This is a genomic window from Arthrobacter sp. 05T423 (genome assembly GCF_056396245.1).
The window spans coordinates 1-56,941 of the sequence record NZ_JBFTLC010000033.1 but is presented as its reverse complement, the minus strand read 5'-3'; the positions used below and the strand labels follow the sequence as shown (position 1 = coordinate 56,941).

General features: G+C 66.4%; 53 protein-coding genes and 1 pseudogene (1 of these 54 cut by a window edge). 22 read left to right on the top strand and 32 right to left on the bottom strand.

The window, feature by feature from the left end; translation table 11 throughout:
• A protein-coding gene (locus tag AC1DFE_RS19815; protein ID WP_476907570.1) for an oxidoreductase crosses the window boundary here: on the top strand, positions 1-243 show its end. The gene continues 588 nt to the left of window position 1, outside the view; the window shows 243 of its 831 coding nt (coding positions 589-831); the start codon falls outside the window, past its left edge; its stop codon occupies positions 241-243.
• A gap of 61 nt (positions 244-304) precedes the next feature.
• Positions 305-754 (top strand): hypothetical protein, encoded by a 450-nt coding sequence (locus AC1DFE_RS19810; protein ID WP_476907569.1) that lies wholly within the window; start codon positions 305-307, stop codon positions 752-754.
• A 22-nt stretch (positions 755-776) separates the two neighbouring features.
• Here AC1DFE_RS19810 and AC1DFE_RS19805 read toward each other — a convergent pair whose 3' ends face one another.
• Together AC1DFE_RS19805 and AC1DFE_RS19800 are read right to left on the bottom strand one after the other, a co-directional pair.
• Positions 777-1,082: a hypothetical protein gene (locus AC1DFE_RS19805; RefSeq protein WP_476907568.1), complete on the bottom strand. Its 306-nt coding sequence runs from the start codon at positions 1,080-1,082 to the stop codon at positions 777-779.
• 101 nt (positions 1,083-1,183) lie between these two features.
• Positions 1,184-2,119 carry an alpha/beta fold hydrolase gene (locus tag AC1DFE_RS19800; protein WP_476907567.1) on the bottom strand — a complete coding sequence of 312 codons (936 nt, stop codon included), beginning with the start codon at positions 2,117-2,119 and terminating at the stop codon, positions 1,184-1,186.
• 326 nt (positions 2,120-2,445) lie between these two features.
• On the opposite strand from AC1DFE_RS19800, the pseudogene AC1DFE_RS19795 reads away from it, so the two are divergent.
• The 3 genes and pseudogenes from AC1DFE_RS19795 to AC1DFE_RS19785 all read left to right on the top strand — a co-directional run.
• A pseudogene (locus tag AC1DFE_RS19795) lies at positions 2,446-2,874 on the top strand (class I SAM-dependent methyltransferase); the annotation flags it as partial.
• A gap of 69 nt (positions 2,875-2,943) precedes the next feature.
• On the top strand, positions 2,944-3,534 hold the full coding sequence (locus AC1DFE_RS19790; protein ID WP_476907575.1) for an SRPBCC family protein: 591 nt from the start codon (positions 2,944-2,946) through the stop codon (positions 3,532-3,534).
• A 97-nt stretch (positions 3,535-3,631) separates the two neighbouring features.
• Positions 3,632-3,835: a hypothetical protein gene (locus AC1DFE_RS19785; protein ID WP_476907566.1), complete on the top strand. Its 204-nt coding sequence runs from the start codon at positions 3,632-3,634 to the stop codon at positions 3,833-3,835.
• A 23-nt stretch (positions 3,836-3,858) separates the two neighbouring features.
• Here the strand turns inward: AC1DFE_RS19785 and AC1DFE_RS19780 are convergent, their stop codons facing one another.
• Complete coding sequence (locus AC1DFE_RS19780; RefSeq protein WP_476907565.1) at positions 3,859-4,338, bottom strand: MarR family winged helix-turn-helix transcriptional regulator; 480 nt, start codon at positions 4,336-4,338, stop codon at positions 3,859-3,861.
• 121 nt (positions 4,339-4,459) lie between these two features.
• Between AC1DFE_RS19780 and AC1DFE_RS19775 the strand changes: the two genes are divergently transcribed.
• The 6 genes from AC1DFE_RS19775 (at position 4,460) to menE (ending at position 11,212) form a co-directional block, all read left to right on the top strand.
• Positions 4,460-5,443: an SDR family NAD(P)-dependent oxidoreductase gene (locus tag AC1DFE_RS19775; RefSeq protein WP_476907564.1), complete on the top strand. Its 984-nt coding sequence runs from the start codon at positions 4,460-4,462 to the stop codon at positions 5,441-5,443.
• A gap of 1 nt (position 5,444) precedes the next feature.
• The gene (locus AC1DFE_RS19770) at positions 5,445-6,338 is read left to right on the top strand and encodes an amidohydrolase family protein (protein ID WP_476907563.1); all 894 of its coding nucleotides are present in this window, start codon (positions 5,445-5,447) and stop codon (positions 6,336-6,338) included.
• Between the two features lies 1 nt (position 6,339).
• Positions 6,340-7,599, top strand: a complete 1,260-nt coding sequence (locus AC1DFE_RS19765; protein ID WP_476907562.1) for an acyl-CoA dehydrogenase family protein — start codon at positions 6,340-6,342, stop codon at positions 7,597-7,599.
• Positions 7,600-7,704: 105 nt separating this feature from the next.
• Positions 7,705-8,160, top strand: coding sequence for a MaoC family dehydratase (locus tag AC1DFE_RS19760; RefSeq protein WP_476907561.1), 456 nt, complete (start codon positions 7,705-7,707; stop codon positions 8,158-8,160).
• Positions 8,161-8,221: 61 nt separating this feature from the next.
• Complete coding sequence (locus AC1DFE_RS19755; protein ID WP_476907560.1) at positions 8,222-9,601, top strand: MFS transporter; 1,380 nt, start codon at positions 8,222-8,224, stop codon at positions 9,599-9,601.
• A gap of 42 nt (positions 9,602-9,643) precedes the next feature.
• Positions 9,644-11,212: an o-succinylbenzoate--CoA ligase gene (gene menE, locus AC1DFE_RS19750; RefSeq protein ID WP_476907559.1), complete on the top strand. Its 1,569-nt coding sequence runs from the start codon at positions 9,644-9,646 to the stop codon at positions 11,210-11,212.
• 25 nt (positions 11,213-11,237) lie between these two features.
• Here the strand turns inward: menE and AC1DFE_RS19745 are convergent, their stop codons facing one another.
• Both AC1DFE_RS19745 and AC1DFE_RS19740 read right to left on the bottom strand, forming a co-directional pair.
• On the bottom strand, positions 11,238-12,482 hold the full coding sequence (locus AC1DFE_RS19745) for a thiolase family protein (RefSeq protein ID WP_476907558.1): 1,245 nt from the start codon (positions 12,480-12,482) through the stop codon (positions 11,238-11,240).
• A gap of 19 nt (positions 12,483-12,501) precedes the next feature.
• Positions 12,502-13,923 (bottom strand): class I adenylate-forming enzyme family protein, encoded by a 1,422-nt coding sequence (locus AC1DFE_RS19740; protein ID WP_476907557.1) that lies wholly within the window; start codon positions 13,921-13,923, stop codon positions 12,502-12,504.
• 60 nt (positions 13,924-13,983) lie between these two features.
• Here AC1DFE_RS19740 and ypfJ point away from each other — a divergent pair, with 60 nt between their 5' ends.
• A complete protein-coding gene (ypfJ, locus tag AC1DFE_RS19735; RefSeq protein ID WP_476907556.1) occupies positions 13,984-14,880 on the top strand; it encodes a KPN_02809 family neutral zinc metallopeptidase in 897 nt (298 codons plus the stop codon).
• 122 nt (positions 14,881-15,002) lie between these two features.
• Here ypfJ and AC1DFE_RS19730 read toward each other — a convergent pair whose 3' ends face one another.
• The 6 genes from AC1DFE_RS19730 to AC1DFE_RS19705 form a co-directional block, all read right to left on the bottom strand.
• On the bottom strand, positions 15,003-15,335 hold the full coding sequence (locus AC1DFE_RS19730) for a metal-sulfur cluster assembly factor (protein WP_102973549.1): 333 nt from the start codon (positions 15,333-15,335) through the stop codon (positions 15,003-15,005).
• Positions 15,336-15,347: 12 nt separating this feature from the next.
• Positions 15,348-16,145 carry a Fe-S cluster assembly ATPase SufC gene (gene sufC, locus AC1DFE_RS19725; RefSeq protein ID WP_476907555.1) on the bottom strand — a complete coding sequence of 266 codons (798 nt, stop codon included), beginning with the start codon at positions 16,143-16,145 and terminating at the stop codon, positions 15,348-15,350.
• A gap of 98 nt (positions 16,146-16,243) precedes the next feature.
• The gene (locus AC1DFE_RS19720; protein WP_476907554.1) at positions 16,244-16,603 is read right to left on the bottom strand and encodes a non-heme iron oxygenase ferredoxin subunit; all 360 of its coding nucleotides are present in this window, start codon (positions 16,601-16,603) and stop codon (positions 16,244-16,246) included.
• 54 nt (positions 16,604-16,657) lie between these two features.
• On the bottom strand, positions 16,658-17,899 hold the full coding sequence (gene sufD / locus AC1DFE_RS19715; RefSeq protein WP_476907553.1) for a Fe-S cluster assembly protein SufD: 1,242 nt from the start codon (positions 17,897-17,899) through the stop codon (positions 16,658-16,660).
• Positions 17,899-19,362, bottom strand: coding sequence for a Fe-S cluster assembly protein SufB (gene sufB / locus AC1DFE_RS19710; protein ID WP_476907552.1), 1,464 nt, complete (start codon positions 19,360-19,362; stop codon positions 17,899-17,901). The genes sufD and sufB overlap by 1 nt, the downstream gene beginning before the upstream one ends.
• Complete coding sequence (locus AC1DFE_RS19705; protein ID WP_476907551.1) at positions 19,362-20,216, bottom strand: helix-turn-helix transcriptional regulator; 855 nt, start codon at positions 20,214-20,216, stop codon at positions 19,362-19,364. The genes sufB and AC1DFE_RS19705 overlap by 1 nt, the downstream gene beginning before the upstream one ends.
• A gap of 144 nt (positions 20,217-20,360) precedes the next feature.
• On the opposite strand from AC1DFE_RS19705, the gene AC1DFE_RS19700 reads away from it, so the two are divergent.
• Genes AC1DFE_RS19700 through AC1DFE_RS19690 form a run of 3 tightly spaced genes read left to right on the top strand, consistent with a single transcriptional unit; the run spans position 20,361 to position 23,036 of the window.
• Positions 20,361-21,329 carry an ABC transporter ATP-binding protein gene (locus AC1DFE_RS19700; RefSeq protein WP_476907550.1) on the top strand — a complete coding sequence of 323 codons (969 nt, stop codon included), beginning with the start codon at positions 20,361-20,363 and terminating at the stop codon, positions 21,327-21,329.
• Positions 21,326-22,084: an ABC transporter permease gene (locus tag AC1DFE_RS19695; protein WP_476907549.1), complete on the top strand. Its 759-nt coding sequence runs from the start codon at positions 21,326-21,328 to the stop codon at positions 22,082-22,084. The genes AC1DFE_RS19700 and AC1DFE_RS19695 overlap by 4 nt, the downstream gene beginning before the upstream one ends.
• Before the next feature lie 7 nt (positions 22,085-22,091).
• The gene (locus AC1DFE_RS19690) at positions 22,092-23,036 is read left to right on the top strand and encodes a COX15/CtaA family protein (RefSeq protein WP_476907548.1); all 945 of its coding nucleotides are present in this window, start codon (positions 22,092-22,094) and stop codon (positions 23,034-23,036) included.
• 363 nt (positions 23,037-23,399) lie between these two features.
• Here AC1DFE_RS19690 and AC1DFE_RS19685 read toward each other — a convergent pair whose 3' ends face one another.
• Entirely contained in the window at positions 23,400-24,347 is a 948-nt protein-coding gene (locus AC1DFE_RS19685; RefSeq protein WP_476907547.1) for a heme o synthase, read from the bottom strand.
• Between the two features lie 517 nt (positions 24,348-24,864).
• Between AC1DFE_RS19685 and tkt the strand changes: the two genes are divergently transcribed.
• The 6 genes from tkt to pgl are packed head-to-tail and all read left to right on the top strand — an operon-like array spanning position 24,865 to position 33,093.
• On the top strand, positions 24,865-26,982 hold the full coding sequence (tkt, locus tag AC1DFE_RS19680) for a transketolase (protein WP_476907574.1): 2,118 nt from the start codon (positions 24,865-24,867) through the stop codon (positions 26,980-26,982).
• Positions 26,983-27,012: 30 nt separating this feature from the next.
• Positions 27,013-28,131, top strand: coding sequence for a transaldolase (gene tal / locus AC1DFE_RS19675; RefSeq protein WP_476907546.1), 1,119 nt, complete (start codon positions 27,013-27,015; stop codon positions 28,129-28,131).
• Between the two features lie 6 nt (positions 28,132-28,137).
• Positions 28,138-29,772, top strand: a complete 1,635-nt coding sequence (locus tag AC1DFE_RS19670) for a glucose-6-phosphate isomerase (protein WP_476907545.1) — start codon at positions 28,138-28,140, stop codon at positions 29,770-29,772.
• 15 nt (positions 29,773-29,787) lie between these two features.
• On the top strand, positions 29,788-31,347 hold the full coding sequence (gene zwf / locus AC1DFE_RS19665; RefSeq protein WP_476907544.1) for a glucose-6-phosphate dehydrogenase: 1,560 nt from the start codon (positions 29,788-29,790) through the stop codon (positions 31,345-31,347).
• A complete protein-coding gene (locus tag AC1DFE_RS19660) occupies positions 31,344-32,285 on the top strand; it encodes a glucose-6-phosphate dehydrogenase assembly protein OpcA (RefSeq protein ID WP_476907543.1) in 942 nt (313 codons plus the stop codon). The genes zwf and AC1DFE_RS19660 overlap by 4 nt, the downstream gene beginning before the upstream one ends.
• Entirely contained in the window at positions 32,275-33,093 is an 819-nt protein-coding gene (pgl, locus tag AC1DFE_RS19655; protein ID WP_476907542.1) for a 6-phosphogluconolactonase, read from the top strand. Before AC1DFE_RS19660 ends, pgl begins: the two co-directional genes overlap by 11 nt.
• Here the strand turns inward: pgl and AC1DFE_RS19650 are convergent.
• The 17 genes from AC1DFE_RS19650 to AC1DFE_RS19570 all read right to left on the bottom strand — a co-directional run bounded on the left by AC1DFE_RS19650 (position 33,064) and on the right by AC1DFE_RS19570 (position 52,782).
• On the bottom strand, positions 33,064-33,441 hold the full coding sequence (locus AC1DFE_RS19650; RefSeq protein ID WP_476907573.1) for an RNA polymerase-binding protein RbpA: 378 nt from the start codon (positions 33,439-33,441) through the stop codon (positions 33,064-33,066). The two genes, pgl and AC1DFE_RS19650, sit on opposite strands and share 30 nt — an antisense overlap.
• Before the next feature lie 151 nt (positions 33,442-33,592).
• A complete protein-coding gene (gene secG, locus AC1DFE_RS19645; RefSeq protein ID WP_476907541.1) occupies positions 33,593-33,850 on the bottom strand; it encodes a preprotein translocase subunit SecG in 258 nt (85 codons plus the stop codon).
• A gap of 49 nt (positions 33,851-33,899) precedes the next feature.
• Positions 33,900-34,715, bottom strand: coding sequence for a triose-phosphate isomerase (gene tpiA / locus AC1DFE_RS19640; RefSeq protein ID WP_476907540.1), 816 nt, complete (start codon positions 34,713-34,715; stop codon positions 33,900-33,902).
• A gap of 95 nt (positions 34,716-34,810) precedes the next feature.
• On the bottom strand, positions 34,811-36,037 hold the full coding sequence (locus tag AC1DFE_RS19635) for a phosphoglycerate kinase (protein ID WP_476907539.1): 1,227 nt from the start codon (positions 36,035-36,037) through the stop codon (positions 34,811-34,813).
• A gap of 10 nt (positions 36,038-36,047) precedes the next feature.
• Positions 36,048-37,058: a type I glyceraldehyde-3-phosphate dehydrogenase gene (gene gap, locus AC1DFE_RS19630; protein ID WP_102974296.1), complete on the bottom strand. Its 1,011-nt coding sequence runs from the start codon at positions 37,056-37,058 to the stop codon at positions 36,048-36,050.
• Positions 37,059-37,319: 261 nt separating this feature from the next.
• Positions 37,320-37,943: a superoxide dismutase gene (locus AC1DFE_RS19625; protein WP_476907538.1), complete on the bottom strand. Its 624-nt coding sequence runs from the start codon at positions 37,941-37,943 to the stop codon at positions 37,320-37,322.
• A gap of 133 nt (positions 37,944-38,076) precedes the next feature.
• Positions 38,077-39,057: a DNA-binding protein WhiA gene (whiA, locus tag AC1DFE_RS19620; protein WP_476907537.1), complete on the bottom strand. Its 981-nt coding sequence runs from the start codon at positions 39,055-39,057 to the stop codon at positions 38,077-38,079.
• Between the two features lie 10 nt (positions 39,058-39,067).
• Positions 39,068-40,081, bottom strand: coding sequence for a gluconeogenesis factor YvcK family protein (locus AC1DFE_RS19615; RefSeq protein ID WP_476907536.1), 1,014 nt, complete (start codon positions 40,079-40,081; stop codon positions 39,068-39,070).
• A complete protein-coding gene (gene rapZ, locus AC1DFE_RS19610) occupies positions 40,081-41,004 on the bottom strand; it encodes an RNase adapter RapZ (RefSeq protein WP_476907535.1) in 924 nt (307 codons plus the stop codon). The genes AC1DFE_RS19615 and rapZ overlap by 1 nt, the downstream gene beginning before the upstream one ends.
• 113 nt (positions 41,005-41,117) lie before the next feature.
• A complete protein-coding gene (gene uvrC, locus AC1DFE_RS19605; RefSeq protein WP_476907534.1) occupies positions 41,118-43,175 on the bottom strand; it encodes an excinuclease ABC subunit UvrC in 2,058 nt (685 codons plus the stop codon).
• A 96-nt stretch (positions 43,176-43,271) separates the two neighbouring features.
• Complete coding sequence (locus AC1DFE_RS19600; RefSeq protein ID WP_476907533.1) at positions 43,272-43,940, bottom strand: lysophospholipid acyltransferase family protein; 669 nt, start codon at positions 43,938-43,940, stop codon at positions 43,272-43,274.
• The gene (locus tag AC1DFE_RS19595; protein WP_476907532.1) at positions 43,927-44,643 is read right to left on the bottom strand and encodes an HAD hydrolase-like protein; all 717 of its coding nucleotides are present in this window, start codon (positions 44,641-44,643) and stop codon (positions 43,927-43,929) included. Before AC1DFE_RS19595 ends, AC1DFE_RS19600 begins: the two co-directional genes overlap by 14 nt.
• 212 nt (positions 44,644-44,855) lie before the next feature.
• On the bottom strand, positions 44,856-47,780 hold the full coding sequence (gene uvrA, locus AC1DFE_RS19590) for an excinuclease ABC subunit UvrA (protein WP_476907531.1): 2,925 nt from the start codon (positions 47,778-47,780) through the stop codon (positions 44,856-44,858).
• A 60-nt stretch (positions 47,781-47,840) separates the two neighbouring features.
• Entirely contained in the window at positions 47,841-48,221 is a 381-nt protein-coding gene (locus tag AC1DFE_RS19585; RefSeq protein ID WP_476907530.1) for a GntR family transcriptional regulator, read from the bottom strand.
• Complete coding sequence (locus tag AC1DFE_RS19580) at positions 48,218-50,077, bottom strand: ABC transporter ATP-binding protein (RefSeq protein ID WP_476907529.1); 1,860 nt, start codon at positions 50,075-50,077, stop codon at positions 48,218-48,220. The genes AC1DFE_RS19585 and AC1DFE_RS19580 overlap by 4 nt, the downstream gene beginning before the upstream one ends.
• A 13-nt stretch (positions 50,078-50,090) precedes the next feature.
• Positions 50,091-51,845 carry an ABC transporter ATP-binding protein gene (locus tag AC1DFE_RS19575; RefSeq protein WP_476907528.1) on the bottom strand — a complete coding sequence of 585 codons (1,755 nt, stop codon included), beginning with the start codon at positions 51,843-51,845 and terminating at the stop codon, positions 50,091-50,093.
• Between the two features lie 136 nt (positions 51,846-51,981).
• The gene (locus AC1DFE_RS19570; RefSeq protein ID WP_476907527.1) at positions 51,982-52,782 is read right to left on the bottom strand and encodes a trans-aconitate 2-methyltransferase; all 801 of its coding nucleotides are present in this window, start codon (positions 52,780-52,782) and stop codon (positions 51,982-51,984) included.
• 90 nt (positions 52,783-52,872) lie between these two features.
• On the opposite strand from AC1DFE_RS19570, the gene AC1DFE_RS19565 reads away from it, so the two are divergent.
• Positions 52,873-55,419 (top strand): DEAD/DEAH box helicase, encoded by a 2,547-nt coding sequence (locus AC1DFE_RS19565; protein WP_476907526.1) that lies wholly within the window; start codon positions 52,873-52,875, stop codon positions 55,417-55,419.
• Positions 55,420-55,438: 19 nt separating this feature from the next.
• On the opposite strand, the gene AC1DFE_RS19560 is transcribed toward AC1DFE_RS19565, so the two are convergent.
• The 3 genes from AC1DFE_RS19560 to AC1DFE_RS19550 form a co-directional block, all read right to left on the bottom strand.
• Positions 55,439-55,663, bottom strand: a complete 225-nt coding sequence (locus AC1DFE_RS19560; RefSeq protein WP_476907525.1) for a hypothetical protein — start codon at positions 55,661-55,663, stop codon at positions 55,439-55,441.
• 80 nt (positions 55,664-55,743) lie between these two features.
• Positions 55,744-56,436 carry a hypothetical protein gene (locus AC1DFE_RS19555; protein WP_476907524.1) on the bottom strand — a complete coding sequence of 231 codons (693 nt, stop codon included), beginning with the start codon at positions 56,434-56,436 and terminating at the stop codon, positions 55,744-55,746.
• Positions 56,394-56,941: LuxE/PaaK family acyltransferase (locus AC1DFE_RS19550; protein ID WP_476907523.1), on the bottom strand; the 548-nt coding region annotated here is incomplete at its 5' end. The genes AC1DFE_RS19550 and AC1DFE_RS19555, both read right to left, overlap by 43 nt.

The following is a 56,941-nucleotide window of genomic DNA, read 5'->3' as shown; positions in this document are numbered from 1 at the left end:
CCGGACTACGCGGAGACGGCCGGCAAGCGCCGCAAGGAGCACGACACCGTCCACGGCACGCAGCCCGGCGACCCGGGCAAGGCAGCGAAGGCGATCATCGCCGTCGTCGAAAGCCCGAACCCGCCGGCACTGCTCGTGCTCGGCCAGGACGCCTACGGTGCGTTTGCCGCCGTCGCCGATGCCCAGCGCGCCGAACTGGACCAATGGCGCGAGCTCAGCCTCAGCACGGGCATCGAGGAATAACATCCGGCCCGGCCGCCCCGGGCGGCAAAGATTGCCGGCCCCTTTGTGGAAGAATCACGGGATGGACGAACCGGAGGCCCTCCCAGTTGACTGGCCTTCGCTGATTTTCGCACTCCTCACCGATTCGGTTCTTGTCTGGGGGCCGGCAGCGGCCACGTACTTTCTTGCCCCAGCACACCAGGTCCCCGCCGCCCTCGCGCTCCTGCTGGCGTTTTGGGCCATGAACTGGGCGCTCTACTCACGCGGCATGACTCTTGGCACCTGTTTGGGCGGCTTCCGCTTGCGGACGCGCCGGCGGGAGGTGCCGGGGCGGAAATATGGCCTGCTACTTGCCACCATCAACCTTGGCTCTGTTCCGGCTGTGGCAGTCCTGGTGGCAATGAGCCATGCACCCGTATCCGATGCTTCGGGCCCGCTGGGACGATCCGACAGTTACCCGCTGCTCGGAGAGCAAATCCGCCGGCGCCGGTTCCTGCAGCCCGCCGACGACTACTGGGAGCGGTGGAGCTGACAGCTGTTGCCCCGGACGGCCGCTACTCGGCTTCGAAGCCGAGGCGATCGCGGACAAGCTTCGCCACGACGGCGGCGTGCTGCTTGTTGTCCGAGTGGCCATCCGATTTCAGCGTCGCCAGATAGGCCACGTATGCGGCGGTCCGGGCATCATAGGACGCGGCGCGCGTTTCAAGCGCGAGGGCAAGTGTGGCGTGGGCCTGGGCCAGACTGATCTGCAGTTCGGCGTTGACGTCGGCACCTGACAGCGCTGCCTCGGCGGCGGAAAGCAGGGACTGCGCGACGTCGGCGTGCTCGTTCGCGGCACGCTGGCCAAGGTCCGGCTGCATAGGCTCTCCCTCACTTCATGCGGCTCGCGACGTGCGGACGCGAGCCGTGGAGTAAGCCTAGATCACGATCGCCATTTCTGTTACGCCCCCTGTCTGTTCGCTCAGGACAGGCCAGCCGCGATTTCTTCAACGGCGTCGACAAGGACGGCCATCGATCCCGGCCCCCCGTGCCCTTCGTTCTCGACGACGGTGAGGCAGCAGCCCTCCCAGCGCCGGTGAAGCGTCCAGGGCGTGATGACGGGACCGCTCACGTCCCTGCGGCCGTGGATGAGGTAGCCGGGCATCCCCTTGAGTTGGTGGATTCTTTTCATGATGGCCTGCCCGTTGGAAAGGAAGGCATCATGGGACCAGTAGTGCGTGACGAGAATGGCGAAGGTCATACGCCTACGGCCGTCGTCGAACATCGCGCCGGGCTGCCACAGCGGATCCAGGGAGATGTGCGTCGATTCCCACCGGTCCCATGCCAGGGCTGCCGCCTCCGCGTCGGCCCGGTCCTCGCCCGCGAGTCGGCGGGCGTACGCATCCACCACCCGTTCCCCGGGCCGGCAACGGGCTTGCCTCGAGAATTCCGCCCATGCTTCCGGGAAGATCCTGCCCACGCCCTCGGTGATCCACTGAACCTCGTCACGGCTGGTTGTGGTCACGGCCATCAGGGCGACCCCATGCACCCGTTCCCGGTACTGAAGGGCGTATGCCAAGGCGAGCGTACTCCCCCAGGAAACCCCGGTGACGATCCACTTCCGAACTCCGAGATGCTGGCGCACGGCTTCGATGTCTTGGATCAGGGCCTGGGTGGTGTTTGTGGACAAAGAGCCCAGATCATCCTGAACCAGCGGCGTACTCTTCCCGCAGCCACGCTGGTGCAGGCCAATGGTCCAGAATTTTGAAGCGTCATGACGGGTTCGGTAGCCCTGGCCAGGAGAAGCTCCGGGGCCGCCGTGGAGGAAGAGCACGGGAATCCCCTCGGGGTTCCCCGACGTCTCCCAATAGATTTCTGCCCCGCTGACTTTCACCCGGCCGGCGTTGTTCCCCGTCATTCAACAAAGGCTACGAGATGGACCCTGGCAGGGGTAGGGTCGGTGCAAGCGTCAGATTTTCAATGGGGAACCGATGAGGCTCGAGGGCTGGAACGTGCGGGTGTTTTTGGCCTTGCTAGTAACCGCGGCAGTTGTCGTCGTGGCGGTGATTGTCATCGCCCGTGGGTTCTGCGCATGGTCAAGGGGCGAAGTGAAATCTGCGGTGATAGCGACGCTGCGCTTCGGCAGGGAGGCACGTGCCCTGGCACTCGGGTGCCGGCATTGACATTGTCGAATAGCGCCAGTCACCAATATGAGCCTTCCGTGCGTGCGGCCGGTAGGCTCGCATGGTGACGGACATACGGGTCCAGGAGGCCTACGCCGCTCGGGCGGCGGAATACACGGCGCTGTTTGGGTCGGCTGACGCAGCCCATGAGTCGGATCGGCTGCTTATTTCGCGCTGGGCGCAGTCACTTCGCGGTCCAGCCGTCGACGCAGGCTGCGGTCCAGGGCATTGGACGGCATATCTCGCGAACCACGGCATTGAGGTTGAGGGCACCGATCTGGTTCCTCTTTTCATTGACAAGGCGCGAACTCGGTTTCCGGGGACACGGTTTCGAGTGGCAGCACTCCGAGCGTTAGGAGTTCCGAACGGACACCTGGCAGGCATCCTCGCTTGGTATTCGTTGATCCATCTTTCGCCAGCCGAATTGCCCCTTGTTCTTGGCGAGTTTGCCCGTTGCATTAAGCCCGAAGGCAGCGTTCTTCTCGGATTCTTCGATGGTCCCGCCGGGGAACCATTCCCGCACGCGGTCACGACCGCGTACTACTGGTCCGTGGACGCAATGAGTCAGCACCTCCTCGCCGCAGGCTTTTGCGTCCAGGAAATCGATGTCCGCACTGACCCGGAAAGCCGCCCGCACGCAGCAATAGTCGCCGTCCGGACCACCCCATACGATCAGCAGGGAGACGGCGACTCCAACCTTCCCGAGAGGAGCCACTTGGCCCACGCTGAAAACGAAGTGACCATCAACAGGACCGCTTCGGAGGTGTACGCGTTTCTGGCTGACGGACTCAACAATCCAAAATGGCGCTCCGGAGTGCAATGCATTGCGCTCAAAGAAGGTACCGCCGGTGAATCGGGCGCCGTCTACAGCCAGACGCTGACCGGACCGAAGGGGCGGCCTCTGCAGGGCGACTACAAGATCACCGATGCCGAACCCGGCCGGCTCCTGGGATTTCAGGTGGTTGCCGGTCCGGCGCGCCCGGTCGGCAGGTACGCACTGGCGGAGAGCGACGACGGTACCCGGGTCCATTTCAGCCTTGACCTCAAGCTGCCTGTCCTCGTGAGGGTGCTGGACTTCCTGGTGACGAAAACCATGGAGTCCGAAGTCGCCCAGCTTCAGAACCTCAAGGAGGTCATCGAAGCCGGCTAGATCGCCGGACCGGGCACAGGCGCAGTAAGTCGAGGCGCGCCGAGGTGCCCTCACTACCAACGCCGGCATAGAGCCCAGCGCTCAGGGCCTTCAGAGGATGGTCCGGACCTCCACCCCCAACCAGGGAACTTCAAATGCCGCTGCCACGGACCAGCGGCTTGAGACCGGCCGCTGGGGATCCGTGGCCACAACCGCCAACCTGCAGCACGCCGCAACGTCACTGAACCTGGACGGCGCCAACTACATCGACTTCCGCCCGGATGAATTCATCGACCACGGGGTCTGGACGTCCCGGCGCTAAGCCGCAGTGAGGCCCCTGCTCCACTACCCGTCCAGGGCCGGCCACAGCGCCTTGCGGAGCAGGCGTTTCAGCTCGGCCACTTCCTCGCGGTCCAGCCGGTCCAGCGCCTCCGACTCGGCCCGGCGGGTCGACTTTGTGGCATCGGTGAACAGCCGCTGCCCCTCAGCGGTTGCCGTGACGATCTTGGCCCGCCGATCCTGCTTTCCGGGCGCCCTCAGCACCAGGCCCCGCTTCTCCAGGTCATCCACCAGGGAAACGATCTGGCTCGGGTCCAGGCTGAGGAAGTCAGCCATCTCGCGCTGGCTCGGTTCAAGACCGCTCGCGGCAAGGGCCAGTACTGAATACGAGCGCTCCTTGAGATCGAACTCCTCCAGCGCGCGGTTGTTAACCACCGATCCCGCGGCGTGGAGCTTGGCCAGGAGGAAGCCCGCATCGCTGCTGATGGAGGCAGGAACCAGCTTGTCCGCCGCAGGGGCGAGCTGCCCCGTCCCGGTCTCAGTCATGACCCTCCAATAGTGATCAAAAATAATTATTGACTTTTTCAACTATCCAGATTTTCATGGATACAGAACAGCATCCCATGCCGGAGCGCAGGATGCACGATCCGCTAGCAAAGGAGCAGCAATGAGCCTCTCAGGCAAAGTAGCAATCGTCACGGGCAGCGGCCGGGGGCTGGGGCTGGCCTACGCCCGCGAACTCGCCCGCCAGGGTGCCGCCGTCGTCATCAATGACGTTGACGCCGACGTCGCCGCGGAAGCAGTCCGGACCATCGAGGCCGACGGCGGCAAGGCGGCCGCCGTCGTCGCTCCCGTCGGCAGCACGGAGGTTGCGCAGCAACTGGTCCAGGCAGCGGTCGATGCGTTCGGCCGGCTCGACATCCTGGTCACCAACGCCGGCATCCTGCGGGACAAGAGCCTGCTGAAGATGACCGACGAGGACTTCGACGCCGTCATCAACGTCCACCTCCGCGGCACCTTCACCTGCGTCCGCGAGGCCTTCGCCTACTTCAAGGCAAACGGAGTTCCCGGCCGCATCATCACCATCGGCTCCCCCACCGGCCAGCGCGGCAACTTCGGCCAGACCAACTACGCCGCAGCCAAGGCAGGCATCGTCGGCATGGTCCGCACTTGGGCCCTGGAGATGAAGAAGGCCGGCGTCACCGCCAATGCCGTCATCCCAGTGGCCGCCACCGCCATGACCAAGACTGTTCCCTACTTCCAGAAGGCCGTGGAGGCCGACGAACGCGGAGAGGCTATGCCCTCCTTCTTCCGCCACGACCTCGGCTTCGGAACGGCCGACGACGTCGCCGGGCTGATTGCCTTCCTCGCCTCCGGCGAGGCCGCCGGCATCACGGGCCAGGCCATCGGCGCCGGCGGTGACCGCCTGCAGGTCTGGACGCACCCGACGGCGGCCAGCACCGAATACCGCGACGGCGGCTGGAGCTACGGGGCACTGCGCGAGGACGCCGGCACGCTCTTCAACACCGACACGCTGCAGGGCTACGGCGAGGAGTTCCTCCCACTGCCGGCAGAGCTGCAGCCCGTACCTGCCCCGACAGAACCTGTCCAGCCCGAACCTGTCCAGCCCGAACCGGCGCGGGTGCGCTGACATGGCATCCACCCGCTATGAACTGGGCATCGACGCCTCAAAGATCGACGCCGTCGACATGCACGTCCACCTCGAGGTGGACAGCTGCGGCCACGGCTCGCTGCCCGATGCCCTGACCGAAGCCTCGGCGAAGTACTTCAAGGCCGAGGACCGCACGCCGTCCCTGGACCGCATCGCGGACGTTTACCGCGAACTGAACATGGCCGCCGTCGTCTTCACTGTGGACGCCCGGACCCAGCTCAAGCACGAGCCGAACAGCATTCCCGAACTCATCGCCGGCGCCGCCCGGAACAACGACGTACTGCTACCGTTCGGCAGCGTGGACCCCCGCACCGGTGAGGACGCCATCGCGGGCGCCAAGCACCAGGCCGTCGAACTTGGCGCCCGGGGCTTCAAGTTCCACCCCAGCCTGCAGGGCTTCGACCCCTCCAACGAGCGCTTCTACCCGCTCTGGGAGACCCTGCAGGAACTCGGGTTGCCTGCCATTTTCCACACGGGACAGAACGGCATGGGCGCGGGCCTGCCCGGCGGGTACGGGATCAAGCTCGCCTACTCCAACCCGCTGCTGCTGGACGCGGTGGCGGCGGACTTCCCGGAGTTGCAGATCATCATGGCACACCCCTCGGTGCCGTGGCAGGATGAGGCCAACTCCATCGCCACGCACAAAGCCAACGTGTTCATCGACCTCTCCGGCTGGTCCCCCAAGTACTTCCCTGAATCCCTGGTGAAGGCTTCCAACTCCTACCTGCAGGACAAGGTCCTGTTCGGCACCGATTTCCCGCTCATCACGCCCCAGAAATGGCTGGGTGCCTTCGCGGACCTGCCCCTGAAGGATGAGGTCCGCCCCAAGATCCTCAAACACAACGCCCTCCGGCTTCTCGGCCTGGAGGCCTGAGATGGAAACGACGACAGCCGAACCCGCCGTGGGTGCCCAGCACCAGGCGCGCGTTGCGCACCACGGCGGGACGGCCCTGCGGGACCGGCTCTACGCTGCGGCGGACTGGTACGACGCCGAAGCACTCCTCACAGACGACGAGCGGCGGGTCCTGGCCCGGCTCCGGGACTTCCTGGACCGTGAAGCGAAACCGCTGCTGGCCGACTACTGGGAGCGCGGCGAGTTCCCGGAACAGCTGGCGCGGCCGCTGATCGACCTCGACCTCATGGAACCCGCCGACCTCACGGCTAAGGCTCCAGCCCGCGGGATCTACCAGGGCTTCCGGCTCTTCGAACTCGCCCGGACCGATGCCTCGCTGGCCACTTGGTACACCGCCCAGGCCGGCCTCTTCCGCACCGCCATCCGCGTCGGCGCCTCGCCGGAGCAGCAGCGCGAGTGGATGCCCAAAGTCATCGACTTCTCGCTCAAGGGAGTGTTCTCCCTGACCGAGCCGGAGTCCGGTTCGGACATCGCCGGCGGACTGGCCACCACCGCACGCCGGCAAAGTGACGGCAGCTGGATCATCGACGGTGCCAAGCGCTGGATCGGCGGCGCCGCCACCGCCGATGTGCTCGCCGTGTTTGCCCGCGACGTGGCCGACGGCCAGGTCAAGGCGTTCCTGGTCGGCCGGAAGGCCGAGGGCGTGACGCTGGAGAAAATCCACGGCAAGACCTCGCTGCGGATGATGCAGAACGCCCACATCACCCTCGACGGCGTGCGGGTTCCGGAGGCGATGCGACTGCACAACGTGAACTCATTCCGCGACGTCGCATCGATGCTCCGGGGCATGCGCTCGGACGTGGCCTGGATCGCCACCGGCATCCAAGCCGGGGCCTTCGAAGCAGCCCTGCGGTACGTCACCGAACGCAACCAGTTCGGCCGCCCGGTGGGCTCTTTCCAGCTGGTCCAGGAAAAACTTGCCCGGATGCTCGGCAACATCACGGCCAGCCTGTCCCTCGTGGTCCGGCTGACCGAACAGCAGGCCAGAGGCATCTACCGCGACCAGGACTCGGCCCTGGCCAAGATGCAGACCAGCCTGTTCATGCGCGACACCGTCGCCCTGGCCCGCGAAGTGGTGGGCGGCAACGGCATCACGCTCGCCGCCGACGTTGCCCGCTTCCACGCCGACGCCGAAGCCGTCTACTCCTACGAAGGCACCCACGACATCAACGCCCTCATCATTGGCCGCGCCCTCACCGGCGAAAGCGCCTTTACCCGCTAACTGAAGCACCGCCTACCCAAGACCGACGGCGGCAGCACCGCACCGCCGTCGTACTTCAGCAAACCCAAATTTCCGCAAGCAAAAGACCACCGCAGGAGGCACCACATGCCCAATCTCGTCGTCGACTTCGACAAACTGCTCACCCTCGCCGGCACCGACCTCGGCGTCACCGAGTACCGCGAAATCACCCAGGAACAGATCAACAAATTCGCCGACGCTACCGGCGACGACCAGTGGATCCATGTGGACCCCGAGCGTGCCAAGGACGGCCCTTTCGGCGCCCCGATCGCGCACGGCTTCCTCACGCTCTCCCTCATCATCCCGTTCTGGGGCGAGCTGTTCGACGTCGACGGCGTCACCACCAAGGTCAACTACGGCCTGGACAAGGTGCGGTTCACATCCCCCGTCAAGGTGGGCTCGCGGATCCGCATGCGGGCCACCATCGCCGAGGTCACCGAGGTCAAGGGCGGGGCCCAGATCAAGGTCTCCAACACGATCGAAATCGAAGGCCAGGACCGCCCCGCCGTCGTGGCCGAATTCCTCGCCCGCTTCTACAAATAGCCCGCTTGAACAAGTAAGCCGCTTCCACCTCCCCCATCCGCACGTGCAGTAAGGAACAACGATGTCCCAAACTTCGCAGCTTCAGACCATGGATGTGACCGCCCGGCGCAGGGAAGCCCGCACCGTCATCGCCTCCAGCTATCTGGGCAGCACCATCGAGTACTACGACTTCCTGCTCTACGCCACCGCCGCTGCGGTGGTCTTCCCGAAAGTCTTTTTCTCCGGGCTCGACGACTGGGTGGGCATAGTGGCCGCGTACGGCACCTTCGCCGCCGGCTACGTTGCCCGGCCCCTCGGCGGCATCATCTTCGGCCACTTCGGCGACAGGGTGGGCCGGAAGGGAATGCTGATCGTTTCCATGGCGGTCATGGGCGTGGCCTCCACCCTGATCGGCGTCATCCCAGACGCATCGGTGGCCGGGCCGTGGGGCGCCGTCCTGCTCGTGCTGCTGCGCGTCTTCCAGGGCATTGCCGTGGGCGGCGAATGGGGCGGGGCGGCCTTGATGGCCCTGGAACATTCCGAGTCAGGCCGGCGCGGCTTTGGGGCCTCCTTCGTGAACGCAGGCGCGCCCTCGGGTGCCGTACTGGGGACCCTCATCATGGGCGCCTTCGCGGCCCTGCCCACCGACCAGTTCCTCTCCTGGGGCTGGCGGGTGCCGTTCCTGCTGTCCTTCGTGCTCTTGATCGTTGGGATGTTCGTCCGGCTCAAGGTTTCCGAGAGCCCCATCTTCAAGGCGGCCATCGAGCAGGAGAAGCGCGAACGGACAGTTGAGGCCCCCAAGGAGGCAGCGACCGCTGCGGGCAGGCCCGTCCCTGCCCGCCGCGACATTCCCCTTCTGCAGGTCCTGCGCCGCCCCCGGACGCTGATCTTCACCATGCTCGCCGGAGCCGCCGGGTTTGCGCTGCAGGTGGTGATGGCGACTTTCTCGGTCACCTTCGCCGTCTCCGAGGGCGCCGACAGGCAGGGCGTGCTGTACGCCTTCGCCGCCGCCTCCCTCATCTCCATCGCGTTCGTGGTCCTCGGCGGCAGGCTGTCGGACCGGCTGGGCCGTCGCCCGGTGATGATCGGCGGGCTGGTCCTCTTCATCCTGTACCTAGTGCCGATGTTCCAGCTGCTGTCCTCCAACAACATCTTCCTGATCTTCGTGGCCTTTACCGTCGGGCTGATGATCCACTCCACCCTCTTTGGCCCCATGGCGGCGTTCGTCTCCGAGCAGTTCGCCACTGCCTCGCGCTATACAGGAGCCTCCCTGGGCTACCAGCTCGCGACGCTCCTGGGCGCCGGCTTCACCCCGGGCATCGTGGCGCAAATCTTCAAGGACTCGGGCCAGGACACCGGCTCCGTCGCCCTCTACCTGGCCGGCATGTCCGTGGTGTCCATCATCTTCATCCTGCTGACCAGGGAACCCAAGAACAACGATTTGGAGTCCGCCCGGCCCTGAGTAGCCGCACAAGGACTAGTTTGAGACAAGAAAGGATGCTCGATGGAAAATTTTGGCATCGGCTCGTGGCTGCAGCGGCGCCGCCCGAAATCCGGGGACAAGACAGCGCTCATCGCCGGAGACCGAATACTCAGCTACGAACAGTTCGCCGACCGCAGCTGCCGGCTGGCCAACGCCCTGCGGGACCGCGGCGTGGCCAGGGGCGACAGGGTGGCCTACCTCGGGGAAAACCACCCAGCCTTCCTGGAGACGCTCTTCGCCTGCGGCCAGCTGGGCGCGATCTTCGTTCCACTGAACACCCGGCTCGCACCGCCGGAACTTCGGTTCCAGCTGGACGACTGCTCCGCCGTGGCGCTGATCTACGCACGGGATCTCGGCAGCGTCGCCCAGGCGGCTGCTGCGGGGACAGCGCTCACGCAGCTCATCGCCGTCGGCGACGGCAGGGCGCCCGGCGATGGTGCAACTGCCGGCGGCAAAGCATCCGCCGAGGACTATGAAGACGTAGTCGCATCGGGCAGCTCCGGGCCCGTGGACGAGCCGGTCAGCCTGGACGACGGCGCCATGATCCTCTACACCTCAGGAACCACCGGCAACCCCAAGGGCGCACTGCTCACGCACGGGAACATCGTCTGGAACTGCATCAACGTCATCACCGATTTTGACTTCTCCTCCACCGACGTGGCGCTGATGATCTCCCCAATGTTCCATGTGGCATCGCTGGACATGGGGGTTCTGCCCACGCTGCTCAAGGGTGGGACGGTGATCCTCGAGCCCAGATTCGATCCGCAGCGGACCCTGCAGCTCATCGAACGCCACCGCGTCACCACTATCAGCGGGGTGCCCACCACGTACCAGATGCTCTGCGAGCATCCGGACTGGCCGACGTCGAACATCACCTCCCTGAACAAGCTCACCTGCGGCGGATCCGCCGTCCCTTTGCGGGTCCTGGAAGCCTACGAGGCCCGGGGACTGCGTTTCTCCAACGGCTACGGCATGACGGAAACGGCTCCTGGGGCGACCACCCTGCCCGCTTGCCGGTCCCGGGACAAGGCCGGCTCCTCCGGTCTGCCGCATTTCTTCACCGAGGTGCGGATCGCCGACCCCGCGGGCGGGCCGGTCCAGCAGGGCGCCGTGGGCGAAATCCAGATCAAGGGCCCCAACGTCATCCGCGAGTACTGGAACCGGCCGGACGCCACTGCCGGGTCCTACTCTGACGGCGGCTGGTTCAAATCCGGCGACATGGGCTACGAGGACCAGGACGGCTTTGTCTTCGTTTCCGACCGGCTCAAGGACATGATCATTTCCGGCGGAGAAAACATCTACCCGGCCGAGGTGGAGCAGGCCATCGCCGAGATCGACGCCGTCGGGAGCGTGGCGGTGATCGGTGTTCCCGACGACAAGTGGGGTGAGGTTCCGCGGGCCGTTGTTGTGGTCCGCGAAGGCGCGAGCCTCACAGAACAGCAGGTCCGGGCCCACCTTGACGGCAGGCTCGCACGCTACAAGATCCCCAAGGCGGTGGTGTTCGTCGACGACATGCCGCGCACGGCCAGTGGAAAGATCCGCAAGAAGGACCTCCGGCAGCAGCTGTTCCCGGACCCGGCAACCCTGTAGTGGTTCCTGGCTCCGTCGGTCCGGCCTACAGCCGGACGTGGCGGAACAGCGCCGCGGTACCCATGCCGCCGGCGATGCTGATCATGGCCAGGGCTAGTTTGCCTTGGTCAGGCGCCGCCGGTGCCTGCCGGGCCTGCGCCAGCAGCCGGGCGACCAGCACCGCGCCGGACGCGCCGTAGGCGTGGCCCAAAGCCAGCGCACCGCCGTCGGCGTTGGCCCGGAGCGGATCGATCCCCAGATGGTCGAGGCACGCGAGCGTCTGCGAGGCGAACGCCTCGTTGAACTCCACGAGATCCACGTCCGCCGCATCCACGGACTGCCCGGCCAGCAGGCGCGAGGCGGCGGACGCCGCCCCGATGCCGAGGAGTTGCGGTTCCACCCCGGCGGTCTCCGTGCCGAGTACGGCCAGCCCGTCGGCGGCGCCCAGTTCACGGGCCCTGGCGAGGGTGGTGACGACGACGGCGGCCGCACCGTCTGCGTCGAAGCACGAGTTTCCGGCGGTGACGGTCCCGGATTCCACGAACGCGGCGGGGAACCGCGCCATCAGGGCCGCGCTGATCTTGGGCCGGGGACCGTCGTCGGCCGCTACTGTCGCTGGAGCCGGAGCCATTCCGTGCGCCGTCGCTGTAACCGGGGCGGCGGGCAGTGCAACGGTTTCCCGGGCGAACGTGCCGCCGGCCTGCGCAGCCACCGCCCTGCGGTGGCTGCGTAGCGCAAACTCGTCCTGCCGTTCGCGGCTGATGCCGAACTCCCGGGCAACGTTCTCGGCTGCGACGCCCATGTCCGGGTCGCCGTGGCTGTGCGGCGCGAACTGGGCGCGCCTGAAAAAGGCGGGTTCGCCGTCGTCATTCCGGTGCGCGCGCAGCGGGGCGGTGCTGATGCTTTCGACGCCGCCCGCGAGGTAGGTGCCGCCGCCGGCGGCGACCAGCCGCGTTGCGAGGACGATGGCATCAAGGCCGGAGCCGCACTGCCGGTCGACGGTGAGGCCGGGAACCGTGACCGGCAGGCCGGCTTCCAGTGCCGCGAGCCGCGCGACGTTGCCGCCCGCACCCACGGCGTTGCCGATGATGACGTCTGCCACCTCGCCTGCGTCCACTCCCGCTTCGGCGAGCAGCGCCGCGAGGACCGGGGCCAGGAGTTCGTGGGAACGCAGGTGCTTCAGCGCACCGTTCGCCCGGCAGACTGGTGTGCGCAGCGCGGCGATGATCACGGGCTGCCGGTCGTCCGGTAGCCCGGTCCCCGGTAACCCGAGCCCCGCCTTGGCGGACACTACGCTCGACCCAAAGGCCCTAGACAAGGTGCCGGACCCGCCTGTCGCGCGCGGCGATCCAGTCGAGCAGGAGGCGGCGGCTGACCTTGCCGCGGTCGGTCACCGGAAGCTCATCGAGCACGTAGTACTGCAGCGGACGCTTGTCCTTGGCCAGGACGTCCGCCAGGCCTGTCTTCAGCTGGGTGGCAGTGACCCCGCCATGTGAGGGGACGATGCCGGCCACCACGCGCTGGCCACGGAGGTCATCGTCCATGCCGGCGGCAATGGCCGAGGCCACGCCCGGGACGGAGGACAGCGCCAGCTCCACCTCGTGCGGATAGACGTTCTTGCCTGCCGTGATGATCATGTCGGCGCGCCGGCCGAGGATGTGCAGCGCCCCGTCGGACAGGTACCCCTGGTCCCCCACTGTGAACCAGCCGTCGAAGCAGCGCAGGGCCTGGCTGTCGTCGCCCCAGAGGTAGCCGTTGCTGACCATGCCGCTTTGGACACTGATGTTGCCCGCGGCCCCGTCGGGGAGCTCCGCGCCGGAATCGTCCAGGATGCGCACCTCGACGCCCGGGAACGGCCGGCCGATCGCGGTGCTTCCGGCGGCGAACGGCTCCCCCGCGGCCAGTCCTGCGCCGGAGACGAAACTCAGCTCCGACGCACCGTAGTACTCGAAGATAGTGGCGTGCGGGGCCCAGCGGCGGGCCGCCTCCAGCGTACGGGCATCCAGCTTCGAGCCCGCACAGATTATGGTGCGGACGCCCGAGGCGTCCACGCAGCCCAGCAGTCCGCGTTCGCTGAGCAGCCGCAGCATGGTGGGCACCAGCACCAGCCGGGTGATGCCGTCGTGGGTGATGGCGGCGTGGACATCCCCGACGTCGAAGGACTCGAGGGTGTGGAATTCAGAGCCGGCGTAGAGGCACTCGGCCAGGGCGTACAGGTTGAGGCTCGCGGCCAGCGGCCCGGGTGCGAGGGTCTTGTCCTGCTGGCTGAGCCCAAAAAACTCCATCGAGGCGTCGAAGGACTGCTGCCAGGAGCGGCGCGAGCGGGTGAACGCTTTGGGCACGGACGTGGTGCCGGAGGTCAGGCCGATGAGGAACGAGGACGCAGGGTCCCCGTCCGCCAGTTCAATGCCGGCGCTGCCGGGCACTGGGTCAACCCCACTGCCGTTCACACGGTTGCCCAGCCGCTGGACGACCTCGTCCTGCAGCTGTTTCGGCCAGGTGGGATCCAGGACCGCACACTCGCGCTCACCGGCCACGGCGGCTGCAAAGTCGACCGCAAACCGGGTGGAATTGGGCCGGGCGAGGACCGTGACCGATGCCGTGCTGCAGGCCGCCTCGGCCTGCGCAGCGTCGCGCAGTTCGGCCCAGCTGAGCCGTTTTCCGGCCACGACGACGGCGGTGTCGTCGGGGCGTTCATCGGCCCAACGCTGAAGGTTGTTGAGAAAAGGCATCGGATCAACTTTACCGGCCTCGACCCGCCAGTGCCCTGCGGCGAAGACTATTGTGACAACATGAGTTTTAATGACGGGGTCGAGCTCGACCCATCCCAGGTGGAAGACCGGCGTGGCGGCGGAGTTGGCCGCGGCACAAAGATCGGCGGAGGCATCGGGGGCGGCGTCGTCCTGCTCCTCGCGGCCCTCTTCGGCATCAACCCGCAACTGCTCGGCGGACTCCTGGGCACCGGCACGGAACAGCCCGCCCAGAGCACGGGCACACCCCTCAGCCATTGCAAACTGGGTTCCGATGCCGACAAGGACCTCGACTGCCGGATTGCCGGGACCGTGAACAGCCTCAACGCGTTCTGGCCGGCATATCTCGCCGACTACAAGGTGAAGTACCCGCGGCCCAAGGCTGTACTGTTTCGGGGAGCCACCAGCACCGGCTGCGGCACGGCCACGTCCGAGGTGGGCCCGTTCTACTGTCCGGCAGACACCACGGCATACTTCGATCCCGGGTTCTTCCAGGACCTCGTGACGCGCTTCGGCTCGTCGGGCGGCCCCTTGGCCCAGGAATATGTGGTGGCCCACGAATTCGGCCACCACATCCAGAACATCCTCGGCGACCTGGACAAGGCGCAGCAGGATCCCCAGGGCGCGGAGTCCGGCGCCGTCCGGGTGGAGCTTCAGGCCGATTGCTATGCAGGGCTCTGGACCCGGTACGCCACCACGCAGAAGGACCCGAAGACCGGCAAGCCCTTCCTGGAGCCGCTCAAGCAGAAGGACCTGAACGACGCGCTCTCGGCTGCGTCCGCCGTCGGCGATGACCGGATCCAGAAGGCCGCCACCGGACGCGTCTCGCCCGAGGGCTGGACGCACGGGTCCAGCGCGCAGCGGCAGAAGTGGTATTACCAGGGCTACAAGACCGGCGACATCAACCAGTGCGATACGTTCAGCGCCACGACGCTGTGAACCCCCAACCGGTTCCCTAACCTCGCTCCGCTCGGCCAGGGAATCCGCAGCGGCGAAGGCCCCTGAATCAACCACGGCCGGTCACCTTCGCTGGGAAGGTGACCGGCCGCCGTCGTACTTGTTCAGATGTTGAAGCCGAGGGCCCGCATCTGGTCCTTGCCGTCGTCCGTGATCCGCTCGGGACCCCATGGCGGCATCCATACCCAGTTCAGGCGCCAGTCGTCCACTACGCCGTCCAGCGCCTTGCCGACCTGCTCCTCGAGAACGTCGGTCAGCGGGCAGGCCGCCGTGGTGAGCGTCATGTCGATGAGCAGGGCGCCGTCGTCCTCCGAGTACTTCAGGCCGTACAGCAACCCGAGGTCCACGATGTTAACCCCGAGTTCGGGGTCGATGACATCCTTGAGTGCCTCTTCGACATCCTCCAGCCCGGTGCGGGCTGCGTCGATTTCGGTCATGGCGTGTCCTAACTAGGCCTGCGCTGCGGTGGCAGCGGCAGCGATAGTGGCTGCTCCGGCGCCCGTGGCGTAGCGGTCGTAGCCTTCTTCTTCGAGGCGGTCGGCGAGCTCCGGGCCGCCTTCTTCGACAATCTGGCCGTCAACGAAGACGTGCACGAACTCAGGCTTGATGTAGCGCAGGATGCGCGTGTAGTGGGTGATGAGCATGGTGCCCATGTTGCCTTCGGCGTGGGCGCGGTTGACACCTTCGGAGACGATCTTCAGGGCGTCGACGTCCAGGCCGGAGTCGGTCTCGTCGAGCACGGCGAACTTCGGCTTGAAGAGCTCCAGCTGGAGGATCTCCACGCGCTTCTTTTCGCCGCCGGAGAAGCCTTCGTTGACGTTGCGCTGGGCGAAGTCGGCATCAATGCGCAGCTGCTGCATGGCAGCCTTGACATCCTTGGTCCAGGTTCTGAGCGCAGGTGCCGTCCCGTCGATGGCGGTCTTCGCGGTGCGCAGGAAGTTGGTCATGGTGACGCCGGGAACCTCCACCGGGTACTGCATGGCCAGGAAGAGTCCGGCGCGGGCACGCTCGTCGACGCTCATGGCCAGCACGTCTTCGCCGTCCAGCGTGATGGTTCCGCCGGTGACCTTGTAGCGCGGGTGGCCGGCAATGGTGGAGGCGAGAGTGGACTTGCCCGAGCCGTTGGGGCCCATGATGGCGTGGGTCTCACCGGTCCGGATGGTCAGGCTGACGCCCTTCAGGATCTCCTTGGTGCCCTGCTCGGTGTCGATGCTGACGTGCAGGTCCTTGATCTCAAGAGTAGACATGTGTCTTGTTCTCCTCTGCACCGTGCCGTTGCGGCTGCGGTGCGGTCTTTGGTCTGGAAGTTGTTAGGTGCTGGTACGGGCCCGGCCGGAGTGCCGGATTAGCTGAAGTTCGGCGCTTCGGCGCCGTTCAGGACGTTGGTGAAGTCCACGTAGACGTCGTCTCCCTGGATCTCCACCGCGAACACCGGAACGGGGTCGTAGGCCGGCAGCTGCAGGGGTTCGCCGGTGCGCAGATCGAACTGGGAGCCATGCCCCCAGCACTCGATGGCGCAGCCTTCCACCTCGCCTTCGGAGAGCGAGATATCGGCATGCGAGCACGTGTCACCGATCGCATGGATTTCTCCCATGGAGTCCTTGACGATCGCGACCGGGTAGTCATCGATCAGGATCCGCAAGGCCTGCTTGGGCTGGATCTCGTGTGCGCTGCAGACGAGTTCACCCTTTGGCTGTTCAGTCATCCGTTGTCCTGTGCTGTCGTTCCGGCTGGTTGGGCCGGGCCTGGTTCCGTACGGTCAGTTCTCGTTGGCGGCGAGCTCACGCTCAACAGCCTCGGTCAGGCGCTCTTCGAGTGCCGGAACCTTGATCTGCTGGAGGATCTCGTTGAGGAAGCCGCGCACGACGAGGCGCCGGGCCACGTCTTCGGGAATGCCGCGGGCCATCAGGTAGAACAGGTGCTCATCGTCGAAACGTCCGGTGGAGCTGGCGTGGCCGGCACCCTCGATGAGCCCCGTCTCGATTTCGAGGTTGGGCACGGAGTCCGCACGGCAGCCGTCGGTCAGCACCAGGTTCTGGTTCTTCTCGTACGAGTCGGTGCCCAGGGCCTGCTTCTGGATCAGCACGTCGCCCACCCAGACGGTGTGCGCGTTCTTGCCCTGCAGAGCGCCCTTGTAGAGCACGTTGGACTTGCAGTTGGCCACGTTGTGGTCAACGAATGACCGGTGCTCGAGGTGCTGGCCGGCGTCGGCGAAGTAGAGGCCCAGCAGCTCGGCCTCGGCGCCCTCACCGGAGAAGCGGACGTTGGAGTTCAGGCGCACCACGGAACCGCCGAGCGAAACGGCGATGTGCTTGTAGACGGCGTCCTTGCCCACCTGGGCGTCGTGCTGGCCCAGGTGCCGGGCGTCGGCTTCCCAGAGCTGCACGGAGATCACGGTGAGCTTGGCGCCCTCGCCGACGATGACTTCCAGGTTCCCGTTGTGGTCCGCCGCACCGGTGTGTTCCACGATCACGACGCTGCGCGAGTTGGCACCGGCTTCGATCACGAAGTGTGCGTTCGAGCGGCGGCCGGCACCTGCACCGTGGACCAGGATCCGCAGCGGCTCAGCCGGCTCTGCTTCGGCCGGAATGACCAGGTGCAGGGCCTTGTCCACATTGGCGGAAGCGACGACGGCGGCACGGTCGGCCGGCGTCAGCACGGTTCCGCGCGGGGCGGCGCCCTGTGCCAGGCTGCCTCGGACGAAGCCTTCGGGTGCTTCCACGGTGAGCGCGGCCGCTTCGCCGTCCGTTGCTTCGTCTGAGAGCAGGTTAGCCAATCCTCGGACCGGGGTGAAGCGCCATTCCTCTTCGCGGCCGGTGGGCAGCGCGAAGTCGGCGACGTCGAAGCTCGTGAGCCGTTCGGCGCGCGAGGACATGACGGTGACGCCGTGGTTGTGGCTGTGGTCAACCTTGGCGGAGACCAGCCCTTCGCCTTCCTCGGTGAAACCTGCGATGGAAGGCGCTCCGATGCGGGCCTTTTCAGTAGTAATTTCGGCAGTCATTAACCGACGGATCCTTCCATCTGGAGTTCAATGAGGCGGTTCAGCTCGAGGGCGTATTCCATCGGCAGCTCGCGGGCGATCGGCTCGATGAAGCCGCGCACGATCATGGCCATGGCTTCGTCTTCGCGCATGCCTCGGGACATGAGGTAGAAGAGCTGCTCCTCGGAAACCCGCGAGACAGTTGCCTCGTGACCCAGCTGGACGTCATCCTCGCGGATGTCGATGTACGGGTAGGTGTCCGAGCGGCTGATGGTGTCCACCAGCAGGGCGTCGCAGCGCACCGTGTTCGCGGAGTGCTTGGCACCCTCGCGGATCTGGACCAAGCCGCGGTACGCCGCGCGTCCGCCGCCGCGGGCAACGGACTTGGAGATGATGGAGCTCTTGGTGTTCGGCGCGATGTGCACCATCTTGGAGCCGGTGTCCTGGTGCTGGCCCTCGCCGGCGAACGCGATCGACAGGGTCTCGCCCTTGGCGTGCTCGCCCGTGAGGTAGACGGCCGGGTACTTCATGGTGACCTTGGAGCCGATGTTGCCATCGATCCACTCCATGGTGGCGCCTTCTTCGCAGATCGCGCGCTTGGTCACGAGGTTGTACACGTTGTTGGACCAGTTCTGGATGGTGGTGTAGCGGACGCGGGCGCCCTTCTTGACCACGATTTCCACCACGGCAGAGTGCAGCGAGTCCGACGTGTAGATCGGGGCCGTGCAGCCCTCGATGTAGTGGACGTAGGAGTCCTCGTCCGCGATGATCAGGGTGCGCTCGAACTGGCCCATGTTTTCCGTGTTGATGCGGAAGTACGCCTGCAGCGGAATGTCCACGTGGACACCCTTGGGCACGTAAACGAAGGAACCGCCGGACCATACGGACGTGTTCAGCGAGGCGAACTTGTTGTCGCCCACCGGGATGATAGTGCCGAAGTACTCCTGGAAGATTTCCGGGTGCTCGCGCAGCGCGGTGTCCGTGTCCAGGAAGATGACGCCCTGAGCTTCAAGGTCTTCGCGGATCTGGTGGTAAACCACCTCGGACTCGTACTGGGCTGCCACACCGGAGACCAGGCGGCTGCGCTCGGCTTCCGGGATGCCGAGCTTCTCGTACGTGTTGCGGATGTCCTCCGGCAGGTCCTCCCAGGTAGCGGCCTGCTTCTCGGTGGAACGCACAAAGTACTTGATGTTGTCGAAGTCGATGCCGGAGAGGTCCGCGCCCCAAGTGGGCATGGGCTTGCGGTCGAAGTACTTCAGACCCTTGAGACGCAGGTCCAGCATCCATTCCGGCTCACTCTTCTTGGCCGAGATGTCGCGGACCACGTCCTCGTTGAGGCCGCGGCGGGCGTTTGCGCCGACGTCGTTCTTGTCGGCCCAGCCGTACTCGTAGGTGCCGATGCCGTGCAGCTCGGGATTCTTTTCCAGAATCTCAGCGATCACAGCAGTTTCGGCAACCTTCTTCTCTGATAGTTGGTCCGTCATCACGGCCTTTCTTGCAGATGGTTGGATACTTCGTCCAGGTTGTCCGGAGCGTTACCGGCGGCCACGGCCACCGCCACGGCCGGACGGCCTGTAGGTATGTGGGTGGTGCAGACGTGTCCCCCGCGGGCGAGCGTGGAAAGCCTGCGGACATCGACACCGACGAGGCGCGAAAACATTTCCGTTTCCGCGTCGCAGAACACCGGAAACTGCGTGGCCAGTTGCTGGATGGGGCAGTGGCCCTGGCACAGCTGGACGCTGGACAGGGCGGCAGGCAGCGGAGCCTTGGCTTCGATGGAGGCCGTGGAGGCGACAAAGCCGTCCCGGGAGAGGGCGGCGGACAGCGCCTTCGCGCGGGCGGTGATATCGGTTCCCGCTGCTTCCACCTCGGGGGCGTAGCGGCGTTCCATCTCCGCGAAACGCTCGACGGCGAACTGGCGGACGGCTTCGTCCCCCGCCACCGCGCCGAGCTGCTTGAGCGCCAGGCTGGCAATGTTCAGATAATCGTCGCCCAGGGAGGACTGGCCCTGGGAGCTGAGGACGTAGCGGCGGGCGGGTCGGCCGGCACCGGCGCCTGCGCGGGCCACGCGCTTGACCTCGATCACGCCCGCACGGGACAGGTGGTCCAAGTGTCGGCGGACGGCGGCAGGGGTGAACCCGAGCAGGTCGCCCAGTTCCGCGGCGCTGACCGGCCCGTGTTCCAGGACGGCGCTGAGGACGCGGTCACGCGTGCGCTCATCGGCGTCGGCCGCGGCGGGCACGGAGGCCAGGGCAGCACGTTTTCCACCGCGCAGCGCAGCTGTGGGCGCGCCCTGCCCGGCCAAAGGCGCGGAGGTGGTGCTGGTCATGGAATACACAACACAATCATGTCGTAATTTATTGCTGTCTTCCAGTAAGGCAAGGCTGACCTGCGCCCGGTTGAGCTGCGCCGGGTTCGGCCGCAGTACGCCGGCAGTACGCAGGCTCACCAGTGACAGTACTACTTCACGTAGAATGCTGGGGTGCGATCCCCCAAATCCCCCGTCTTGACCATCGACGGGCTCATCAAGGACGTCGGTCCGCTTCCCACCCTCGACGGCAAGATGCTCAGGGTGGTGAGCGACGTCTCACTCGTCGCGGGCCGCGGCGAGGTCACGGCGCTGCTCGGAGCTAACGGCGCCGGCAAGACCACCACCATCGAATGCGCGCAGGGACTCCAGACGCGCACGGGCGGAACTATTACTCTGCTCGGCGCCGATCCCGGCACAGCCGGTGCGGAACTGCGCGCCCGCGTCGGCGTCATGCTCCAGGACGGCGGCCTCCCGCCGTCGGCCCGTCCCATTCCCCTGCTCCGGCACATTGCCGGCATGTACCGCAATCCCAGGCCGCTGGATGAGCTGGTGCAGCGGCTGGGCATCGACACGTTCAGCAGGACCAATGTCCGCCGGCTGTCCGGCGGACAGAAGCAGCGGCTGGCCCTCGCCGCAGCGCTGATCGGCAATCCGGAGGTCCTCTTCCTGGATGAGCCGAGCGCCGGCCTGGACCCGCAGTCCCGCCAGCTGGTCTTTGAACTGATCGCGGAACTCCGGGACAGCGGGATGGGGATCATCCTGACAACGCACCTCATGGATGACGCACAGCGGCTGGCCGATTACGTGTACATCATCGACGCCGGCAGGAATGTTGCGGAGGGCACCGTTGCTCAGTTGCTGCAGCACAACATGCCGGAGACACCCCACAGGGACCACGTCCGAACGCTGCACTTCGAGGCAGTGCCGGGACTGGACTTCACCGGCGTCCTGGCCCCCGAGGTGGAGGTCCGCGAGACCCGGTCCGGCAGCTACACAGCCACTGGGGCGCTGACCCCCGAGGACCTCGCCGCGCTGACCGCCTGGTGGGCACACCACGGCATCATGCCGGGCTCCCTGAGCATGGAGGCCCGCAGCCTCGAAGATGTATTCCTTGACATTTCCGGAAGGGAAATCCGATGACGACAGCCACGGACAGCGCTCCCGCTCCCCTGCTCCGCCGGATCCTGCTGCAGGGCAAATACGAGGCCACCACCATGCTCCGGAACGGCGAACAGCTGATCCTGGCCGTGGTCCTCCCGCTCCTTGCCCTGATCGGCCTGACCGTCACCCCGCTGCTCGACGGCATCGGCGACAGCCGGGTCAATGTCGCGGTCCCCGGCATCCTCGCACTCTGCGCCATGTCCACCGCCTTCACCGGGCAGGGCATTGCGACGGGCTTCGACCGCCGGTACGGCGTGCTGCGGTTCCTGTCCACCACGCCCCTGGGCCGCGCGGGCCTCATCGCCGGCAAGGTCCTGGCCGTCCTGGCCGTCCTGGTGATCCAGGTGGTCATCGTTGCCGCCGTCGCCCTTCCGCTGGGATGGCGGCCCAATCTGTTGGGTGTGCTGCCCGGCCTGGGACTCCTCGTTCTGGGTGCGGCCGCCTTCACCGCGCTGGGGCTTCTGGTGGCAGGAACCGTCCGGCCCGAGGCAACGCTGGCCATCACGAACCTGCTTTGGATCCTGCTGGGCGCCCTGGGCGGCATTGTGATCCCCATGCAGCGGCTGCCGGAACTCGCCCAGAACACGGTTCACCTGCTGCCGTCCGGATCCCTCGGTGAGGGGCTTCGGGACGCGTTCCTGCATGGCGTAGTGAACGGCAACGCTGTCCTTGTACTGCTGATGTGGACGGTTCTCGCCGGCGCAGCAGCCATCCGCTGGTTCAAATGGAATTGAGAATAAAGTGAGCACGGCTTCGCGCCTCCCCCAGTTCGTCGGCCGCCTGGCATCCAAGCTTCCCGTCACCGTCGATTCGACCGTCCGCCGCCTCGCCGTGCTGTCCCTGATCGGACAGACGGTCCTGGTGGTCACCGGCGGAGCCGTCCGGCTGACCGCCTCGGGCCTGGGCTGCCCCACCTGGCCCAGGTGCACGAGCAATTCCCTGGTGAATACCCCCGAGATGGGCATCCACGGGTTCATTGAGTTCGGGAACCGCCTCCTTACATTCGCCCTGGCCGCCGTCGCCGTGCTCATGCTCGTGTACCTGTGGAACCTGCGCAAGGAGCGCAAGGACCTGTTCCTGCTGGCCCTGGGCCTGCTGGCGAGCATCCCGGCGCAGGCCGTCATCGGCGGCATCACGGTTCTCACCCAGCTGAACCCGTGGGTGGTTGGCCTGCACTTCCTGGTGTCCATGGCCCTTGTGGTATTCGCCACGCTGCTGGTCAACCGGGCCTACGGCCGGACGGGCGCATTCCGTGCCCGGCCGCTGGCCGCCCTGCCGGGGGTCCTGCGGCCGGTGATGACCGCCGTCGCGCTTTTCGCTGGTATCGCCGTCATGCTGGGCGTCGTGGTGACAGGCTCCGGACCGCACGCGGGTGACGCCAACGCGCCCCGCAACAACCTGGACTGGGACCTCTTCTCGCACATCCATGCCGTGCCCGCCTACCTGGTCACCGCCGGCACGCTGCTTGCCGTGTACCTGGTGTTTCGCCGCGGGATCTCCGGCATGTTCCGGACGGCCGTGCTGATGGTTCTCGGCGTCACAGTGCTCCAGGGCGTCATCGGCTTCACCCAGTACTACAACGGCATTCCCGCGCTCCTCGTGGGCGCTCACATGTTGGGCGCGGCCCTGCTTATGAGCGCGGCAACCAACGCCGCCGACATCGCCCGCTCCAGCCCCGTCGGGTAGTTCCCCGACGCTCTCTCACTTCCTGCGGCCTTTCCCCCAACGCTCTATCACTTCCTGCAGCCTGGCGGCAGACGCTCTACCACCTCCTGCCGCATGCCAGCGGAGGCCCTGTCACTTCCTGCCGCCTTTCCCTAGGCCCGCCCTTCCGGCCGCGTCGCGGCAGACAAGAAATGCTCCCTCGATGAGGGAGCATTTCTGTTTTCAGTGCCGGATCTGATGGAGCGTCCCGGGAAAACCCGCAGGACCTGATGGAGCGTCGCGGGAAAACCGGCGGGAAGTGATAGGGCGTTGCGGGAAAACCCGCAGGAAGTGATAGAGCGTTTCGGGTGCGCGGGTGCCCGGGTGCTGGGGCGTACTGGTGAGTTAGCCCATCAGGGGCAGGCCGACGAACGGGTCCACTGCCAGCGCGATGAAGAGGAGCGTCAGGTAGCTGATGGAGCCGTGGAAGACCTTCATGGCGCCCTTGTCGGAGAGGTCCCCGCCCTGTGCCCGGTTGTAAAGGGCGTGGGACTCGTACAGGAACCAGGCGCCGGCCAGTACGGCAACAGCGGTGTAGACCCAGCCCGCGTTGCCGGCCGGGATCATGAGCAGCGAGCAGGCAACCATGGCCCAGGCGTACAGGACCACCTGCACGGACACGACCCTGGCGCCGGCGATGGCACCGAGCATCGGCACATTGGCGTTGCGGTAGTCCTCGCCGTAGCGCATGGACAGCGGCCAGTAGTGCGGCGGGGTCCAGAGGAAGATCACCATGAACAGCACGATGGCCGGCCATTCGACAGTGTTGGTCACGGCGGCCCAGGCGATCAGCACCGGGAAGCAGCCCGCGGCGCCGCCCCAGACGATGTTCTGGGCGGTGCGCCGCTTGAGGATCATCGTGTAGATGACGACGTAAAAGACGATGGCGCCGAGTCCGAGCCAGGCGGAGAGCGGGTTGGCACCGAACCAGAGGATGGCGATGGCCGCGGCGCCCAGCAGCCACGCGAAGATCAGGGCCTCGCGCGGCGTGACCTCGCCGGTGACCAGCGGGCGCTTCTCGGTGCGGTGCATCAGCTTGTCGATGTCGCGGTCAATGTAGCAGTTGAAGGCGCCGGCGCTGCCGGCAGCGAACGCGCCGCCCACGAGGGTGGCCAAGATGAGGCCGAGGGACGGGAAGCCGCGTTGTGCGTAGATCATGGTGGGCAGCGTGCTGACCAGAAGGAGTTCGATGACCCTGGGCTTGGTGAGTGCAAGGTACGCCTTCGCCTTGCGGGCTAGTCCGGCTCTTCCGTGGACCCGGGAAGAGGTCAGTGGCGTATCTGTTGTGCTCACGTGGCAGTCACTCTGTTTCTGTCTGGCTGTTCAATCTGATCAGTCGCCCGGACACCGGGTCCGGACTGATCCCTCAACGGCGGTCGACGGGGCTATCGCGTGCTCACATGAGCCCGCCCTGTCCGCCGGTGGCCTCCCGATATCATACCGCGATCCCCCATGGATCGCTGGCATCGGTGTGTGACGGCAAATCACTGAAAATGATTCCTTCGAGCTTGCTTCAATCACATTAACGCAGCCTCACGGCACGGATGATTCACAAAAGAGAAATTGCGTCCAATTGGTGAGATTTTGGCCGCCCGAACTGTGGAATGGAGCTAAGCTGTCTGCAGATCAGCGCGCACTGGGAGACGGGCAAGAAACCGCATTCCAATCCGTCCGGCGTCTGAATGAAGATCAACGTTTCAATGGTGAACGGCTGGTAGACACAAATGCAGCGGGCACCAATTATGCCCTGCCGCTGTGTGTCATAACCGCTTGCCGTTAACACAGAGAGGGGCCCCGTTTCGTGGCACATTTGAAAGAGCAAGAACTGACTTGGACTGACCTCGACCAGCGCGCCGTTGACACTGTGCGTGTTCTGGCCGCCGACGCCGTCGAGAAGGTGGGCAACGGCCACCCCGGCACCGCGATGAGCCTGGCTCCGGCCGCGTATCTTCTCTTCCAAAAGCTGATGCGGCACGACCCGAAGAACCCGGACTGGATCGGCCGCGACCGTTTCGTCCTCTCCCCTGGCCACACGTCCCTGACGCTGTACATCCAGCTGTTCCTCTCCGGCTACGGCCTGGAACTGAAGGACCTGGAAGCACTCCGCACGTGGGGCTCGCTGACCCCGGGCCACCCGGAGTACAAGCACACCGCCGGTGTTGAGATCACCACCGGCCCCCTGGGCCAGGGCCTGGCCTCCTCGGTGGGCTTCGCGTACTCCCAGCGCCGCCAGCGCGGCCTGTTCGACGCCGATGCTCCCGCCGGCGAGAGCCCGTTCGACCACACCATCTGGGTCATCGCTTCCGACGGCGACCTCCAGGAAGGCGTGACCTCGGAGGCCTCCTCGCTCGCCGGCCACCAGGAGCTCGGCAACCTCGTGGTCATCTACGACGAGAACCACATCTCCATCGAGGACGATACCGATATCGCCTTCACCGAGGACGTCCTGAAGCGCTACGAGGCCTACGGCTGGCACACCCAGCGCGTGGACTGGACCAAGACCGGCGACTACAAGGAAGACGTCGAGGAGCTGTACTCGGCGCTGCTGGCGGCCAAGGCGGAAACCTCGAAGCCGTCCATCATTTCGCTGCGCACCATCATCGGCTACCCGGCCCCCAAGAAGCAGAACACCGGCAAGATCCACGGTTCCGCGCTGGGTTCGGAAGAAGTTGCCGCCCTGAAGAACGTCCTCGGCTTCGACCCCGAGAAGTCCTTCGAGGTGGATGAGGACGTGCTGGCCCACGCCCGCTCCGTCGTCGACCGCGGCGCCCACGCCCGCAAGGAATGGGAAGAGTCCTTCTCCGCCTGGCAGGCCGCCAACCCCGAGGGTGCTGCCCTGCTGGAGCGCGTTGAGGCCCGCCAGCTCCCGGCCGGGCTCGACGGCGTCCTGCCGGTATTCCCTGCCGGCAAGGATGTTTCCACCCGCGCCGCCTCCGGCAAGGTCCTGAACGCGATCGGCCCGGTCATGCCGGAACTGTGGGGCGGCTCGGCTGACCTCGCGGAGTCCAACAACACCACGATCGAGGGCTCGCCGTCGTTCGTTCCCGCCGGCAAGCAGACCAACGCCTGGTCCGGCAACCCTTACGGCCGGGTCCTGCACTTCGGCATCCGTGAGCACGCCGCCGCTTCGATCGTGAACGGCATCAGCCTGCACGGCAAGACCCGCGCGTTCTCCGGTACTTTCCTGATTTTCAGCGACTACCAGCGTCCGGCCATCCGCCTCGGCGCCCTCATGGGCGTGCCGTCCCTGTACGTCTGGACGCACGACTCCATCGGCCTGGGCGAGGACGGCCCGACGCACCAGCCGGTTGAGCAGCTCGCGTCGCTGCGTGCGATCGTCGGCCTCGACGTCGTCCGTCCGGGCGATGCCAACGAGGTCGCGGCAGCGTGGAAGACCATGCTCGAGAACCACGAGAACCCGGCCGGCATCGTCCTGACCCGCCAGAACATCCCCACCTACGAGCGTGGCGAGGGCGCGGCCGAGGGTGACACCTTCGGTTCGACCGCTGGCGTTGCCAAGGGCGGTTACGTGCTGGCCGAGGCGTCCAAGGACGGCAAGACCGTGGACGCGCAGGTCATCCTGATCGGCACCGGCTCCGAGGTCCAGCTGGCTGTCGAGGCCCGCGAGGCACTCCAGGCCGAAGGCATCGCCACCCGCGTGGTGTCCATGCCGTGTGTCGAGTGGTTCAACAAGCAGGACGCCGCGTACCGCGAGGCAGTCCTGCCCGCAGCGGTCAAGGCCCGCGTTTCGGTTGAAGCCGGACTTGCCCTGGGCTGGAAGGAATTTGTCGGCGACGCCGGCCGCTCCGTCAGCCTCGAGCACTACGGCGCATCCGCCGACTACAAGCGCCTGTTCCAGGAATTCGGCATCACGGCAGAAGCAGTCGCCGCCGCCGCCAAGGATTCCCTCGCCGGACTCCAGTCCTGACAGCACCCCCACAGTTCAAGGAGATTAGAAATGACTAGCACTCCCACCCAGCAGCTTTCCGACGCCGGCGTTTCCATCTGGCTCGATGACCTCTCACGCGGCCGCCTGAAGACCGGCACGCTGCAGAAGCTGATCGAAGAAAAGAATGTTGTGGGTGTCACCACGAACCCCAGCATCTTCCACGCCGCCATCACCGCCGGCACGGACTACGACGCCACCATCGCGGCCCAGGCCGCTGCCGGCGCCTCCATCGAGGAGACCATCTTCGAGATCACGACGACAGACGTCGCCGACGCCTGCGACCTCTTCGCCCCGGTCGCCGCGGCAACCAACGGCGTCGACGGCCGCGTCTCCATCGAGGTGGACCCCCGCCTCGCCTGGGACACCGCCGGCACCATCGCCGAAGCGAAGCACCTTTACAAGAAGGTCAACCGCGATAACGTCCACATCAAGATTCCTGCCACCCTTGAGGGCCTTGAGGCCATCACGGCAACCCTGGCCGAGGGCATCAGCGTCAACGTGACCCTGATCTTCTCGCTGGAGCGCTACCGGGCAGTCATCAACGCCTTCCAGAGTGGCCTGGAGCAGGCCAAGGACAACGGCCACGACCTCTCCAAGATCCACTCCGTCGCCTCGTTCTTCGTCTCCCGCGTCGACACCGAAATCGACAAGCGCCTGGACGCGATCGGCACCCAGGAAGCCAAGGCCCTCAAGGGCAAGGCCGGCGTCGCCAACGCCCGCCTCGCCTACCAGGTCTACGAAGAGCTCTTCTCCACCGAACGCTGGGCTGTGCTGGCCGAGGCCGGCGCCCTCCCGCAGCGCCCCCTGTGGGCTTCGACCGGTGTGAAGGACCCGGCCTACCCGGACACCCTTTACGTCACGGAGCTCGTTGCCGCCGGCGTGGTGAACACCATGCCGGAGAAGACGCTGGACGCCACGTTCGACCACGGTGTAGTCACGGGCGACACCATCACCAGCGGCTACGATGAGGCGAACGCCACCCTCAACGCCCTCGATGCCCTCGGTGTCTCCTACAACGAGGTCGTCGCCCTGCTGGAATCCGAAGGCCTGGACAAGTTTGTGGCCAGCTGGAAGGAACTCCTGGCAGACGTCGAAGGCGCCCTCGCCACCGCACGGAAGGCTTCCTAACCCAACATGAGCACACTCAGCTACGACGCCACCGGTGCCGCCCGGAAGGCTCTTGAGCAGCACCTGCCCGCCCTCGTGGAAGACCGGGTTGCCACCCGCATTTTCGCCAAGGACCACACCTTGTGGGGTCCGGACGCGGAAGCCGAGTCGGCCGTCCGCCTTGGCTGGGTCGAGGCGGCCACCGTCTCCCGGCCGCTGGTGGACGGCATCCTGGAACTGCGCGATGCCCTGAAGGCCGAGGGGGTGACCCGTATTGTCCTGTGCGGCATGGGCGGGTCCTCTCTTGCTCCTGAGGTCATTGCCGGCACCGCTGGCGTCGAGCTGACTGTGCTGGACAGCACTGATCCCGAGCAGGTCGGTGCTGCCCTCGCGGACCGTCTGAGGGAAACCGCGATCGTGGTTTCCTCGAAGTCGGGTTCCACCCTGGAAACCGATTCGCAGCGCCGGATCTTTGAGCACGCTTTCACCGAGGCCGGCCTGGATGCCAAGAGCCGGATCATTGTGGTGACCGATCCGGGTTCCCCGCTGGAGAAGGCGTCCCGCGAGGCGGGCTACCGCGCTGTTTTCAACGCGGACCCGAACGTGGGCGGCCGCTACTCGGCACTGACGGCCTTCGGGCTCGTCCCCTCCGGCCTGGCCGGGGTGGACATCGCGGCCCTGCTGGACGAGGCTGAGGAAGCCGCCGAGATCCTGAACGAGGACGCGCCTGAGAACATCGGCCTGATTCTGGGTGCGGCGCTGGGCGGCACCAGCCCGCTGCGCAACAAGGTGGTCATCGCGGAGGACGGCTCCGGCATCGTCGGTTTCGCTGACTGGGCCGAGCAGCTCATCGCCGAATCCACGGGCAAGCTCGGCACCGGCATCCTGCCGGTGGTCGCCGGGCCGGACGCTCCGGAGGTCACCTCCGGCGCCGAAGACGTCCTGGTGGTCCGCCTGGTCAGCACGGATGCCGACGTCGAACTCGGTGAGAACGAGGTTGCGATTGCCGGCGGCCTTGCCTCGCAGATGATGGTGTGGGAATTCGCCACGGCCGTGGCCGGGCGCCTGCTGGGCATCAACCCGTTTGACCAGCCCGACGTGGAAGCGGCCAAGGTCGCTGCGCGCGGTCTGCTGGATGCACAGCCGGAACCGACGCCGGCCCGCTTCACCGACGGTGCCATCGAGGTCCGGGGCGGAGAGTGGCTCGGTGACGCCGCATCCGTAAGCGATGCGGTGTCGGCGCTGCTGGGGCAGCTGGACGGCGACGGGTACCTGAGCGTGCAGGCCTACTTCGACCGCCTGGCCTTCGCGCAGCTCGAGGGTGTCCGGGATGACCTGGCCGCCGTGTCCGGCCGTCCGGTCACGTTCGGCTGGGGACCGCGGTTCCTGCACTCCACCGGCCAGTTCCACAAGGGCGGGCCCGCCATCGGTGTTTTCCTGCAGGTCACGGCGGCGTCCGCCCAGGACCTTGCCATTCCGGAACGTCCCTTCACGTTCGGGGAGCTGATCGCGGCCCAGGCCGCCGGCGACGCCCAGGTGCTGGGCGAACACGGGCGGCCCGTCCTGCGCCTGCACCTGACCGACCGTGCAGCGGGCGTTGCCCAGCTGCAGGAGATCGTTTCGTCGCTGGCCGCCAAGGCAGCATCCGCCACTGAGAGCTAAGGCACCGAACAAACCATGCCAGATACTTTGAACGGCAAGAGGTCAGGGGTCAGGGCCGGGAATCCTTTGCGGGATCCGCGGGACCGCCGGCTGAACCGGATTGCCGGACCGTCCTCGCTTGTGCTCTTCGGAGTCACGGGGGACCTCGCCCGCAAGAAGCTCATGCCTGCCGTGTACGACCTCGCCAACCGTGGCCTGCTGCCGCCGAGCTTCGCGCTGGTGGGTTTCGGGCGGCGGGACTGGGACAACGAGGACTTCGCCGCCGAGGTGAAGGACGCGGTGAAGTCCTACGCACGGACCCCCTTTGACGAGGCGGTCTGGAACCAGCTGTCCGAAGGCATCCGGTTCGTGCAGGGCGCGTTCGACGACGACTCCGCGTTTGAGCGGCTCGGCGAGACGATCAAGGAACTCGACGAGAACCGCGGCACCCGCGGCAACCACGCGTTCTACCTTTCGATCCCGCCGAAGGCCTTCGAGCAGGTCTGCCGGCAGCTGTCCAAGCACGGCCTGGCGCAGGCCGAGGGCGAGAAATGGCGGCGGGTGGTGATCGAGAAGCCGTTCGGTCACGACCTCGAGTCGGCCCGGCAGCTGAACGACATCGTGGAGTCGGTGTTCCCGCAGGACGCGGTGTTCCGGATTGACCATTACCTGGGCAAGGAGACGGTCCAGAACATTCTGGCGCTGCGTTTCGCGAACCAGCTGTTCGAGCCGCTGTGGAACGCGAACTACGTGGACCATGTGCAGATCACCATGGCCGAGGACATCGGCACCGGCGGCCGGGCAGGGTATTACGACGGCGTGGGCGCGGCCCGCGACGTGATCCAGAACCACCTGTTGCAGCTGCTGGCCCTGACCGCGATGGAGGAGCCGATTTCCTTCAACGCCGATGACCTGCGCGCCGAGAAGGAAAAAGTCCTCGCCGCCGTCAGGCTCCCCGAGGACCTGTCCACCCACTCTGCCCGCGGCCAGTTCGCCGGCGGCTGGCAGGGCGGCGAGCAGGTCCAGGGCTACCTGGAGGAAGAGGGCATCCCGGCCGACTCGACCACCGAAACCTACGCCGCAATCCGGGTGGACATCAACACCCGGCGCTGGGCCGGGGTGCCGTTCTACCTGCGCGCCGGAAAGCGGCTCGGGCGCCGCGTCACGGAGATCGCGGTGGTGTTCAAACGGGCACCGAACCTGCTCTTCCGCGACCACGGCGACGACGACTTCGGCCAGAACGCCGTGGTGATCCGGGTCCAGCCCGACGAGGGCGCCACAATCCGGTTCGGGTCCAAGGTCCCCGGCACGCAGATGGAAGTCCGCGACGTCACGATGGACTTCGGCTACGGGCACTCCTTCACCGAGTCCAGCCCCGAAGCCTACGAGCGGCTGATCCTGGACGTGCTCCTGGGTGAGCCGCCGCTGTTCCCGCGGCACGAGGAAGTGGAGCTGTCCTGGAAGATCCTGGACCCCTTCGAAGAGTACTGGGCCGGCCTGGGCGAACAGCCCGAGCCGTACGCTCCCGGCAGCTGGGGCCCGGCCTCGGCTGATGAGCTGCTCGCCCGCGACGGACGCACCTGGAGAAGGCCATGATCGTAGACCTGCCGAACACCACCACCTCGAACGTCTCCAAGAAGATCCAGTCCCTGCGCGAGCAAGGCGGCGTGATCGCCCTGGGCCGGGTCCTCACCCTCGTGGTGGTCACCAAGTCCGGGCTCGAGGAAGAAGCGATCGAGGCGGCCAACGAGGCCAGCCGCGAACACCCCTGCCGGATCATCGTGCTCGCCGACGCCGGCTCGTCCGCGCCGAACCGGCTCGATGCGCAGATCCGGGTCGGCGGTGACGCCGGTGCCTCGGAGGTCATCGTGTTGCGGGGGTACGGTGAACTCGCCGAGGAAAGCGAGTCCCTCGTGGCCGCGCTGCTGCTGCCCGACGCCCCGATCGTGGCGTGGTGGCCGCACGGTGCACCGAAAAACGCGTCCGAAACCTCGATCGGACGCATCGCGCACAGGCGCATCACGGACTCGGCGAACGAGGCCGAGCCGCAGGTGGCTTTGGAGAACATCCGGAACACCTACAAGGCCGGTGACACCGACCTCGCCTGGACCCGGCTGACGAACTGGCGGATCCAGCTCGCCGCGGTGCTGGACCAGGCCGACTCCTCGCCGGTGACCGCGGTCGCGGTCGAAGGCGCCTCGGACTCGCCCAGCACCATCCTGCTCGCGGCGTGGCTGACCCTGTCCCTGGACGCGCCGGTCACCATCGTGGCGGACCCGGCTGGCACCGGCATCCGCCGGGTCCGGCTCACCCGCTCCAGCGGCGACGTCCAGCTCTTCCGCCCCGGACTCTCCATCGCCGAACTCACCCAGCCCGGCCAGCCCGCGCAACGGATTTCCCTCCCGCGCCGCAGCCTCCGCGACTGCCTCGCAGAAGAACTCCGCCGCCTCGACCCCGACGAAGTCTTCGGCGAAGTGATTACTATTGGACTGCCACGTACCAATCTAAGGAGTGTCCGTCCCAGTGAGCGCTGAGCCCAGAGTAAGCATCCATCCTGACTCTTCCGTACTCATGGCCGCCATCGCGGCCCGCCTGATCACCAAGCTTGTGGATGTACAGGACCGATTCGGTGAAGCGACGGTGGTGCTTACGGGCGGAACGATGGGCATCGGAACGCTGAAGGCGGTGGCCGATTCGCCGGCTGCCCCTGCAGTGGACTGGGCCAAAGTGAACTTCTGGTGGGGCGACGAGCGCTTTGTGGGCTCCCAGGACCCGGACCGCAATGCGCTCCAGGCCCAGGAGGCGCTTTTGAAGCATATCGATGTTGATCCCGCGCGCGTTTACGTGCCCGGGTCGACGGATGACTTCGAGACCCCAGAACAGGCAGCCGAGGACTACGCGCGCCGTCTCAGCGAGGCGGCAGCAGCCGAGCACGCCGCGGATGCATCGGACGACCGTCCTGAGGAGCCCGGCCGGCTACCCCGGTTCGACGTCGTTCTGCTGGGTGTGGGCCCGGACGCGCATGTGGCGTCCCTGTTCCCGGAACAGGGCGGCATCCGCGAGAAGCAACTGACGGTGGTGGGGGTCCGCAACTCCCCCAAGCCGCCGCCCGAGCGCATTTCGCTGACCCTGCCGGCGATCAACACCTCTGCGGAGGTGTGGATGGTGGTTGCAGGCGAGGACAAGGCCGGCGCGGTGGGCCTGGCGCTGGCCGGTGCAAACCCCGTGCAGGTACCCGCCGCCGGCCCATCGGGCCGGTCCCGGACGCTGTGGCTGATCGACGAAAACGCAGCTTCCCGCGTTCCCGAGCAGTTAGTCAGGAAAGCGCCGGCTGGCTCTTAGCCGCTGCAACGCTCCAGCCAGAACGTCTTCGGCGTCCTGGCTGGAGCGTCTTTCTTTAACGTAGTCCAGATGGCTCTTGAAGCCTTCCTCCTGCACTTCACAGGGCGTTGCCATAGCGGGATTGCGCGACGCCGTCCGGCCACAGCGCCGGCAGTCCCACACCTCCGGAATCTGGTCGTCCGGCAGCTTAAGAAAAACAGGCCGCGTTTCGTGTCCCATGGCGCACCAGTAGGAGACACAAATACGCGGCAGGGGCTCCCCGAGAGGATCATCGCCCTGGTTTTTCAGTCCGGCTCCTTGAATGACACCCACGCGGGTGCCACGGAACCCTGATGAGGTATGCACTATGGGAACTCCCTCGCTACTAATGGCGGCGCTGCCGTTAGATCCGATACCCACAGTTTAGTGCGGAGTTCCCCCGGAGGCATGGAAAAGCCCGGCCCAATCAGGAATGAATCCTGACTGGGCCGGGCTTTCGTGCCGGAAGGCTGCTTCGGGGTTAGGAGTCGGCCACTCCTGTGAAGCGCATCAGCAGGCCGAGCGAAATGATGACCACGCCCCAGGTGACGCCTAGGATGATGGTGAACCTGTTCAGGTTGCGCTCAGCTACACCGGACGAGGCCAGGCCCGAGCTCATACCGCCGCCGAACATGTCCGACAGACCGCCGCCGCGTCCCTTGTGCAGCAGGATGAGCAGGGTCAGCAGAAGGCTGGTAATGCCCAGCAGGATCTGCAGAATCACATGAAGAACGTCCACGACGGCCTTTCCAAAGTTGGTGGATGCGGGAGCGTGCCAGGTGAACGGATTAGCCCGTTACGAGGTGGCTCTCGAACTTGACAATATTAGCAAACTCAGCGGGATCCAGGCTGGCACCGCCCACCAGCACGCCGTCGACATCGCGTTCGTTGAGGATGGCGGCAGCGTTGCTGGCCTTGACCGAACCGCCGTACAGCAGACGGACCTTGCCGGCCACGTCGGCGCCGAAGAGTTCGGTGAGCTCGGCACGGATCGCGGCGCACATTTCCTGTGCGTCCTCCGGGCCCGCAACCTCGCCGGTCCCGATGGCCCAGACAGGCTCGTAAGCGACGACGAGCTCGGCCGCCTGCTCGGCGGTCAGGCCTTCGACGTCGGCGCGGAGCTGGTCCAGCGTGTGCTGGACGTGCGTGCCGGCCTGGCGGATCTCCAGGCCTTCCCCGACGCAGAGGACGGGGATGACGTTGTGGCGGTAGGCCGCCTTGACCTTGGCATTGAGGACTTCGTCCGACTCGCCGTGGATGGTCCGGCGTTCGCTGTGCCCCACGAGGACGTACTTGCAGCCGAGCTTGTTCAGGAACTGGCCGGAGATGTCCCCGGTGTAGGCACCGGAGTCGAACTGGGACAGGTCCTGGCCGCCGTAGGCGATGTTCAGTTCATCGCCCTGCACGAGCGTCTGCACACCGCGGAGGTCGGTGAAGGGCGGGAAGACAGCGGCTTCCACGCGGGTGTAGTCGTGCTTGGCGTCGGACAGTGTCCAGGCCAGCTTCTGCAGGAGGGTGATGCCTTGGACGTGGTCCATGTTCATCTTCCAGTTGCCCGCAATCAAAGGCGTGCGGTCAAAGGTGCCATTGGTTGACGTAGTCACGTGTTCTCCAAAAGTGCCGGTCAAATGTGCTGGTCATGTGAACAGCCGGCAGGGCGCCTTCGCGGTGCGGAAGGTGCCCTGCCGGCTGGTGTGTCTTAGCGGTCCAGAACGCTCAGGCCGGGAAGTTCCTTGCCTTCAAGGTATTCCAGGCTGGCGCCGCCGCCGGTGGAAATGTGGCCGAACTGGCCATCGGCGAAGCCGAGGGTGCGTACGGCAGCCGCGGAGTCGCCGCCGCCGACCACCGTGAACGCGTCAGTCTCCGTCAGCGCCTGGGCGATGGCCCGGGTGCCCGCGGAGAACGCCTCGAACTCGAAGACGCCCATGGGACCGTTCCAGAACACCGTCTTGGCGGCCTTGATCTGCTCTGCGAATGCCTTGGCAGAATCCGGCCCGATGTCCAGGCCGATGCCCTGTGCCCCGAAGCTGCTGCCTTCGATGGCGTCAGCGCTGACCGTTTCATGGTCGGCGTCGGCGGCGAACTTGGCTGCAACCACGACGTCCGTGGGGATCACGAATGCCGTACCGGCGTCGGCTGCGCGCTTGAGGTAGTCCTGCACGACAGGGATCTGGTCCTCTTCCAGCAGGCTGCCAGCCACTTTGTGGCCTTCCGCTGCCAGGAACGTGAACAGCATGCCGCCGCCCACCAGGATGGTGTCAGCCTTGCCGAGCAGGTTGTCGATGACCGCAAGCTTGTCCGAAACCTTGGAACCGCCGAGGACCACAACGTAGGGACGCTGGGTGTCTGCGGTCAGTTTCCGGAGGACTTCCACTTCGGTGCCCACAAGATCGCCCAGGTACGACGGGAGCCGGGTGGCGACGTCGTAAACGCTGGCGTGCTTGCGGTGCACGGCGCCGAAGGCGTCGTTCACGAAGGCGCCGTTGTCACCGGTCAGTCCGACCAGCTCGTCGGCGAAGGCACCGCGTTCGGCCTGGTCTTTGCTGGTCTCGCGTGCGTCGAACCGCACGTTCTCGAGCACCAGGACCTGGCCGTCCTGCAGCGCACCCGCCTTTTCCTTGGCCGACGGTCCCACGGTGTCGTCCGCGAGGGAGACAGGGAAGGACGCCAGCTCGGCCAGGCGGGCGACCGCCGGCTTGAGGGAGTACTTGTCTTCAGGGGCGCCCTTGGGGCGGCCGAGGTGGGCTGTTACCAGCACGCGGGCACCGGCGTCCGTGAGCTTTCCCAGCACTGGCAGTGAGGCCCGGATGCGGCCGTCGTCAGTCACTGTAGAGCCGTCGAGCGGCACATTCAGGTCACTTCGAACCAGAATGTACCGCCCGCGGACACCTTCAGCGATCAGTTCGTTGAGGGTGTGAGATGTCATGTAGCTAACCCTAGCCCAGCTTTGCCGCGACAAGCTCCGTGAGGTCCACGAGGCGGTTTGAGTAGCCCCATTCGTTGTCATACCAGGAAACAACCTTGACCTGGTTGCCAATGACCTTGGTCAAACCGGAGTCAAAGATGGACGACGCCGGGTCGCCGACGATGTCCGAGGAGACGATCGGGGCGTCGGTGTAGGTCAGGATGCCCTGCCACTCATCGGACTCTGCGGCCTTCTTGAGCGCTGCGTTGACTTCCTCGACGGTGGTCTCGCGGGAGACCGTGACGGTGAGGTCGGTGGCGGAACCCGTGGGGACCGGAACGCGGATGGCGTAGCCATCCAGCTTGCCCTTGAGCTCCGGCAGGACCAGGCCGATGGCCTTGGCGGCACCGGTTGACGTGGGAACCATGTTGATGGCGGCGGCGCGGGCACGGCGGAGGTCATTGTGCGGGCCGTCCTGCAGGTTCTGGTCTGCGGTGTACGCGTGAACGGTGGTCATCAGGCCACGCTCGATGCCGAAGGTGTCGTTGACAACCTTGGCCAGCGGGCCGAGGCAGTTGGTGGTGCAGGAAGCGTTGGAGATGATGTGGTGGTTCTCGGGGTCGTACAGGCCGTCGTTGACGCCCATCACGATGGTGATGTCCTCGTCCGAAGCGGGAGCGGAGATCAGAACCTTCTTGGCGCCGGCCTCGATGTGCTTCTTGGCAGCGGCTGCCTTGGTGAAGAAGCCGGTGGACTCGATGACGATGTCGACGCCGAGGTCCTTCCAGGGCAGGTTTGCGGGGTCGCGCTCGGCCAGGACCTTGATGGCGTTGCCGTTGACGACAAGGTTGCCTTCCTTGACCTCGATGGTTTCGGCCAGGCGCCCGCCGACGGAGTCGTACTTGAGCAGGTGGGCCAGCGCCTCGGGGCTGGTGAGGTCGTTGACGGCAACGATCTCAAGGTCCGCACCTTGAGCAAGTGCAGCGCGGAAGTAGTTGCGGCCGATGCGGCCGAAGCCGTTGATACCAATACGGGTCGTCACTTTTAGTCTCCTTTGTGCCTTGGAAGCACAACTAGTAAGCGGGCGTTCAAGCCAACTAACAGATCCCGCACGCCATTGGGCAGAGATATTTTTCAGATCGGAGGGCGACCAGCCTCATTGCTGAAGGCTAACCGCCTTCCGTGATCCATCTTACGTTTAACTAGGTCTGCCCCCGCAAGTGCGGGGGCAGACCGTCCATGATTCGGCCCTAAAGTCGCCGAATGTGAAGTTTGTTACTGCTTTGTGTACGCAGGGTCACACCTAGAGGGTGATGAGACCCGTCGCGTTGGCGCGGGCCGCAGCGAAGCGCGCGGCCACGTCAGCCCAGTTCACGATGTTCCAGAACGCCTTGACGTAGTCGGCCTTGACGTTGACATAGTCCAGGTAGAAGGCGTGCTCCCACATGTCCAGCATCAGCAGCGGGGTGGTGCCCAGCGCGACGTTGCCCTGCTGGTCGTAGAGCTGCTCAATAACAAGGTTGCCACCGATGGGCTCGTAGGCCAGGAAGCCCCAGCCCGAACCCTGCAGGCCGAGGGCGGCGGCGGAGAACTGGGCGCGGAAGGCATCGAACGAACCGAAGGCGTCGTCGATGGCAGCGGCAAGCTCACCTTCGGGCTTGTCCCCTCCGTCCGGGGAGAGGTTGTTCCAGAACACGGAGTGGTTGATGTGGCCGCCGGTGTGGAAAGCCAGATCCTTGGAAAGCCGGTTGATGTTGGCGAAGTCGCCCTTTTCGCGCGCCTCGGCCAGCTGGGCCAGCGCGTTGTTGGCGCCCGTCACGTACGCGGCGTGGTGCTTGCTGTGGTGCAGCTCCATGATCCGTGCAGAGATGTGGGGCTCGAGCGCTGCGTAATCGTAGCTGAGTTCGGGCAGAACGTACTCGGTCACAAAATCCTCCAATGTCGTGGACAGTTTGTCCGGTTTTGCTAACTCTCGGATTGTGCATCCCGGATGACGGGTCATCCGGAAAACTGCGATGTCGGCAACCGCCGCCACCTGGTCTTGATTCTATGGGCGCCGTTCACTCGTCCAGCATTTCCGGCGTCACATTGGCATCCGTGCCCGGGATGCCAAGATCTGTGGCACGTTTGTCTGCCATGGCCAGCAGCCGGCGGATGCGTCCGGCGATGGCGTCCTTCGTCATGGGCGGATCGGCGAGCCGGCCAAGTTCGTCGAGGCTGGCCTGCTTGTGGGCCACCCGCAGCGCGCCGGCGTACTTGAGGTGGTCCGGGACGTCGTCGCCGAGAATCTCCAGGGCCCGGTCCACCCGCGCGCCGGCGGCCACGGCGGCCTGCGCGGAGCGGCGAAGGTTGGCGTCGTCGAAGTTGGCGAGCCGGTTCGCGGTGGCCCGGACTTCCTTGCGCATGCGCCGCTCTTCCCAGACCATGAGCGCGTCGTGGGCACCCATCCGGGTCAGCAGCGCGGCGATGGTGTCGCCGTCGCGGATCACCACGCGGTCCACTCCCCTGACTTCCCGGGCCTTGGCCTGGATGCCCAGCCGGCGCGCCGCGCCGACCAGCGCCAGGGCGGATTCCGGACCGGGGCAGGTGACCTCCATGGACGAGGACCGGCCCGGTTCCGTCAGGGAGCCGTGCGCCAGGAAGGCGCCGCGCCAGACCGCTTCGGCGTCGGCCGCCGAGCCATTGACGACGACGGACGGCAGCCCGCGCACCGGCCGTCCCCGGCCGTCCAGGAGGCCCGTCTGGCGTGCCAGCGCCTCGCCGTCGCGGACGACGCGCACCACGTACCGGCTGCCGCGGCGCAGGCCGCTGCCGGAGACGACGATGATCTCGCTCTGGTGCCCGTAAACCTCGGCGATCGCGGCGCGCAGGCGCCGGGCGGTGGATGCGAGGTCCACCTCGGCCTCGATGACGATCCGGCCGGAGATGATGTGCAGTCCCCCGGCGAAGCGGAGCATGGCCGAGACCTCAGCCTTGCGGACTGACGATTTCTTGATATCCAGGCGGGAGAGTTCTTCCTTGACTGATGCTGTCAGTGCCATGGCACCTTTCCTAACTATTCCCGAAAATATCCTGGTAGGCCGTGGCCAGCCGCAAGGGGTCGTGGACCGGTCGCCGGCCCGAAGCCCCTACTTTACCCAAGACAACCTCCGCGCCGATCATCCCCGCGGCCCGCTCAAACTCGGCCAGGTCCGAAATGGAGGCCGGGTCCGCCAGCACCACGTCCGCGCTGAACTCGGGCGCGTAGTCGCGCAGGACGTGAAGGTGATCCGCGGCGGACATGCCCGAGGTTTCCTTCGTGTCCATGGCGAGGTTCATGGTGAGGCAGCGCTTGGCCGGCGTATCGCAGAGCGCCTGCCGCATTTCCGGCAGGAGGAGGTGCGGCAGCACGGAGGTGTACCAGGAGCCGGGGCCCAGCACCACCCAGTCGGCAAGCTCGACGGCGGTCAGGGCTTCAACGCAGGCGGGCGCCTGTTCGGGAAGCAGCCGGACGCTCTCCAGCGATCCGGCCACGGCGCAGCGGGCCTGCCCGGTGATGGTGGTGACCGTGCTGCTGCCGTCCGGGGCGGCAACGCGGACATCGCCTTCGATGGTGAGCGGAACGGTGGACATGGGCAGCACCTGTCCGCGGGCGCCGAGCAGGGCACCGGCCCATTTCAGGCCGGCGACCGCGTCGCCGAGAAGTTCCCAAAGGGTGACGATCAGGAGGTTGCCCATGGCGTGTTCATCCAGCGAGGCACCGCCGCGGGCGGACCGGAACCGGTGCTGCATGACGTCGCGCCAGGTACGCCCCCAGTCCGTGTCATCGCACAGGGCCGACAGGGCCATCCGGAGATCACCGGGCGGAAGGACGCCGTACTCCTCGCGGAGACGGCCGGAGGACCCGCCGTCGTCCGCCACGGTGACCACCGCTGTCAGTTCGGAAGTAAGCAGCCGCAGCGCCGAGAGGGAGGCCGAAAGGCCGTGACCGCCGCCGAGCGCGACAACGGTGGGTCCCTTGGCCTGTTGGGAACCGGCCAGGCCGGCCGGCGGAATCAGGGGCAACGGGCCGGTGAGAACGCCCATTACTCGCGGCCCAGGTCCCGGTGCGTCGTGGTCACGGTAACGCGGGGATACTGCGCGAGCCGTTTGGAGAGCTCCATGGCGACCGCCACCGAGCGGTGCTTTCCGCCCGTGCATCCGACGGCGATCGTGGCGTAGTGCTTGTTCTCGCGGCGGTACCCGTCCAGGACAGGCTCCAGGGCCAGGACGTACCTCTCGACGAAGTTCGGAACGCCCTCGGCCCCGAGGACATACTCGCTGACGTCCTGGTCCAGGCCGGTATGGGGCCGGAGCGCGGGCACCCAGTGCGGGTTCGGGATGAACCTGACGTCAGCCACATAGTTGGCGTCCACGGGGAGGCCGTACTTGAAGCCGAAGCTCATGATGTTCAGGCGGATAGCGATCGGCCCGGTCTCGGTGAACAGTTCTGTGATGGCGGTGGCGAGCCCGTGCACGTTCAGGGACGAGGTGTCCAGGACAAGGTCCGAGGAATCGCGCAGCTCCTTGAGGAGTTCGCGTTCCGCAGCGATGCCGTCCAGGATCCTGCCGCCCCCCTGCAATGGGTGCGGGCGCCGGCCCTGTTCGAAGCGGCGCACCAGCACGTCGTCGCTGGCGTCGAGGAACAGCACCCGGAAGGTGACGCCGCTGGCTTCGAGGGCCCGCAGTGCCGCGCGGATGTCGGCGAACAGCGCCTTGCTGCGCACGTCCATCACCACGGCCAGCTTGGGAATTGACTGCGGGGCGTGGGACACCAGCTCGGCAAGGGTCCCCAGCATCTGCGGCGGCAGGTTTTCGACGACGTACCAGCCGTGGTCCTCAAGCGCATCGGAGGCGGTGCTGCGGCCTGCGCCGGACATTCCGGTCACGATGAGCAGTTCCGCTTCGGCGGGCTTGACCGGTGTCAGGGCGTCCTCTTCCGTGCTGGACTCCGCCGTCGACTCTGCCATTGATTCCAGCCTCATTCCTGCTGTTGCTTCCCGTGTGCAGTCTCTGCGCGGTCAGCTGATTGCGGCACACGCCGATTTCCCGTACTTACCCTAACCAAGTTTCGGGGCGCGGACTAAGTTTCGAGCACTTCCCCGGTGGTCATGTTGATCGCCGGAACGGCCTCGCCGGAGTCGCCGCCGGCTCCGCCGGGGCTGAAGTGCGTGACGATGGCCGCGGCCAGTGCCGGCCCGACGCCCTTGGCAGCTGTCAGTTCCTCTGCCGATGCCACCTTGATCTTCTTGACGGAGCCAAAGTGGGCCAGCAGGGCCTTCCGCTTGGACTCGCCAAGCCCGGGCACGCCGTCGAGGGCGGAGACGGTCATCGCTTTGCCGCGCTTTTGCCGGTGGAACGAGATGGCGAACCGGTGGGCTTCGTCGCGGATGCGCTGCAGCATGTAGAGGCCCTGCGAGGAGCGGGGCAGGATGACCGGGAAGTCGCTGTCCGGCAGCCAGACCTCCTCGAGGCGCTTGGCGAGCCCGACCACGTAGACGTCGTCGATGCCCAGCCCTTCAAGGGCCTTGGCGGCCGCGTTGACCTGTGGCTTGCCGCCGTCCACCACGACGAGGTTGGGCGGGTAGGCGAATTTCGCGCGGGGCGCCGGTGTCGTGGTGTCGGACAATGCGGCATCCGTCGGGGCGGCGCCGTTGGCCCCGTTGGCCGCCGCGCCGGCGGGCCCGGCCACGGCAGCTGCCGGCGCCGCGACCAGCTCGGTGGCTTCGATCTGGGCCGTCTTGTCCACGAGGTAGTGCCTGAAGCGCCGCGTCAGCACGTCATGCATCGCAGCTGTATCGTCCGTCGCCGCTGCCCCGGTAATGGAGAACTTGCGGTAATCGGACTTCTTGGGCAACCCGTCCTCCACCACCACCATGGATGCAACGACGTTGGTGCCCTGGACGTGGGAGACGTCGTAGCACTCAATGCGCAGCAGCGGGATGGGGAGCTCCAGCGCCTCTTGGAGTTCCTGCAGCGCCTGCGACCGGACGGTCAGGTCGCCGGCCCGGCGGGTCTTGTGCAGCCGGAGCGCGTGCTCGGCGTTCTCCCGGACCGTGGACATGAGGGCGGCCTTGTCCCCACGCTGCGGAACCCGGATATCCACCTTGGCTCCACGGATGCCCCCGAGCCACACGGCCAGGTCCTGTGCATTGCTCGGCTCGACAGGCACCAGCACCTCGCGGGGCAGCCGGCCCTGAATCTCGGCGTCCTCGCCATAGACCTGCTGAAGGAGGTGTTCGACGAGGTCGGGGGTGGTGAAGTCCTCCACCTTTTCGACCACCCAGCCACGCTGGCCGCGAACCCGTCCGCCCCGGACGTGGAATACCTGGACGGCAGCTTCGAGTTCATCCTCATGCAGGGCGAAAACGTCGGCGTCGGTGTCTTCGGCAAGCACCACGGCGTTCCGCTCGAAGACCTTCCGGAGGGCGGTGATGTCGTCGCGCAGCCGGGCGGCGCGTTCGTAGTCCAGGACGGCGACGGCGGCCCCCATCTCCTTTTCGAGCCGCGCGATGAAGCGCTTGGCCTCGCCTCCCATGAAGGCGCAGAAGTCCTCGGCGAGGGCACGGTGTTCCTCGGGGGTCACGCGCCCGACGCAGGGGGCCGAGCATTTGTCGATGTAGCCCAGCAGGCAGGGCCGGCCGCTGGCCTGGGCCCGTTTCAGCACTCCCGCGCTGCAGCTGCGCACGGGAAAGACCCGCAGCAGGGTGTCCATGGTCTCCCGGATGGCGCCGGCCGTGTAGGGCCCGAAGTAGCGGGTGCCCTTCCGCCGTTCGCCGCGCATGACCTGCACGCGGGGCAGCTTCTCCCCCATGGTGACGGCGAGGTAGGGGTACGTCTTGTCGTCCCGGAACACCACGTTGAACCGCGGCTTGAATTCCTTGATCCAGGTGTATTCCAGCTGGAGGGATTCCAGCTCGCTGCCCACCACGGTCCACTCGACGCTGCTGGCCGCGTACACCATGGCGTGGGTCTTGGGCAGCAGCCCTGCCGGGTTGGCGAAGTACGAGTTCAGGCGTGACCGGAGGTTCTTGGCCTTGCCGACGTAGATAACCCGCCCATGCGGATCCCTGAACCTGTAAACACCCGGATTGGTCGGAATCTCACCCGTCTGGGGCCTATAACTCGATGGATCTGCCACGTTTCCAGTCTACTGAGCCTCGGGGCCGCGGTTTGCCGCCAGCCGTTTTTCGGCCGTCACGGCCGCGTCCAGGGAGCCGCCGGAAGGGCAACCGGCCTACTCGATGACCTTGCTCTGGTTGTAGCTGGTGGAGCGCTCCTGGCCGCTGAGCTGGGCGATGGCATCCATGATGCGGTCGGTCACCTGGCGCCGTGCGGGAAGGGAATGGTCCGGCCCGGTCTTGTCGAAGTACAGCGGCTCGCCCACCTTCACGATGAAGTGCTGGGGCTTGACGGCGTTGCGGCCCGCGGGCTGCAGCTTCTCGGTGCCAATCAGTCCCACGGGGACAACCGGGGCGCCGGTGGTGAGGGCCAGCCAGCCGACGCCGGTACGGCCGCGGTACAGGATGCCGTCACGGGAACGGGTGCCTTCGGGGTAGATGCCGATGCCCCTGCCGTCCTCGAGGATGTCGAGGAGAGTCTTGAGGGCCTGCACGCTCGCGGCCTGCTCACCGCGCTCCACCGGAATGGAGCCGACAGCCTCGAAGAAGGACTTCATCACGCGGCCCTTGATGCCTTTAGTGGTGAAGTACTCCGCCTTGGCAAAGAACGCGACCGGCCGGGGCATGAGCGCCTGGACAATTACGCTGTCCAGAAAGGAAAGGTGGTTCGGCGCCACTATGAACGGCCCGCTCTTGGGCACGTTCTCCAACCCGATGACGGTTGGCCGGCAGCTGCCGGAGATCAGGGTCCGCGTCGTCCAGCGGACGCCGTCAAACAGCTCCATCGTTGCGCACCTCGCTCAGGGCTGCGGCACGGACGGTCTCCAGCTCCTCGACTTTGGCGCGCAGGCTGTCCGTGTCGTGGACGACGGCCACAGCTCCCGCTGCCTCCAGTTCGCCGTCGGGCGCAAAACCCCAGCTGACGCCGATGCAGTCGAGGCCGTTGGCCAGTGCTCCGGCCACGTCCTGCGCACGGTCGCCTACCATGACGGCGTGCTGGCTGCGGAGGTCTGTCATGGCTGCGGCGATGATGCCGGTCTTGCCGACCGGACCCGCTCCGGCCGCGGTCTCGTCCACGGCCGACCCCTTGATGGTGAGGAACCGGCTGGCGATCTTGTGGTGTGTAAGCAGCAGCTGGGCAAGGTGTTCCGGCTTCTGCGTCGCAACCGCCACCGGCCGTCCTGCCGCCACGTAGCCGTCCAGCAGGTCGACAATGCCCGGGTACAGGCGGCTCTGGTCTATGCCGAAGTCCAGATAATGCATCCGGTAGGTCCGGATCACCGCCTTGAGCATGGCAGGAGGAACAGCCGCGACGTTCAGCAGCGAGTCGCTTAGCTTGGGACCCACCATCGCGTCCAGAAGGTCCTGGCTGGGGACAGCAAGGCCATGTTCCTTGAGGGCCGCGGCAATTCCGTCTGTGATTCCACCGGCCGGATCGACAAGAGTGCCGTCCAGGTCGAAGATCACAGGCACTGTTGTAGAAGTCACCGGCCTAGTTTCTCACGATGGCACGCCTGCTCAAACTCGTATGCCATCCGAGGCATACTTATCCCCTCCCCCAGGAGTTTTTGTCCACATATCGTGACTTCCGAGGCCTTTAGCGGCCATTATCTGGACAAAAACTCAAAGCCCGGAGGACGACGGCGGCCCGCCAGGTGGTCTGGCGGGCAGTCGTTGCGTCGTGGCTTGGGACTTAGGTACTAGCTGAGGATTTCGGCCAGGAACTTCGCGGTGTGGCTCTCGGAGGACTTGGAGACCTGCTCGGGGGTACCGGAGGCCACGACGCGGCCGCCACCGGAGCCTCCGTCAGGACCCAGGTCCACGATCCAGTCGGCGCTCTTGATCACGTCGAGGTTGTGCTCGATCGTGATGACGGTGTTGCCCTTTTCCACGAGGCCCTGCAGCACCATGAGCAGCTTCCGGATGTCCTCGAAGTGGAGCCCGGTGGTGGGCTCGTCGAGGACGTAGACGCTCCGGCCGTTGGACCGCTTCTGCAGCTCCGCCGCCAGTTTGACGCGCTGCGCCTCGCCGCCGGACAGCGTGGTGGCGGGCTGGCCGAGCCGGACGTAGCCGAGGCCGACGTCCACGAGGGTCTTGAGGTGGCGCGCAATCGGGGAGAAGGCGGCGAAGAACTCGGCGCCCTCCTCGATGGGCATGTTCAGCACGTCGGCAATGGTCTTGCCCTTGTAGTGCACCTCGAGTGTCTCGCGGTTGTACCGGGCGCCGTGGCAGACCTCGCACGGAACGTAGACGTCCGGCAGGAAGTTCATCTCGATCTTCAGCGTGCCATCACCGGAGCAGGCTTCGCAGCGGCCGCCCTTGACGTTGAAGGAGAACCGGCCGGGGAGGTAGCCGCGGACCTTGGCCTCGGTGGTCTCGGCGAAGAGCTTCCGGATGTGGTCGAAGACGCCCGTGTAGGTGGCCGGGTTGGAGCGCGGTGTGCGGCCGATCGGGCTCTGGTCCACGTGCACTACCTTGTCGAGGTGCTCGAGACCCTGGACGGTGCGGTGGCGCCCGGCCACCTGCTTGGCGCCGTTGAGCTTGTTGGCCAGCACCTTGTACAGGATCTCGTTGACGAGGGTCGATTTACCGGAGCCGCTGACGCCGGTCACCGCGGTGAACAGGCCCAGCGGGAACGCGGCATCAACGTTGACGAGGTTGTTCTCCCGGGCGCCGACGACCTTCAACTCGCGCTTCCTGTCGTACTTGCGCCGCTTCTTGGGGACGTCGATGCTCTTCCTGCCGGAAAGGTAGTCTCCGGTGAGGGACTTCGTGTTCTGCAGGAGGGCCTCGTAGGAGCCGGAGTGGACCACCTGGCCCCCGTGCTCGCCGGCTCCCGGGCCGATGTCCACGATCCAGTCCGCCTCGTGGATGGTGTCCTCGTCGTGTTCGACCACGATGAGGGTGTTGCCCAGGTCCCGAAGCCGGGTCAGGGTTTCGATCAGGCGCCGGTTGTCCCGCTGGTGGAGCCCAATGGAGGGCTCGTCAAGCACATACAGGACGCCTACGAGGCCGGAGCCGATCTGGGTGGCCAGCCTGATGCGCTGCGCCTCGCCGCCGGAAAGCGTGCCGGAGGGGCGTTCCAGGTTCAGGTACTCGAGGCCCACGTCCAGCAGGAAGGTGAGGCGCGCCTGGATCTCCTTGAGGACCTGGTGGGCGATCTGCGCCTCACGGCCGGTCAGCACGAGGTTGTCCAGGAACCCGGCGCATTCGCGCATGGGCAGCGCCGCCACCTCGGCGATGGATTTACCGTTGATGAGAACCGAGAGCGACGCCGGGTTCAGCCGGGCGCCGTTGCAGGCGGGGCAGGGGATCTGCCGCATGTATTCCTCGTACCGGTCCCGGGCGGAGTCAGACTCGGTCTCTATGTGCTTGCGGTGCACGTACTGCACCACGCCTTCGAAGCCCGTGCTGTACTTGCGTTCACGGCCGAACCGGTTGCGGTACTGCACCACCACCTTGTGGTCCTTGCCGTGCAGGACCGTCTGCCGGACGTCCTTGGGAAGGTCCTGCCACGGTGTGGTCATGGAAAACCCGAGTTCCTTGGCCAGCCCGCCGAGCAGCCGGTTCCAGTACTCGGTGGTCGCCGTGCCCAGGGACCACGGCGCGATGGCCCCGTCCTCCAGCGTAAGCTCCGGGTTGGGAATGATCAGTTCCTCGTCGACTTCCAGCCGGGTGCCAATGCCGCTGCAGGCCGAGCACGCGCCGAACGGGTTGTTGAACGAGAAGGACCTGGGCTCGATTTCATCGATGGCCAAGGGATGCTCATTCGGGCAGGCCAAGTTCTCCGAGAACGCACGCGTGCGGTGGGGGTCGTCGGCTTCAAGGTCCACAAAGTCGGCCAGGACGCGCCCTTCGGCGAGGCTCAGTGCCGTTTCGATGGAGTCTGTCAGGCGCTGCCTGATGCCCTCCTTGACCACGAGCCGGTCTACCACCACCTCGATGGTGTGCTTGAACTGCTTGCCCAGCTTGGGCGGATCGCTGAGCTGGACGAGGTCGCCGTCGACCCGGGCGCGGGAATAGCCCTTGGCTGTCAGTTCCTTGAAGAGGTCGACGAATTCACCCTTGCGTCCGCGGACCACGGGAGCCAGGATCTGGAAGCGGGTGCCGTCCTCCAGCTCGAGCAACTGGTCCACGATCTGCTGCGGGGTCTGCTTGATGACGGGTTCACCGCACACGGGACAGTGCGGCCGGCCCACGCGCGCCCACAGCAGACGCATGTAGTCGTAGATTTCGGTGATGGTGCCCACGGTGGAGCGGGGGTTCTTGCTGGTGGACTTCTGGTCGATCGAGACTGCCGGTGACAGGCCCTCGATGAAGTCGACGTCGGGCTTGTCCACCTGGCCCAGGAACTGCCGGGCGTAGGCGGAAAGCGACTCAACGTAGCGGCGCTGGCCTTCGGCGAAGATGGTGTCGAAGGCGAGGGAGGACTTTCCGGAGCCGGAGAGGCCCGTGAAGACGATCATGGCGTCCCGCGGCAGGTCGAGGTCGACGTTGCGGAGGTTGTGCTCGCGGGCGCCCTTGACCACCAGTCGGGAAAGGTCCGGGCGCGCCGGTTTGGCGGGGCTCAGGGGGACGACGGCGGAGGGGGCAACAGCGGTTTCTTCAGCTATGGCTTTAGGCACCCACTAATGCTAGTCGAAAACTTCTTCGAATATCCACGCGGGTGTTCCACGCCACGGTCGCTATTCGGCGTCGTAGGCGGCTGCCAGCAGGTGGACGGCCTGGGCGAATGTTGCGCCCTGTGATTTGGCCGCCGCGGCATATTCGGCCGCGGCCTCGGACAACGCCCCCCAGCGCTCGTCACGCGCGCAGACCACCGTGCCGTTCCGGCCCTTGGTGGCGACAACGCCGGCGGCCTCGAGTTCCTTGTATGCCCGTGCCACGGTGTGGGGTGCGACGCCGAGGGTTCCGGCCAGGGTCCGCACTGCCGGCAGCCGTGTGCCGGCCGCCAGCTTTCCCTGGTCCGCCTGTTCGATCACGTGGAGCCGCAGCTGTTCAAAGAGGGCCACGGAGCTGCCGGTGTTGGGCTTCCACTGCCCGGGGAAGGCGTCGCCGGCGGTCACAGGCCGGACTCCCGGAAGCGCTGCTTGCCGGCGGCGTGCCTGCCGTGGTGCCGGCGGATGGCGCCGAGTTCGCGGTCCACACCGCGGAACTGGGCCTCGTACAGGTGCCGGTAATGGCCGTCCACGGACAGCAGGCTGCTGTGCGTCCCCTGTTCAACAATGCGTCCGTGATCCATGACCAGAATTAGATCAGCGTCGCGCACGGTGGACAACCTGTGCGCAATGATGAAGCTGGTCTTGCCCTGCCGCAGCCGGTTCATCGCGAGCTTGATCTGCACCTCGGTCCGGGTGTCCACGGAACTTGTCGCCTCATCCAGGACCAGGACGCTGCGGTCGGCCAGCCGGGCCCGGGCGATGGTGATCAGTTGCCGCTGGCCCTGGCTGAGCGAATCGCCGTCGTCCCCCAAAACCGTGGCATATCCGGCCGGCAGCGACCGCACGAAGTGGTCCACGTGGCTGGCTTCGGCCGCTGCCAGGATCCGGTCATCAGAGGACCCCGGGGAGCCGTAGTCGATGTTCTCGCGGACGGTGCCGCTGAACAGCCAGACGTCCTGCATGACCACGGCGAAGTTGGAGCGCAGCGAATCCACGGGCACGGTGGAGATGTCCGTGCCGTCGATCGTGATGCGGCCTGAGTCCAGTTCGTAGAAGCGCATGAGGAGGTTCACCGCGGTGGTCTTGCCGGCCCCGGTGTGGCCCACGATGGCCACTGTCTGGCCCGGGAGGACGGAGAAGGACAGCCCGCTGACGGCCGGCGCCCCGGGGGTGTAGGCGAACGTGACGTCCTCGAAATCGATCCGGCCGCGCAGGTTTTCCTGCCGGGCCGGAACGCCGTCCTCCCGGGGGATCTCCGGGTCGTCCAGGAGGACGAAGACCCGCTCCGCCGAGGCCGCGCAGGACTGCATGAGGCTCAGCATGCCGCCAATCTGTCCCATCGGCTGGGTGAACAGGCGGCTGAACTGGATGAACGCCTGGATGCCGCCGATCGTCATGGCGCCCGCGGCCACCTGCAGGGCACCAACCACCGCCACCGCCACATAATTGAGGTTGGCGACGAACACCATGAGCGGCTGCACGGCCCCGGACACGAACTGGGCCCGCGCACTGGTGCGGGCCAGCCTGTCGTTTCCGCGGCCGAAGATGGCCGCCGCCGTGTCCTGCTGCCCGAACGCCTTGATCACCTCGTGTCCGGTGATGAACTCCTCGACGTGGGCGTTAAGCTCCCCGGTGGATGCCCACTGGGCCGCAAAATAGGCCTGCGACTGGCGCGCCATGAACACCGTGATCAGCGTGGAGACGGGAACGGATACCAGGGCGATGGCCGCCAGCAGCGGCGAGATCACCAGCATCATGGCCAGCGAACCGCACAGCATCAGAACGGACATGATCAGCTGCGTGAGCAACTGGTTGAGCGCCTGTGAGATGTTGTCGACGTCGTTGGTGGCCCGGCTCAGGACATCTCCCCTGGCCTGCTCCTGGAAGTGCGACGACGGCAGGCGGTGCAGTTTGTCCTCGACGGCGGCGCGGAGGCCGAAGACCAGCCGCTGCACCGCCTGGGCGGTCAGGGCCCCCTGGACCCAGTTGAAGATGGACGTCCCGACGTACATCAGCGACACCACGCCGAGCAGCATAGCCAGCCTGCCGGCGTCGAACGTGCCATGCATGAAACCGTCGACGACGACGTCGGTGGCGTCACCGAGGAGCTTGGGAGCCGCCACATTGAGGGCGGCGAAGCCGCAGGTCGCCGCGATGGCCAGGGCCATCCGTCCCCTCGACGGGCGCAGCAGCCCCAGGAGGCGTGACGCCGCCGGCAGGAAAGTGCCGGTCTTGCGTCCGGCTGCGTGCGTGCCCCTCATGGCTGCCGGCTTCTCACGGCTGCTCATCCAGGGCCAGCTGGGACTCGGCAATCTCCCGGTAGATGGGCGACGTTTCCAGCAGTTCAGCGTGGGTTCCCCAGGCCACCAGCCGGCCCTCCTCGAGCACCAGGATCCGGTCCGCACCCATGATGGTGGGAATGCGTTCGGCCACCATGAGCACCGTGGCGGCTTCCAGCACAGGCGCCAACGCCTGCCGGACCGCCGCCTCGGTGGCGTAGTCCAGGGCGGAAAAACTGTCATCGAAGACGTACAGGTCCGCGGCGCGGAGCATGGCGCGGGCGATGCACAACCGCTGCCGCTGCCCGCCCGACAGCCCGGCGCCGCCCTGGGCGACGGCGGCATGGAGTCCGTCCGGGAGCTGGCGGACGAAGTCCTCGGCCTGCGCGAGCCGCAGGGCCTGCCACAGCTCGTCCTCGGTGGCCTCCGGCGCTGCCATCCGCAGGTTGCTCGCCACGGTGCCGGAGAACAGGTACGAGTGCTGCGGGACTACCGAAATGCGTTCCCGCAGGCCACCGGCGGACATTGTCCGGACGTCGGTACCGGCGAACCGGACCTCACCGGAAGTGGCGTTCAGGAACCGGGGCAGGAGATTCAGCAGTGTGGTTTTGCCGCTGCCGGTGGCGCCGATGATGGCCGTGGTGGTCCCGGGGGCGGCGGCAAAGGAGACGTCGGCCAGGACCGGCGACTCCGCCCCGGGATAGGCGAACCAGACATGGCTGAACTCCACTCCCCCAGCGTCATGGCCGGCCCCGCCTTCCGCCGGGCCAGCAGATGCCTTCCCGGCATGCACACCCAGTGCCGGGGTCACGTCCAGCACGTCCTGGATCCGTTCGGCGCAGACGGCCGCGCGCGGTGCTGTGCTGAAGACGTACATGGCCATCATGATGGCCAGCAGGATCTGCAGGATGTAGGCGATGAGGGCCGTGAGGGCGCCCACCTTCATGGTGCCGCTGCTGATCAGGTGCCCGCCGAACCAGACCACGGCCACCGAGGAAAGGTTCACCACGATCATGATCATCGGAAGCATTCCAGCGACCAGGAGCGCGGACTGCAGGTTGTTCCTGGTCAGCCGCCGGTTGGCTTCCGCGAAACGGGCAACCTCATGCTTCTGCCGGACGAAGCCGCGGATGACGTTGGCGCCGATGATCTGTTCGCGCAGGATCCGGGTGATGCCGTCGATGAGTGCCTGCCCCTGCCGGTAGAGCGGGATGAGGCGCCGCACGATCAGGTACATGATGAGCACCAGCAGCGGGACGATGACTATCACGACGGCGGACAGGGCCGCGTTCTGCTGGACGGCCAGGACGACTCCGCCGATGCCCATGACCGGCGCCGCTGCGAGCATGGTGAACACCAGGACCGCGAAGGTCTGGATCTGCTGGACGTCATTGGTGGCCCGGGTGACGAGGCTGGGAGTGCCGAAGGCGCCGATTTCCTGGGAGGACATGGCCTGCACCTGGGCGAACAGCTCCCGTCTGAGCCGGTGGCCAATGTTCATGGCGACGTCGGCCCCAAGGTACCCGGCACCCAGGGCCGCGGCTGCCTGCACCGCGGTGAGCACCATCATCCAGCCGCCCAGTGCCAGGATCACGCCGGGCTGGTTGGCAAGGATTCCGTCGTCGATGATGCTGGCGTTCAGCGTGGGCAGCAGAAGGTTTCCGGCCGTCTGCACCACCTGGAGCGCAATGATCGCCCAGACGGCCGCCCGGTGGTCGCCGAGGAGGCGGAGCATCAGGCCAAACAGCACCGCGCCTCCTTCATCGCCTGGGCGTACTGGAGCCTGGGACGGCCCCCAATAGCCGCTTGGCCATTGTAAGCCACATCACATCAGACCGTGCGGGGTGTTGCGCGGGCGGCTGCGGCCGGGTCGGAATCATGCCGTCCTACAGCTTGCGGGCAACCGCGAAGATCCTGCGGAACGGGTACACCGTGCCGTGCGGCCTTGCCGGGTATGCCTCGGCCAGCCGGGCGCCGTATTCGGCCTCAAACTCGACGGCGTCGTCCGGCGACAGCGCGGCCAGCACGGGCCGCAGGCCGGCGCCGCGCACCCAGTCCAGCACCGGATTCTCACCGGTGAGCACCTGCTGGTAGGTGGTTTCCCACGCGTCGGCGGCGCATCCGGCGTCGAGCATGATCTGCAGGTAATGTGCGGGTGGCGCAACCACCTCGTCGTGGCGCAGCACGCCGGCGAGCCTGCCGGCCCACTTTGGCGACTCGGCGACGTCGCGCATCAGGGTGTGCGACGCGGACGTGAAGTTGCCAGGCACCTGGAGGGCGAACCACGCGCCCGGTTTCAGCGCCTTCAGCCAGCCGGCCAGCAGGTCCGGGTGCCCCGGAACCCATTGCAGGGCCGCGTTGCTCACCACCACATCGGTATCCGCGGACGGGAGCCAGGACGCGAAGTCCCCGAGCGCAAACTCCAGCCCGGGCGCGGACTGCCGGTGCTGTTCCGCGGTGGCAAGCATCTCGGCGGACGAATCCAGGCCAACCACCCGGGCGGAGGGCCAGCGGGCCGCGAGCGTGGCGGTCAGGTTGCCGGGGCCGCAGCCCAGGTCCACCACCTCACCCGGAGCGTCGGCCAGGACGCGGCCGGTCAGGTCAAAGAACGGGCGCTGCCGGTAGTCCCCGAACTGGACGTATTTGGCGGGATCCCACACATGGCCTCCGGTTGTTCGTTGAAACATGGTCGCTGAAGTATTGTCCTGGCAGGGCGAGCCTAGCGCCGGGCCAGCCTGAAAACGTTGCGGGACGCGCTGGCACTAAGCTGGAAGGCAATGAAACTCGTTGAACAGCTCCCCGCCCCGTCCGCACGGATCAGCACGGGAACCGGTGCGGACCCGGACACGCTGTACGAACGGTTCGTCGAGTGGACCGAAAGCCGCGGCCTCCAGCTGTACCCGGCCCAGGACGAGGCCATCATGGAGCTGGCCTCCGGAGCCAACGTGATCCTCGCGACGCCCACCGGCTCGGGCAAGTCGCTCGTGGCGATTGCGGCCCACTTCCAGGCGATGGCCCGTGGCGAGCGGAGTTACTACACGGCCCCCATCAAGGCCCTGGTCTCGGAAAAGTTCTTCGCCCTCTGCGAGATCTTCGGAGCGGAGAACGTCGGCATGATCACCGGCGACTCCGGGGTGAACCAGGACGCCCCGATCATCTGCTGCACGGCCGAGATCCTGGCCAATACTGCGCTGCGCGAGGGTGCGGCGGCGGATCTGGGCGCCGTCATCATGGATGAGTTCCATTTCTATTCCGATCCGCAGCGGGGCTGGGCCTGGCAGGTTCCGCTGCTGGAGCTGCCGCAGGCACAGTTCCTCCTCATGTCCGCCACGCTGGGCGACGTCAGCCGTTTCGAGGCGGGCATGACCGATCTGACGAGACGGTCCACCACCACCGTCAGCTCGGCCGAGCGCCCGATTCCGCTTCACTACTACTACCGCGAGACGCCGGTCCACGAGACCCTCGAGGAACTGCTGGGCACCCGAGAAGTGCCGGTCTACGTGGTGCATTTCAGCCAGGCTGAAGCGATCGAGCGCGCCCAGACGCTGATGAGCATCAACGTCTGCACGCGCGAGGAGAAGGACAAGATCGCCGAGCTGATCGCGAACTTCCGCTTCGCCGCCGGCTTCGGCAAGACCCTGAACCGCCTAGTCCGGCACGGCATCGGCGTCCACCATGCGGGCATGCTGCCCAAGTACCGCAGGCTCGTGGAGCAGCTGGCCCAGGCCGGGCTGCTGAAGGTCATCTGCGGCACGGATACGCTGGGCGTGGGAATCAACGTGCCCATCCGTACCGTCGTGCTCACCGCACTGAGCAAGTACGACGGCGTACGCACCCGCCTGCTCAACTCACGGGAGTTTCACCAGATTGCCGGAAGGGCCGGCCGGGCCGGCTACGATACGGCCGGCACGGTGGTGGTCCAGGCGCCTGAGCACGTGGTGGAGAACGTCAAGGCGATGGCCAAGGCCACCGCGAAGTTCGGCGACGACCAGCGGAAGCTGCGCCAGGTGGTGAAGAAAAAGCCGCCGGAGGGCTTCGTGTCCTGGGGCCAGCCTACTTACAACCGGCTTGTGGAGTCCGTTCCGGAGCCGCTGAACTCCAGCTTCACCGTGACCCATGCGATGCTCATGAACCTCATGGAGCGCCCCGGCGACCCGTTCGCGGCGGCGCGGCGGCTCCTCACTGAAAACCATGAAAGCCGCACTTCCCAGCTGCGGCTCATGAAGAAGGCACTCGGGATCTACCGGGAGCTGCTGGCGGCCGAGGTGGTGGAGCGCATCCCGGCCGCCGAGCAGGGGGCAGACGGCCGCACGGTGCGCCTGACCGTCCACCTGCAGCCGAACTTTGCCCTTAACCAGCCGCTGTCCCCGTTTGCCCTGGCCGCGCTGGACCTCATGGATCCCGAGTCCCCGTCCTACGCCTCCGACGTGGTCTCCGTAATTGAAGCCACGCTGGAGAAGCCGCGGCAGATCCTGTCCGCGCAGCAGAAGAAGGCTCGCGGTGAAGCTGTGGCTGCCATGAAGGCCGACGGCATCGAATATGAGCAGCGGATGGCCATGCTCGACGAGGTCACCTATCCCCAGCCGCTCGCCGAGATCCTGGGCGAGGCCTTCGAGGTGTACCGCAAGGCGGCGCCGTGGGTGGGCGACTTTGAGCTGGCACCCAAGTCGGTCATCCGGGACATGTACGAGCGCGCGATGAACTTTGGCGAGTTCGTCCAGTTCTACGGTCTTGCCCGCTCAGAGGGCATCGTGCTGCGGTACCTTGCGGACGGCTTCAAGGCGCTCCGGCAGACCGTGCCGCAGGATGCGCTGCGGGAGGACCTCGAGGATCTGATCGCATGGCTCGGCGAGCTCGTGCGCCAAGTGGATTCCAGCCTGCTGGACGAGTGGGAGGAACTGACCTCCGGTGCTGCCCCGACCCCGCACGACGCGCCGCCGCCCCCGCCGCCGTCGCTCACGTCCAACATCCGGGCCTTCCGGGTCATGGTCCGGAACGAGATGTTCCGGCGCGTCGAACTCTTTGCAGATGAGGACGCCAAAGCACTTGGCGAGCTCGACGGCGATGCGGGCTGGGACGCGGACCGCTGGGAAGACGTCCTGGACGACTACTTCGACGAGCACGACGACATCGGCACAGGCCCTGATGCCCGCGGACCCGGTCTGCTCATCATCACCGAGGAGCCCGGCGTCTGGAAGGTCCGGCAGATCTTCGACGACCCGGCGGGCAACCATGACTGGGGAATCTCCGCAGAGGTGAATCTGGCCGCCTCGGACGAGACCGGCACTGCGGTGGTCCGGGTGACCGGAGCGAACCGGCTTTAATAGGGCGGCACCGGCTCTATTAGCCGGCCTGGGCCTCTTTTTCCAGCTCTTCCTGACGGCTCAGGGCTCCGGCACCTTCCTCATCCACGAGTCCGGCGGCCTCAATGGCGCCGCCCAGGATCAGGGTGCTCAGGTCGGCCACGGCTTCCATGTAGCTGCCACGCTTGGGGTTGTCCGCAAAGTCTTCGAGCCACTTCATGGCCACGCTCCCGACGAACTCCATGGTGCTTGTGTCATCGGCCATTGGGTTCTCCTAAGGTGAGGCTGGCTGACCCCTTCAGGCTATTGCGCCAAACTGAAACCTCTGTGTGAACGAGCAGTGTATTAGCAACCAGCCGAAGCCTTAAACGTTAAACGCGGGGCGTACCTCAGCAGTTTCAGGACCAGACTGGCCTCGACGGATGAGAACCTGTCCCCTGATTCTGGATCGAGCCAAGGCTCCGGGTCCGCCGTGTGTCCGGCAAGGTCAAGCACCGGCAAGGGCAGCGCGGGGGCCTCCCCGTTCCCGGTGAACAACAGGTCCGGCATGGCGGCGGGGTCGCAGTAGACCCGGCGCCTGCGTTCAGGGGTAATTTCGTCGGGGCTGTGGCATGTGTAACCGGCCCAGTGGACTGGGCCTGCTTGGGTGTCTGGGCCGGACTGGGCATCGGGGCCGGGCCGGGTGTCCTGGCCTGTTTGGGTGTTCTGGTCCGTTTGGGTGAGCGGGACTGGCGGGGTGGGCGCCGCCGCAGGAAGCTCCAGCCTGGGATCCTCCGACGGCGGGGCGGACTTGACGTATTCCACCCACTGCCCGTCGACCTCAACGTAAAGCAGGTTCTGCTCCCCGCCCAGAAAATAGACAGTGACGCCCGCCTGTACATTCGCAGCGGGATCCGTCTGAACCGCGGGCGGCATGCGGCTGCTGCCCGTCGTCATCTCATGCATCTGACTGACCACCGTCGGTACCGGTTCCTGATGCTTGGCGGTGGCCGTACTCAGGAACGGGCGGGTTCCGGCGATGGAAGGTGCCACTTCCATGAGCCTGTCCCTTCCATCGTCGTGCCACGGCCCTGCGGTGCCGCCACCTCAGCCTCGGCGGTTGTGCCCGAGCGGAGGTAGCGCTCGATGCTGACGGGGCAGTGGCCAGGCCCGCTGCCCGGTCCCCGGCGGCGGAAGTTGATGATCTGGCCGGTTCTGCCGCACGCGCAGGTGCCGGTCTCGACCTCGCCTATGTCGTCGGTGAGGAGGAATCCGGGGTAGCTGGTGCTGAGGGCGTCCAGTATGGCGATGGTGCCGGTTTCCCCGGGGGCGAGTTCCTTGCCGTTCTGGGCGGGGTCCCGGATGGAGATGTAGCACCAGGGCGGGACGTGCTTGCGATGCAGGTGGCATTCGACTGCGAGCATGTTCGTCTCGATCATCCCGTACATGTCGCGCACGTTTACCGCGCGCACGCCGAGCAGGTCGTGGCACCGCTCCCGGAAGTCTTCGTCGGGGATGGCCTCGGCCGTGTGCCGCTTCCAGCCGCCGAGGGTGATGATCATGC

Coding starts and splice junctions, on each gene's coding strand:
- AC1DFE_RS19755 (WP_476907560.1), top strand. CDS start 8,222: ATGTCCCAAACTTCGCAGCTTCAGACCATGGATGTGACCGCCCGGCGC.
- AC1DFE_RS19810 (WP_476907569.1), top strand. CDS start 305: ATGGACGAACCGGAGGCCCTCCCAGTTGACTGGCCTTCGCTGATTTTC.
- AC1DFE_RS19580 (WP_476907529.1), bottom strand. CDS start 50,077: ATGAGGGGCACGCACGCAGCCGGACGCAAGACCGGCACTTTCCTGCCG.
- AC1DFE_RS19785 (WP_476907566.1), top strand. CDS start 3,632: ATGGTCCGGACCTCCACCCCCAACCAGGGAACTTCAAATGCCGCTGCC.
- AC1DFE_RS19600 (WP_476907533.1), bottom strand. CDS start 43,940: ATGGAGCTGTTTGACGGCGTCCGCTGGACGACGCGGACCCTGATCTCC.
- ypfJ (WP_476907556.1), top strand. CDS start 13,984: ATGAGTTTTAATGACGGGGTCGAGCTCGACCCATCCCAGGTGGAAGAC.
- AC1DFE_RS19730 (WP_102973549.1), bottom strand. CDS start 15,335: ATGACCGAAATCGACGCAGCCCGCACCGGGCTGGAGGATGTCGAAGAG.
- whiA (WP_476907537.1), bottom strand. CDS start 39,057: ATGGCACTGACAGCATCAGTCAAGGAAGAACTCTCCCGCCTGGATATC.
- AC1DFE_RS19570 (WP_476907527.1), bottom strand. CDS start 52,782: ATGTTTCAACGAACAACCGGAGGCCATGTGTGGGATCCCGCCAAATAC.
- sufC (WP_476907555.1), bottom strand. CDS start 16,145: ATGTCTACTCTTGAGATCAAGGACCTGCACGTCAGCATCGACACCGAG.
- AC1DFE_RS19635 (WP_476907539.1), bottom strand. CDS start 36,037: ATGACATCTCACACCCTCAACGAACTGATCGCTGAAGGTGTCCGCGGG.
- AC1DFE_RS19615 (WP_476907536.1), bottom strand. CDS start 40,081: ATGGGCGTTCTCACCGGCCCGTTGCCCCTGATTCCGCCGGCCGGCCTG.
- AC1DFE_RS19555 (WP_476907524.1), bottom strand. CDS start 56,436: ATGGAAGTGGCACCTTCCATCGCCGGAACCCGCCCGTTCCTGAGTACG.
- zwf (WP_476907544.1), top strand. CDS start 29,788: ATGCCAGATACTTTGAACGGCAAGAGGTCAGGGGTCAGGGCCGGGAAT.
- rapZ (WP_476907535.1), bottom strand. CDS start 41,004: ATGGCAGAGTCGACGGCGGAGTCCAGCACGGAAGAGGACGCCCTGACA.
- AC1DFE_RS19565 (WP_476907526.1), top strand. CDS start 52,873: ATGAAACTCGTTGAACAGCTCCCCGCCCCGTCCGCACGGATCAGCACG.
- AC1DFE_RS19800 (WP_476907567.1), bottom strand. CDS start 2,119: ATGACGGGGAACAACGCCGGCCGGGTGAAAGTCAGCGGGGCAGAAATC.
- sufD (WP_476907553.1), bottom strand. CDS start 17,899: ATGACTGCCGAAATTACTACTGAAAAGGCCCGCATCGGAGCGCCTTCC.
- AC1DFE_RS19670 (WP_476907545.1), top strand. CDS start 28,138: ATGAGCACACTCAGCTACGACGCCACCGGTGCCGCCCGGAAGGCTCTT.
- AC1DFE_RS19560 (WP_476907525.1), bottom strand. CDS start 55,663: ATGGCCGATGACACAAGCACCATGGAGTTCGTCGGGAGCGTGGCCATG.
- menE (WP_476907559.1), top strand. CDS start 9,644: ATGGAAAATTTTGGCATCGGCTCGTGGCTGCAGCGGCGCCGCCCGAAA.
- AC1DFE_RS19775 (WP_476907564.1), top strand. CDS start 4,460: ATGAGCCTCTCAGGCAAAGTAGCAATCGTCACGGGCAGCGGCCGGGGG.
- AC1DFE_RS19740 (WP_476907557.1), bottom strand. CDS start 13,923: ATGCCTTTTCTCAACAACCTTCAGCGTTGGGCCGATGAACGCCCCGAC.
- AC1DFE_RS19660 (WP_476907543.1), top strand. CDS start 31,344: ATGATCGTAGACCTGCCGAACACCACCACCTCGAACGTCTCCAAGAAG.
- AC1DFE_RS19805 (WP_476907568.1), bottom strand. CDS start 1,082: ATGCAGCCGGACCTTGGCCAGCGTGCCGCGAACGAGCACGCCGACGTC.
- AC1DFE_RS19770 (WP_476907563.1), top strand. CDS start 5,445: ATGGCATCCACCCGCTATGAACTGGGCATCGACGCCTCAAAGATCGAC.
- AC1DFE_RS19780 (WP_476907565.1), bottom strand. CDS start 4,338: ATGACTGAGACCGGGACGGGGCAGCTCGCCCCTGCGGCGGACAAGCTG.
- AC1DFE_RS19760 (WP_476907561.1), top strand. CDS start 7,705: ATGCCCAATCTCGTCGTCGACTTCGACAAACTGCTCACCCTCGCCGGC.
- AC1DFE_RS19790 (WP_476907575.1), top strand. CDS start 2,944: ATGAGTCAGCACCTCCTCGCCGCAGGCTTTTGCGTCCAGGAAATCGAT.
- sufB (WP_476907552.1), bottom strand. CDS start 19,362: ATGACGGACCAACTATCAGAGAAGAAGGTTGCCGAAACTGCTGTGATC.
- AC1DFE_RS19720 (WP_476907554.1), bottom strand. CDS start 16,603: ATGACTGAACAGCCAAAGGGTGAACTCGTCTGCAGCGCACACGAGATC.
- AC1DFE_RS19695 (WP_476907549.1), top strand. CDS start 21,326: ATGACGACAGCCACGGACAGCGCTCCCGCTCCCCTGCTCCGCCGGATC.
- tal (WP_476907546.1), top strand. CDS start 27,013: ATGACTAGCACTCCCACCCAGCAGCTTTCCGACGCCGGCGTTTCCATC.
- AC1DFE_RS19765 (WP_476907562.1), top strand. CDS start 6,340: ATGGAAACGACGACAGCCGAACCCGCCGTGGGTGCCCAGCACCAGGCG.